The sequence below is a fragment of the Paenisporosarcina macmurdoensis genome, from assembly GCF_042658845.1.
GTDB classification, from domain to species: Bacteria; Bacillota; Bacilli; order Bacillales_A; family Planococcaceae; genus Paenisporosarcina; species Paenisporosarcina macmurdoensis.
Genome location: NZ_JBHSRI010000005.1, coordinates 1 through 57671 on the forward strand (window position 1 = coordinate 1; position 57671 = coordinate 57671).

Here is a 57671-nt window from a genome sequence, read left to right on the forward strand (position 1 = left end):
ATTAACTGGTGCAACCGGAGCAACTGGGGACACTGGTGCAACTGGACCAACCGGAGCAACTGGACCAACTGGGGACACAGGATTAACTGGTGCAACCGGAGCAACTGGGGACACTGGTGCAACTGGTGCAACTGGACCAACTGGAGCAACTGGGGACACTGGTGCAACCGGAACAACTGGGGACACTGGTGCAACCGGAGCAACTGGGGACACTGGTGCAACCGGAGCAACTGGACCAACTGGGGACACAGGATTAACTGGTGCAACCGGAACAACTGGGGACACTGGTGCAACTGGACCAACCGGAACAACTGGGGACACAGGCGCAACCGGAGCAACTGGAGCAACTGGTGACACTGGTGCAACCGGAGCAACTGGACCAACTGGGGACACTGGTGCAACTGGACCAACCGGAGCAACTGGTGCAACTGGACCAACCGGAGCAACTGGACCAACTGGGGACACAGGATTAACTGGTGCAACCGGAACAACTGGGGACACTGGTGCAACCGGAGCAACTGGACCAACAGGTGCAACTGGTGCAACTGGGGACACAGGAGCAACTGGAGCAACTGGACCAACAGGTGCAACTGGTGCAACCGGTGCAACTGGAGAAGCAGGGTTATCCGTATACGGATATATTTACAACCTAGGCGCTCAAGTGGTACCTATTGAGGCTGATGTCATTTTTGATTCTAATGGAGTGATCACACCTGGAATTATACATGCCCCAGGTACCTCTGGAATTTTAGTTACCACACCGGGAGACTACGAGATTACTTTCTCCGTGTCGGGTGTAGAACCCAACCAATTCGCTATATTTGTAAATGGTGCGCAGGGTCCGGGAACAGTCTACGGATCGGGTGCCGGCACCCAGCAAAATAACGGTCAGGTAATTTTGACCCTTGCAGCTGGCGATGTTCTTACCCTCCGAAATCATAGCTCTACTGCAGCAGTTACCCTCCAGACTTTGGCAGGGGGTACACAAACTAACGTAAACGCTTCTATTGTAATTAAAAAATTAGATTAGTCACAAATGAAAATTTTCCAGCTTCAACTTTATATTATAGCTAGATGTTTACTAATGAATGAACAGTGCCTATGCCTATTTGGCACTGTTCGTTTACTTGCCACCAAATTACTTTAAGGGAGTTTATATAATGAAAATTTCACAAGTCGACGTAGGTGAAGACTTATGCGCACGATTACTCTTTGTATGATTGTGAAAAATGAGGAAGATGTATTATATCAATGTTTAAATAGCATAAAGGAAATATGTGATGAAATGATTATTGTCGATACAGGATCGACAGATAAAACAAAGGAAATAGCTAAGCAGTTCACAGAAAAGGTTATCGACTTTAAATGGATTGATGATTTCTCAGCTGCCAGAAACATTGCATTTGGTCATGCAACAATGGATTATATCTTATGGTTAGATGCTGATGATATTTTACTTATAAAGGATCAGAAGAAATTCAAAAATTTAAAAACCACTCTAGATTCATCATTTGATGCTTATTCAATGATTTACAATGTCGCTTTTGATGAATTTGACAACCCGACCTTTAGTTTTAGAAGAAACCGATTAGTTAAAAGAGAGAAGAACTTTAAATGGGTTGGACCTGTCCATGAATATTTAGATGTTCATGGTAATATTTTTCCTGCTGATATAGTAATAACTCATCGTAAAACCGATAAAAAGAATCAATCTATTCAAAGTGATCGAAACCTTAAAATATATGAAAAGCGTCTGGAAAAGGGAGAAGAATTTACACCAAGGGATTTATTTTACTATGCTAATGAACTAAAAGAACACGCTCAGTTTCAAAAATCAATAAGTTTTTATGAAAATTTTTTAGCTACTAAAAAGGGATGGATTGAAGACGAGATACGAGCTTGTATAAACATGGCGATTAGTTACAGAAATCTGGGCAATGCTGAAAAAGAAAAAGAATCTCTCGTTATCTCGTTTATGTATGATTTACCACGACCAGAGGTTACTTGTCGCCTAGGAGACATTTATACAAACAAGAGGGATTTTAAAAAGGCCATAAAATGGTACCGTTTAGCTCTTGAAATTGAGGAAGAAGATCATCAAGGATTTAGGCAAATCTCATACTCTACTTGGTACCCACATCTTCAGCTATGTTATTGTTTTTGGGAAATAGGAGATGTCGAACAATCATTAAAACATCATAAAATATCCATAAAATATAGACCGAACGACACTAATGTGAAAAAAAACGAAGAATTTTTCAGAACTTATTTTAAAAACAGAAAAAAATAACCATCTCAGTTGCCTCTCTTAAGAAAATCCTTCAATTTATAATTGTTTGATTATCGGAACATATTACAAAATAAAGACTAAATAACTTATATGAAAAATGTTCTTAGATGTTGGACATTCAGTATAAGTATATGAAACGTTAGCTCTGTATTGAGTGGCTGAGAGGTTTATCATAAAATGTGACAACGCAATAAAACAGGAAAATTTTGAAACTGAAGAATTACCATACTGTGGATGCGATTTTGGTTGTAATGGCTGGTATGAGAACCTGCTGCTTTTATGGAGCAGCTTTTTTTATGTTGTAATCAAGACATTACTACCCAAGACGGTGATAGCTGTTAAAGGAGTCCTTCTTACAGATATATAAAGCACCCAACGATTAATTCTTCGCGGATGCTTTATAACTACTAATTTTATAATTATTGCTTTTATTCGAATTGTTAGGAGAATTCACGGTTTTTTTCGGGGCCAAATTAGTTGAACCGTTAACCGCATTAGCAGTTTTATCCACTGTATTCATAGCTACATTTTCAGTCTTTTCCTATGCACTGTGCACTGCATGAAATGCTGCTCCAGCCGTTTCTTTAATACTTTTGAAAATTTGGTTTCCTTGTTGATCGTTTTGTTGATTTATCATATTTTCACCTCCTGAATAAAAATTAGGATATGTCATTTTTCAAACTTTATTCAGTGGGGATTAAGGTTGCAAAGAAAATGAGAGTTGTAAAATTCAAACAGGTATGCACATATCATCTTATGACATAAGAAAAGATCGATTATTAATTTCGTCGGTCTCGTCAAATTACATAACAATTAATTTCATGCTTTTTATGTTGCTTTTTTAAATAATGTTAAACAATAGATTGCAGCAATAACAACTAATACATAAACTACTCGAGCGATTGCATTATCCATTCCGCCAAATAATCCTCCTACCAAATCCCATTGGAACAAACCAAACAGCAACCAGTTAACCTCTAAATACGTACTCATCATGACAACAGGAACATTTGGTAAGGTCATTTTAATTCTGTTTAGAACTTCTATGCCATCCATAGAAGATGGGGGTTTTAAATCTCATAGGATTACATCTAATTTGACTTTCTGAACAATTTCAAGCGCTTCTATCCCACTAGCTGCAAGATATGTGGCAAGACCTTCTCTTTTAAAGACCTCTTCCAGCAATAAACGAATTCCTTGTTGATCGTCCACAATAAGAATGTTATTCATAAATTAACATGCCTACTAATCAAAATGATGTGTCGTATGCGCAATATGACAATAAAGTGTTTTTTTATCGTTTGAATAGGTCTTATTTTCACCATTCTATCTAACATCCAGAAAATACCGTTTAATTGTATTGGGGGAATACTTCATCTAAAGGGTGTTATTTCATATGATACAATCACACTAAATGGATGTTTATTAATGACACGCTGATAAGTATTCAAAGTATATATGGGATATTATTGCTTCACTTTACGGAGGGGTTAAATTTGTTTCATACTAAACTAATCAGAAGGAATTCTCGCTTGAAGTACCTAGTGACTTGTATTCCGATTAGCAAAATTCATTACCACTTCAGGGGGTTTACAGAAAACACGAATGTGCGAACAAACATAAATTTTTCCCAATTATTTATCCTACTAAGTCAAATAATTAATGATGCCTAATATAAGAATTAACTCAAACAAAATTATAAAAACAAAACAACGCCCAACATTTATTATTTTGTGAATGTCACTCACACTTACCTCTCCTTTGTCTTTAAGCTATTGTATCCGGTACCAGTATCATCTACTGCCACTCTAAATCCTTGCTGACGATAGTTATCATTAATCTTTTCAAATCGACTATAGTCAATCACAGCCTCTTTTTCAATTAACTCTAGATACGATGAATCAGCTAAAACTTGAGGTTGAATATTAAGAAATACCTGTTGATCTTTATTTTTTTGCGTATGCATCACCTGTTCCGAATATCTCTCTAATGAAAGATCCCGTAAGAAGCTTCGACAATAAACACGTTTTTGCTTTGCCCAACGTAGTCATAAAACTTGTATGACGTAGGAAAACAGAGTGTAGGTTCTGCCGATTTAACATTTCAAATACCAGGGTTTTATTTTCTGTTAAGAATAAAATGGGTTGGAATACAGTTGTTATTTTTTTTTTATGAATTAATCCTTTAAACTCTTCACTTTTTACAAATTCTTTGGTGAGTTAATTATGATGCTTATGTAGAAACTTAAAGTATTTAAATAATGTCGTTAATTGATTAATCTTCATTCGAACTCCTTCAAACTTACTTCATTCCTTTTCCAGAATACGCTCCGCTTATTTCCCCGTGTTAAATATTTGTAAAAACTTATAGGTAGTAAGATAGTAGTCTAATACCATGGACAATCCTCAAGATTTCTTGTCCAAATCAAATAGAATTTGAATTGCCAGTTCAACGATTGAATCGATGATTCTGTGCAACAAAAAACCCTAATGAGAAGGCATCAGGGTGTACAAAGATATACGTGTTGAAAGAAAATGATCTCTATAAGATATGTAGTTAGTTGATGTTTGGTGATTTGAGTGTAACAAAAGAAGAGAAAAAGATTTACTTGAATATTAATACCGTTGAAACCTCTTTTTTGCATAAACCATTCAGTTGTGCCTGAATTGCTTGTGCAATCGGTGAAGAATACAAAAGACCCTAACTAATGTATTAATTAGTTAGGGTAGCATTAGTATTACTGGTTTAAGTTCTGGTTTCGCCATTTCAAGAACTTTTATCAAATATGACTCTTTTTTCTACCCTCACTTTTGTGTTAAGGTTTACTTTTTTTGGTAGCAAGATCAGCGACTCTTCTATTCTTTCTCGATTTTAATATTCATTAGTTTGTAAATTTTAGATGGTTTTCAAGAATCTGTTCTTTTATCCATTGCTGCATTCTAAACAGTTGGAAACCGAATGACTTTGGAATATCCCAGTCATTCGATATTGGAAGAAATCATTTTTTCTGAGTTTTACAAGAGCTTCTTCATAAGAAGAAAAACCGAGCTTTGAAAAAAGTAGCCAATCTAATGTCTTTTTGATATTCTCAGGATTTTGCCAATAATTCATTGGCACGTTAGCAAGTTCCCATGGTTGAAATTGACCGGGATACACAGTATTAATGACTTGGTAAGGAGAATCGCCAAAAGAATTAAAAATACCACCAATTCCATGCACTTTAAAAAAACGATGGTTGATTCTTAAAGGAACTTCATGATGAGCCATTTTGCATTTTTCTTCAATCATATATCGAACTACTTCAATTGCTCTTTTTTTTCCATTTTCCCCTATCCAATAATTGCGGGGAACTTGTTTGAAATCCCAAGGTTTAAACTTTCCTGGATAAGCATTTTCAATCACTGAGATAAAATCCTTCCAACCCTAAACTTGAGCAGCTGGTCTTAATCTATTACTCCATAGGGTTTCGGCTTTGACTTTCCGAGGAATTTCTTCTACAGAAATTTCTAGGTACTCTTCAATAAGTTAACATGTTATGAGAGCTAAATATTTCTTTCTCTGATTTCCTACAAAGAAGTAATTAGGAGATCGTACACGTTTTCCATTTAATACATCCCGATAAATTTGAATTACTTTTTCATTAATATGATATACCTCCCTTTAAGAGATCTATTATCTATTTTAACCAGATAGGTTCATTCTTAATTTTTCTATAGCAAATTCTCATGGTAAATTACTGTGCGAACTCCAAAGAATTTAGTAGTTACAGTGAATATAAACGACGAATGAGAAGTCCTCTCTTCTTAAATATTCTCTTGTAAAAAGTAAGAAAATCGGAGTAAAAATAGATGGAAATAAGATTAGCTACGTTAAATGATCAGCAACAAGTGTTGAGTGTATTAAATAAGGTCACGTTAGGTTTGCAAAAAAAAGGTATTAACCAATGGGAATATCCTTGGCATGTAAATAAAATTGTAAGCGAAATAAAAAATAACTATGCGTATGTATTATTAATGGACGAAGAAATAGTTGGTACTTTTTGTATAAAAGACATAGATTTTTTAAGTGAATTAACAATTGATTCTAAAAGTAAATATCTGTCTCAAGTTGCCATTCTCCCCGAATACCAGGGCAATGATCTGGGTTCAGCATTAATGGACTTTGCTTGTTCTTTTGCAAATGAAGTAAATAAGACAATTTTTTTAGATTGTTGGGCTGGGAATGAAAAGTTAAAAGATTTTTATTTGAATACTGATTTTGAGTATCAAGGTGATTTTCCAGAAGAAGATTATTTTATAAGCATCTTTAAATTCAATTAATACAATCCAATCCTTATTAAACTAAAGATTAGATTAAGTTGAAGAACCGGCTACCTTTACAGGGCAGCTGTTTCTTATTGGGTTAAAGAATAATTTACCGCGAATACTTCCCAATCCGAATGTTATTTCAACAGAATCTACATGAGAATTAAAAGATAACAAAAACAGGGTCGACCATATTTGTTCAAACTGATTCAATAAAGTATTTGAAAAATTTAAAATAAACTGATAGAATAACAGCATATTAATTTACTTTAATTTTTAATGGCCAGACCCATGCGGGACTCGGCGGTGATGACTAATAACAGGCCTTTGGGCTGATTGTGGCGTAAGCAAACTAGACTTCTATTTTGCTACGGAAAAATCAGATACCAAAGGTCTTTTTGCGTCCAAAAATAAAAGGGTTCAACTGCTGCATCTTGGAGGAGAGTACAACAAATGATGAAAATGGAGTGCTCAAAATGAGTACAAACTTCGAAAAGGAGAGAGGAAATATGTTAGATAAACGATCGAAGAATGAACAAAAGTTATTCGAACGGGTGTTTAAACGACATGTAAATACCATGGATTCAGAGGAATGGGAAAAGGGTGGAAGAGAAATCACAAAAGTTGAAAAGGACGTTCCAAATAAGTGTTTAAACGTTCACTTCGCAAATGGCGAGTGGTTTAGATAGTACGTAGATGGAACGTAGGGCCGAACAAAAAGAATGGACGTTGATGCGCGTTTATGTTTACGCATTCGTAATGCAGGCTGACGAATAGAGCCGATCGCTACGCTTAGAGCGGTTAATAAATTCTGGCAGGAAGCGAACGAGGTCGAAGACCTGAGCAATATGCTTGCCTGATGGCAGTTCACTGGAACATGGCGAAGCCAACCCGTTAGGGTATGTTCCATTCAATACTCACACACACAATTGGATACGAGTTACTGCTTTCTCTTTGCCCGGTATTTGGCGTTAGCCAAATGAGCACGACACAGATTTTGAACGAAGTGACAAAAATCTGAAGGGCAATTCGGGCAAAGAGAAAGCAGTAAACAAAAATTGAAAATACACCCCTAAATACCGGTATCGTAGGGTTTGTGTTTTGGTTTGAACCTTCGGTTTTTTGAGGAAGTCCTGAGGATGCCCTAAAATGCCAACGGGTGAGCTATGTAATTTTTGAAGAAGGGACTGAAAAAATGACAAAAGGAAAGTCGCCAATCATGACCCAAATGGAGAAAGTTTATCGACATACAAGAGCCAATTCTTTCGGTACTCGTGCTAGGTATGAAAGCAGCTGCCGTAATTTCATCGGGTTTATAGACGAGAAATTTAAGATGAAAAACTTGCGGAATTTACAAGATAAGCACGTGGTGGCATATATTCAGCACCGGCAATCAGAAGGAATCGCATCAAAAACGCTCAAGAATGACCTAGGGGCAATCCGTTACATGCATGACATGATTCCCAACGTCAAACATGAACTTTCCGACAATAAAGAACTAAAAGATGCGTTTTCTATTGTGCTAGACAAGACACCAGCGGTAAAAGGCAATCGAGCATGGACAGAGCGTGAATATAACGATATGCAACAGTTTGTCCGGAACGTTGCTGCAGGGGATGGTAGGGGAGCAGAAACAGCAGCTGACGTGCGTGATATTACGCAGTTGGCAAAGACCATGGGATTAAGAGTGACGGAAGCCGTGGCGATGAGTAGATCACAAGTAGAGCAAGCGTTGAGAACCGGGGTTTATCAGGTAAAGAGCGAAGCGAAAAATGGGAAATGGCGACAAGTTCCGTTATCGACTCAAGGACGACAGGTGATGAATAACAGGATTCTGGATCTTCCAAGAGGGGATCGGCTATTTATTCGCCCTGGTGAGAAGACACATGCAGCAGTGAATCGAGTCGAAAAGTTCCTGCAAAATAACCGTCTACCATTCGAAACGGTCGAAGGTCGAGAAAGTCGGATGTATCAAGGGGTATCTAATGCATTAACGTATCATGGGCTACGCTACAATTACGTCCAAGATCGGGTACGGCAAGAAATGGAGAAAGGCTATTCCAAGCTGCAAGCTGCAGCAATCGTCACCAAAGAGGTCGGTCATGAACGAGTAGATGTCATTGATGTTTATTTGGGAGGGAAAAGTTGATTTTAATTTCGAATAAAGAAGCACACCACTTCCTAATTGGTGTGTAATATCAACCAGGGCTGTATGGGCTATACACGCCAGACTAACAAAGTTGTTAAGTAATAATAAAGTTGTTTAAAAAACTCTGTAATATAGTCCCATTAAATCTATTGAATTTTTAGAATAATGTAATTATAATGTAAATATATTCAAAATATAGAAAACTGGACTATTTGAGGAAGAATTATATTAAATTTGGTGTTTGTAGATTTGAAAAATACAAATTAACAAATTTAAATGGAGGAGATACTTTTGAAAAAACTAAAACAAGTAAGGAAATTATTAATCTCGTTATTGATTGCTACTACGTTATTGGTTGGGTTTTCTATGAGTGCTTCAGCTACATACTCTGTTATTCCAAATTCCCCATTCTCTAATGACGCGAGTATTGAAAGTTCTTCTCCAACCTCTGTGTACGTAACCGAGTCCAGATACTACAGTAAAAGTAGTTATCTAGTTCCACCAAGTACAGTTTTTGAGGAAAGAGAAATTAATGGTTTCGTCTACAATGGCACCTTAAATCGTTTTAGTTATGCTGATGCCGGAGATCAATGGTTAGCGACATATAAAGGGTATTTAAGAGCGCAGTAAGAGGGAACGAATCGTCTTGAATTTTTCAAAACTACAACACATCTATATTGGTTATTTGATGCTTTGGGTAGACTCATCCAAAGCATCTTTCCTATATCTGAGGGCTTAAGTATAATCATCATTTCATAGTATTAAATAACAGGTAGTCTAAAAAATTCTTCTATAAAAATAGTTACTAAAGCAGAAAATTTAAATATATGTCAAATTTTTGTTACCTTTCTGAAAGCACATTGCCACAATGGCGACATATTCCAATTAAGTGATTTGTTACACAAGGGGGAAGAGATGTGGGAGAGACATTAGAGAGACTCGTGTTGAATGGTTTGACGAAAAAATACCGAAATCAGCTTGTATTGGACGGCATTGATTTAGAAATTGCGGAACCAGGAATCTTGGCGCTTGTTGGACCGAATGGGGTGGGGAAGACGACGCTCTTGAACTGCATTACGAACCTCCTGCGTCCGGATGCTGGAAGCATCCGCATCATGGGAAAATCGAATCAAAATCCGAAGGTGTTCAAAGAGTTAGCGTATCTGCAGGACAATAGTGTCCTATTTGACTATCTGACTGGATATGACCATCTGAAATATATACGAGACGTACATAAGTTGCCGAAAAAAAGAATTCAAGAAGTGGCCAAGTATGTAGGGATGGAAAGCTATCTCAAAAAGAAGGTGGGTGACTATTCCTTAGGAATGAAACAGCACCTCCTTCTAGCGATTTCCATCTTGCCTCAACCGAAAGTGATCTTGCTTGATGAACCGCTCAATGGACTTGATCCATCAAGTGCAATCTTGATGAGAAAAATACTCGGGGAGCTTGCAAACGATGGGGCTACTATACTATTGTCTTCACATAATCTAGCTGAGGTGGACAAACTCACAAACAAGGTACTCTTCCTAAAGGATGGGAAGTTGACGCTGGTGGATACATCTGAACACGAGCGGACCGTCTACCGTCTAAGGGTAGCTAACAGCGAACGCGCATTTGCGCTGATACAAGGATATGGGGAGAAAACATGGTCGGATAAAAGTCTAATCCATGTAGAGACGAAATCGCATCATCTGGCTCCGATTTTGGCTTTGCTACATGAGGAAGGAATAACGGTCCTAGACATGGATAAAGTGACGAGCGGTTCTGAAACTCTCTACGAAGAAATCTTCCATAAAGGTGAGGTTGACGTATGAATCTGCTGTTGTTTGAGTTTAAGAAACTGTTCCGTTCAAAGTTGGTCCTCTATTTTCTTGTTTTCTCGTTGATTGCAGTCACCCTTCTATTTGTCCGCAACGTCTGGCAGCAAGAACGTGTCCAGGCGGAGAAGATTGACTACTTCAGTAAGTTTGCACGAGATGTTTCGATGGAACTGCAAGGGAACCGAAAAGTGCTCGAAGACAATTCTTTACCTGCACTCGAGGAACAAGTGCGTGTCGGCAGTATGCTTTATTCACAATTAAATGAAGTGATCTTTGCAATCCAGTCTCAGCGGACGATGGACGAAGTAACGAAGGAGAATCTGCTCTACGAAAAGGCCAAAGAGTACAAGGTACTTGGTGGAACATTCCATCTGAGTGATGCAGAGATGGACCGAGTGACACGTCTTAATGACCAGCTGATTCGGGAAGGGTTGCCGAAGGAAGACCTCAAGCTAACAGTGCAGCCCCTGCTCTTTACTCAACTGGTCCTCTCCTATGCAATGACAGGATTTGGATTCCTAGCCCTTCTGCTCATCCTTTTATCATCAGTGACAGGAGAATATGAAGAGAAGAATGTTCGACTCGTTTATACCTTGCCGTTTTCACGATCGCGATATATGCTCATCAAACTCGGCAGTTTCCTGGTCGTAGGGTTGGTGTGGTTGACAGTAGTCGCACTCTCTGCCTATGTCCTTGCGTCACAGTTCACAGAGGCTGTAGAGAACCAGTCAGCTTATCCTTTCGCTGAAGTGGAAGGGAACTGGATCCAGATTGTAGATGTGATCCCGAAAGGACTACTTCTAGGAGGAATGTCTCTCATTTTGGTACTGACATTCGGCTGGTTCATCGCCTACACGTTTCGGTCTACGCTGCTCAGCTATTTGATTGCCATTCTGGTGGTGGCAGGAGGAGCTTTGCTCGTGATGAATGGAGGATCATCCCCTTGGAATCCATTATCTGCCCTGCAGGTCCAACAGACCTTGCTTGAACAGTATTTAACACAATGGAGGATCTATCTCCTCCTTCTAGTTTCCATCGCACTCCTAGTGGTTGGTACACTTTCTATCAATAGAAAGAGAGGTGTGTAAGATGCACACATTTCAATTTGAAATGAAGAAAATCTGGAAACGGAAAGGCACGTGGATTGCCCTATTCATCTGTATCTTGGCCATCAGTGCCCTCTATTTGTTCAACAAAGAGGAGGCCAATAATCTAGAAGAGACGAATCAGAATCTGATCCAAAACCGTACCGACCAATTTAAGCAGTGGGCAGCCGAGGCAGAAATTGCTGCAGAAAAGGCAAAGCAAAAGGGAGACACAGCGACCGCTGAAGAACAGGCAGCTACGGCGGAGCGTTTTTCAGCGAGTACAAAGAAGTATGAGGATTTGAAGATTGCCTATGACAGCGGTGACTGGAATTATGTCTATTTAGCGGATTTAGAGGGGTTACAACGGTTAGTAGAAAATCCAATGGAGGCAGAACTCAGCATCGAGGAACAGCGTGTCGACAACTTCACCCTGCGCGCATCTTATGAAGAGAAACAACAGCTCCTTGAAAAAGGACTGACACCGCCGACCCAAGATGTCTTATTATATAGTCTCCTACCCACTCTATATGATGAATTCACAGGGTATTCTGCTGCAAGATGGGAACAGCTGACGGAACGGTATGGGACGTTAGGCTGGAATATCTTATATCAATTCACGCACTACTTTTTGATCCCGATTACAATCATTCTCGGTGCCTTCATGTTCGGTAACAGCGTATCTAGTGAGAGCATGCGGAAAAATAGAGGTCTGCACTTTTTCCATGTACTCCCGGTCTCAAAGGGGCGGGTATTCATCGCAAAATATCTGGTCGGACTGATCCATACGATCCTTTTTACGGTTATTATCCTTTTGATTCCGCTTGGTCTCAGTCTAATGGACCGGGGCATCGGAAGTCTTGCATATCCAGTACTGGTCTATGATGGTCCAGATCCGAGGGCTTTTGGCAGCCGGACGCCTGTACCTAATGGGGACTACGACACGTTCCATTTCATTTCGCTCGGTGATTACTTTATACAGGCTCTATGGATGACACTCTTAATGGTATTCTTCATCTATACGGTCTATTTCTTCCTTTCATTATGGATTCGGCATGCAGGGGCAACTCTCCTGGTCACGGTTTGCGTATTGTTCATCGGGGCAATGGTCGGCACATCCCCATGGAATCCATTCCAGTATCTAGATGTCCACCGTATTCTCACGCAGGAGAATCGTGTGCTCCTAGTGGACAACCGATACTCCGTCCAAAATGGACTACTAGCACTTGGTTTGACGGGTCTCTTTTTATGGCTTTTGAGCTTTGGCAGATACCGTCAATTGAAAGTTAAATAACATTCTGTAGTTTGATTGTGAAAAAAATCCACTAATATCGGGGTCCTTAGTTAAAGGAAATTGGCTGCCTTACAAGGCGGCTTTTTCTTTTAACTAGTGAAGTTGAATACTTCCGCATCCGGGTGTTATGTCAACCCGGTGTGCATTCTCCGGGTTGATTTGTTCATTCCAAAAAGACGGTTAAAGAAAGACGGTTTCTTTTCTTCAGTGGAGGCTGATTCTAAAAGTGCTTTTTCTTCTTGAATCGCTTTGATGGAAATTTTTATAAAACCCTAGCTAAACCCCTGTACCGTGTAGCGTTCTGTATTGAAATTAGTAAGGTGATCGTTCTACTAAGTGAAGTTAATCGCGTCAGAATCGCCCTACTTAAACCATTTGAACAAAAAATCCGTGTAAATACTGAAAATTAAAAATCCCCCCCAAAGAATAAATCCAATCGTTAAAGCTATATATTTTAATATTTTCATTTCATAAATCACCCTCATTAGGGTTAGCCAAAGATGTACAATATATAGCTGGAAGTAAATAACTTTTAATAATTAGTCTGCTTTTACATTAGCACCGTACGGTTACATTGAGAGCTTGTTCACCGATAGACCAAATGCCTATTCTAAGATATTCAATCGGGTACCCAAACTTAGTTTAGTATATGTTATTGAACATAGATTTTTTAACGAGTTGTTGAACATTAATGAAAGAGTCCACCCTCAAAAAACACTGTAAAAATGAGGTGTCCATTAACACCTGGGTAATATTCTTGCATTTTTTCAACTGAAAGAGGCTATAGCTAAAGACTATGTGATTAGATTATAACAAGTGGACAATGGAAAAGAATGAATATATACGATGCTAAGAAACAATGAAAGATAGCTAATTGAATTTTGGTCCTTGTAATCTTCTTTGATGTTCATCATAATGAGCAATTCCAGTGCAGACATGTTAAGGTTCATAAGAAGTTAATTTATTGAGAAGCAAGCCGTTGGAAAAATTAAAATCTGTACATATTTTTAAACTTGATGTATATTATAAATAACAGAACCCACCACGCCTCTTAACAATGCGGACCACGGTGGGTCGTTTTTTTTAGGGGGTATTCCTTTGGAACCAAGTCCTATAAAACATGCTAAAACATTCGAAGAACAACTTCTAATTCTTCAAGATAGAGGAATAATCGTCGATAATCCTCAAGAAGCCCTATCAGCATTACAAAAAGTTAATTATTATCGCTTAGTTGCTTACGGTCTTACATTGAAAGATGGATCTAAAGAAGATGCATATCTTGAAGGAACTACTTTTAGTAAGCTAATTTCTATATATGAGTTTGATAAAAAATTGCGGCAGTTATTGTTAGGAGCATTGGAAAGTATTGAAATCGCTTTCCGGGCACATATTTCTTACCATCACTCGCATGAATACGGAGCACTCGGATACCTAGACTCATCTAATTTCTCCAATTCGGAATATCACGTGAAATTCTTGATCAATCTAGAGCGATTTTTAAAGGATAGTAAAACAGAATTATTCGTGACGCATCATCAAACTAAATATAGTGGAGTCTTTCCAGTTTGGGTAGCTATTGAAGTCCTTTCCTTTTCAACGTTATCGATGTTATTTAAAAACCTGAAAAATAAAGATAAATTATACATTTCTAAAAAATATTATAATGTGCATTTTAAATATACACAGAGTTGGTTACATACCTTGACCACCATCAGAAATATTTGTGCTCATCACGGGAGGCTCTACGGAAAAAAACTATCTATACAGCCTCAATTGTTTGATGAAATACGTGAAAAAGTAAGCAGTGATGAAGTATTTGTTGCTATAATTGTTTTGAGTAAACTATTAAGTAGAAGTGAACGATTAAACCTTTCGACCTCTTTAAAAGCACTTATTGATGAATATGATGAATTTATTGATATCTCACATTTGGGTTTTCCGGAGGATTGGGACACCCTGTTATAAAAAAATTTTAGGGCTGTTCTCTTTACTGGGAACAGTCCTTTCTTGTAGAAAGCATTGTTTTGAAAGAAGCGATCTTTAGTGTAGAATCATGGTGCGTCAAGTGTCTTAATAAAAAAGAAGGCTCTTGTTAGATAACTAATCACACAGTTAGCTCTTTCAATGCTATAACTATATTAACAATCACGTAATGGCGAGTAAATTTTGACTACTCTGATGAATATCAATACATAAAAAAGAGCATCTACTTTGACGCTCTCTTCAAACATCCTATTCTACTTGTAATAATTCTCTTCCATTAGTAAGCCAAGTTTTTTAACTTTTGGTTTTCGGACTGTAGCTGTTCATAGTCTTGTTTTAGTCTTTCGTATGCTTGTGCCAACTCGTCATAAGATGTCATGGCTTGTTGTAGATGACTGTGAACTTCATTGGGTTTGGATCGATTCAATTTTTGAATATTGTACTGTTTACGCAATGTTTTATTCCATCTGAACCCACATGCTTGTCTTGTGCGGCCAAGGATTGTTTCGGCTTCTACAAAAGCTTGTAATTGTGTTTTCCCTTCACGCACAAAGGTTAAGACTGTGTCTGCCAGAATCTTATCATCTTCTACCGTCCAACTATCTTTTCTTTTCTTCTCGTCCAAGCTACCACCCCCGTTTTTACTTACTATATGCAATAGTAGAATTGAACTTTCATAGTAATTGAGTGATGGTAAACCAACTAGTAGGGACCAAATATTACACTAAGAGAGAAACCTTACTTCTGTTTCCCCAACATCCTTTTGACCGTTCAAAATGATAAGCATTTCCAGCGCAGACATTTGAGGTAGGTTTTCCAGGAAAGCTTGTGCATCCTCATAATTTAAAAAGGTAAACGCCTGTAATTCTTCTTTAAAAGCCCAGCCTTGATCTACAGTTTCTAACATAAATATTCTTATTATCGGTCGTTCTGAAGTCGGGTGCAAGTTTTCCCCGGCAATTGCGAGTCCAATATCATTTGTAGGGTTGAATATCGTCGTAATGACCTCCATCTCATCCTCGAAATTCTTCGGCATAAATATGTTTACAGTTTCATTATTCATCGTTTATATTCCTCCCTTATCTGATTATCTTTTGAAATCTATGTAATTTTGTTCAATGTACTGAAATGCTTTGTACTCAGGTGCTTTACTCGGTTTTTTTCTTGTGTGACGCGTTTTATCTAAGTAGTGTGCTTTCATGCGCTTATGTAATTCATCTTGAGGTTTGCTTTTGAGCAAATCAGAAACGAATGTGTGATCTATCGTGTCAAGACCAAATTCATTATTAATGTTTGCAACGACTTTGACTATGCTTCCTGAATAGGCATACTCCTTTAAGATTTTTTGCTCTACTGATTTCACTTCATAGTTTTCTACCAGAAACACAAAATCTTGAAGTTCTTTAATTTCTTTTTTTGCTGCATCGACTGTCTTTAACATCTTCATATGTATATCCTCTCTTTCTACATTTTTCAGTTCTTTAGTCTTGTTACAATATTCTCCATTTATAAGGGTAATCCTTCTTCAAAAAGACCTCTAAAATAAAAAACTTTGACTGGAGGCAGCCCGATAACCCACGAACTGTAAGGGTCTGCCTACACGAAAAAATTAATTGTATACAGAAGTGTATAAATGAAGGGGTGGCACGAGACTTTCTTTTATGTTTTTACTTTTGATTTGATCGATTCTTATGTAAGCTGTCATGGATTATTAAAACTGGGAATAGGGTTTGACAAGATTCTAAATTTGAATTCAGCAAGTACAAATCAAAAAGCTCAATTCCCATGATTACTGGAATTGAACTTTTTGTGTTCCTATATTGAACATTGATTATCTAATTAATTTTAATTTTAGGAGCTAATGGATTCGATAGTATTGAAAATTTTCGTGAAAACTTCTTGAATATTCGATTTACTTTCCTCGTTATCTTTTAACTCATATCTCCACGTTTGGTCTTTGTATTCTTCATCAGAACCTATAAATAAGAACCCACTAGCATAGTTAGAAGATTGTACTTCTGGAAACTCATCATAGTCAACACCTTCATTGACAAAGGGAACGTGTAGCTTAGTAGATTGCATAAAAAATATTGGGATTTTTAAGGTATTATAAGTAGTTACATACTGGTCATCATCAGCTTCAGCGAGAGACTCTTTCATAATAAGAATTGCATCCAAATCATCTGATATTTTCTTTGTGTTATTCTTCAAATCATCAAAGGTAATTGTTTCAAAACTCACCTTTTCTCCTCCAAACTCAGGAGTCTCACCGATGACACCGATTTTCAAGTTCTTCCCACTATATGCTTGGACATTTGCTGTATCATCATTGCAGCCTACTAGAAATAAGAGAATGCCTAATAAAAGAGGAAGTAGTTTTTTCATGATTTTAACCTCCATTCAAAAAAGATAGTGATTCGACAAAGCAATTATTCGTGAATTAGACAAATTAACAATATTAATAGAATACATCATTAAGTGATAGAAGCAACCCAATATTAATCACACATGGTAAATAAATCTATATATTTAGTACCCTAAAACTGCTCGTTTGGTTCTTGGCGTTGTCAGTGAAGCATAATAATTGCTTGTTGTTCCAACCGAGTACGTTGCAGTGAACAGTGCAGAAAGCCCAGTAGTGCCTGAATGAGAAGTTGATGTTGAATTATAAAAATTGCCGTTCACTATATAGTAAAAGTGACCATTGAACAGTTCGACACTGATTGTGCCTGAATAAGAAATTGGATTTGCCTTAAATTCTTGAAGAAGTGGTTTTTTGTTCGTATTGATATATTGAGCACCTCCACGACAAACTTCTACATATACAATTAGATTAGGCTTATACGATTTGTTCGGAATTGTTACTGATGTATTTGTTTCTAACCACGAACAAGATGTTGATAAAGCACTCACTGCGAGGGTCTTAGAATCAAAATTTGTCGAGTACTCAGACATTTTTTGATAGGCTTCATTTATCGAAACACCTTTTATTTCAGCATATTGCTCGGCTACTTGTTGATCAGTAAGCTCAATTGTATACTCTTTTATCGAATCGCGTAGTTTACCTAACTCTTGTTTGCTCATCTTCGTTCCATCGATTACAGTGCTCGCTTTTTTGTCGCTCTTTTCCATTGCACTTGCATCAAATCCAGAGAAGACTAAGACAAGCATAAATGTTAAAACGGATAAGATTATTTTTTTCATATTAATTCCTCCTGTATGTACTGTTTAATTTTTCACGTTCAAACCTTCTTGATTATTAATTGTATAATTAACATAATTTTTCTAAATTAATATATTTACTAAATTATCCACCAATCAACCATAGATCTAATAGTATTTTAATAACTTCCATTCCTGACATATATTCCACCTCCTTCCACTTATATTACATTTAAGTTACAATGTAATTACAAAATATTCGAATTAGAATATTTCAGTGGGAGGTGGAAAATGCATAAAGGAATATACATTAAAAGATTAAGGAAAAACAAAGGTTATACTCAAAAATATGTTGGAGAGGGTGTACTTTCTCAATCTGCCTATTCTAAATTTGAAGCAGGGATTTCAGATATTCATTCCGAGGCATTCATTCAAATCTTAGATAGACTTGATATGAGTCTTGAAGAGGTTTTATATATTAGTAATGGTTATTGTTTGAAAGAGGTTAAAGACCTGGTACATTCCTTCTTTTCTTTGCCCTATAATAATTTAGATTCTCTACATCAACTAGTGGTGGAAATCGAACAATATCCTGAGTATGAAAAAAATATACTGCTTAATGATATTCGCACTGTTTGTTTTGCTCTTATAGAACTGTATGCGACGCATGACATCCTTGCGGCTCGGACCATTGTGGAACCCGTTTGGAAACGACTATCACTCCTAAATAATTGGTACCTAACTGATATTCGACTGATTAACAGCATCCTCTATCTTTTCCCTAATGATACGGCTATTGAACTCACCCGTAATGTACTCAAACAATTAGATCGTTACAAAGGGTTTCAAGATTCAGGCAGATTAATGATTACTTTCAAAATCAACTTATCGCTTTTGCTGATTAAAGAGAAAAATTTCGAAGTTGCTTCAGATATATTGACTGATGCTTTAATAAAACATAAGAAGGAAATGCTTTTCTCTTCTCTTGCGATTTGTTTAGGAAGACTCTCCATTTGCAATCATGCACTGGGCAAAAGTATTTCAGATGATTATCTTATTCAAGCTGAACAACTTCTCAAAATCTATGACCATGAAGATTTATGGAGGAAAATCAAAGAAGAATATACCTACTACTGCAACTTACCATAACATGTCGATGGAACTGTTCATCAAGTATCTCAGTTATGATGTGATCATCTTACTACTTAGGATTTATTAATTTAACCTTTAAGGGAGACAAATTGATTTTTAAAACTTTCGAAAACAAGTAAATTCCTTATAGAATAGAGCACCTTAAATGATAACAAGCTTTGACTGGCGGCAGCACGATAGCGCCTACCAAAGCAGCAAACGCTTAGCAAGTCGCTCTAACGTGTCGCTTTCCTCTAAAAAGCCCGATAACCACGGACTGTAAGGCTCTGCCTACAAACCGTAGGTTCCTGTTCTTTTCTTGACGAGGAAACGAGCCTGAAAGAGGAAGTACATAAAGAAATGAAGAAATGGAGGGCAGCCAAATGGCTGCCTTTTTTATTGAATTTTTTGCTTTTGTCCTCCGGATCGTACCCATTTCTAACCTGTCTAAGCCGGAAACAGGGGCAGATATCCTTGGCTATCGCCCTACCCCTGTTTCCGACTAAGACAGGAGCCGACTATAAGAGAAAGACAACAGTCAAGGGGCGAAAAACTTTTTCAATCATGCTTCGCTGAAAAACTTGTTGCGCTAAACCCTTGACTGGTCGGCTAAGGAATGTGTTCGTTCCACGTGTCAAAAGGCAAAAAATTATCCCTTTTGGGACATTTACCGCCCGGCGAACAACACAAAAGGAGGAACACATCATGACATTAAATAAAATCATAGAAATCGTACGTATCAAACAAGAAATCCGAGAGGTTGAAGAAGCGTATACGAGCCTACTACCTAAACAAATACGTTCATCACAAGATGCTATTGCATTCATTCAAGCCTTGATAGCAGAGGAAGACCGAGAGGTGTTTTTGGTACTTTGCCTAAACGTAAAAAATGAAGTTATTGCCATTCATAAAAGCCATGTGGGTAGCTTAAATGCAAGTATTGTGCATCCAAGGGAAGTGTTCAAATCCGCCATTCTTAATAACGCAGGTAGCATTTTAGTGGCGCATAATCATCCGAGTGGTAACTGTCAGTATTCACCGGAAGATATTGAGGTGAGTAAACGCCTTAGAGATGCCGGAGAGATAATGGGCATTGAGGCATTAGATTCCATCATCGTCAGTCACTCAGACGGCATTTCCTTACGAGAAAAAGGATTGATTTAAATGCAAAAGGGGATTTCCCCTTTTGTTTCCACTTTGATTAGGAGGAATCACAATGACAAAAAATTATGAATTGAATGAGGCACAAATAAGCGTACTTCGGAGTCTTCACTTTTGGAGAAGGAATCTGTATGTAGCATCCATCCATCAAGATTTAATCGAATGTACCAAGAGCAAAAAAGCCATATTTCATGTATTCAAATCATGCGACCGGTTGGATATTCCCTTTGCAATTCAAAATCTAGTTATTTATGCAGCATCACAAAATATAGCCTTTGGTGACCTAAAGATTGGTGGATGAACAAGATGGCTCAAGTAAGAAGAAAGGTTTTACTTGGAGCATCTTGTTCTCTATTAGAAAAAGGATAATTGTTGAATGATTCAACAATTCTTGATACACTAAATACAATGTTGAATGATTCAACGAGAGGGGGAAGTTCAAATGAAAAAGGCTACAATGGAAATTCTGGCGAAATGCCCGAATCTTAGATTTTACGTGGAATCAAAAGAAACTCAACATGACTTAAAATCACTAAATAAAAATGAACAAGTGCTCGTAGCACTTGCTCGATTCTTTGAATACGAAGAATCCTTTGATTTAAATCAGCTATTTAAAGAAGTGGATTCCGATTGGATTGAATTTGCTATGGATCGGTTGCTCACCTATTTTTACTCCGATACCTACCTGACGAAATCACCCAAACCATTAATTATTAAGCATCCAAATGATTTATTAAGTCAAAAGGACTTTGGGGATTTGATGAATGAACATGGCGGTAATATGGATACCAAGAAAATTCATATGCTACGTAAGAGAGGGAAACTGCCAACAGAAACGGCGTTAATTGGAGGAAAACCTTACTGGCTAAAAGAACAAATTGAAACCTATATCCATCATTTACCGATAAAAAACAGAGATACTGACTAGACAAATAATCAAATCCCCCTCACAATAAGAACAAACGTTCTTATTGTGAGGGGGATTATTTATGAAAACATTACCGAATCGAACCATTGCTTGCCTGGATATGAGAAGTTTTCATGCCAGTTGTGGTGCAGCTGACCTTGGATTAGATGTGATGGAAGAAGCAATCGCCATCATTGGAAACTTAGAATAAAAAGGCAGTGTGGTGCTCGCAGCATCTCCACGAATGAAAAAAGAGTTTGGTGAAGACAGGTACACGCCTGTTTGAAATACCTGACCATCCAGAAATTCGTTTAATTGAACCTAAAATGCAATTTTTCGTAAATCTATCCATGGAAATCACAAGAATAATTAGTCAGTATGTCCCGAAAGAAGCCATTCACGTGTATAGCATAGATGAATGCTTTTTTGATTTGTCCGGAACCGAACGATTATGGGGACCCTTCGACAATACCATTCGGCGTATTCAAGATGACTTGTTGAATCTATTTCAATTGCCTTCAGCCGTAGGTATAGGGCCAAATATGTTAATGGCAAAATTGGCATTGGATTTAGAAGCCAAGAAGACCGGTGTTGCGAAATGGACGTATGAAGATGTGCCTCTAAAATTATGGCCAGTGAGTCCTTTAAGCGAGATGTGGGGAATTGGGCGACGAGTGGAACAAAACCTAAATGGAATGGGAATTTTTAAGATTGGCGATATCGCGAATAGCGATTTGAAAACGCTTGAAGAACGCTTTGGCGTAATGGGCAATCAACTCTATCATCATTCATGGGGAATTGATTTATCAGAACTTGGTGCACCTATAATGGAAGGGCAAGTTAGTTATGGAAAAGGGCAAATTTTGTTTCGAGATTATGTAAAGACGGAAGATATCTTTACGGTATTGCTAGAAATGTGTGAAGACGTAGCGAGACGTGCTCGTGAGGCAGGAAAAGTTGGAAGAACCGTTCATTTGAGTATGGGGTATAGCAAAGAAGTCTTCGGAGGAGGGTTTTCACGTTCACTTACTATGGAAGAGTCAACGAATGAAACTTTAAAAATCTATCGTTTATGCCAGAATCTTTTCTACGAACTTCACCAAGGTAAGCCTGTTAGACAAATTTCTTTATCGATTACCAATTTGGAAGATGAGTCGTCTATGCAGCTCAGCCTTTTCGAAGCACGCAAATGGCAAAAGCGTAAATTGGGGGAGACGATGGATCAGATTCGCAGAAAATACGGCACTACGGCTATCTTACGTGCGGTCTCTTATACAGATGCAGGCACCGCCGTTCATCGTTCAAGACTCTTAGGCGGACATAAAAAATAATAAAGTAAGTAGCATTATCTGGATTAATTAGAAATAATAGGAAATGTTAAATCCTAGGGGAATGGAATTATAAGTACTGATTCAAAGAACTAAATAATAAATGTTTAAATTGATTGTTTTGTCAAATTAAGCGAGACAAAATATCTTGATCTACATGTTCGGCCACATGTTCCATGAAACACTCAATGGGCGTCTGGTAATTCAGTGATTTTCTGGGTATATGGTTTCTACGTAAGGCCACACTTGATATATAATCTTGTGCAACAGGACGAAAATCCATTTCTTTAGGCAATCCATTCTGACGAAGAAGGCCGTTAGAATGCTCATCTAAAGCTCTTTGAGAAGGTGTTCCTGGATCAGCGAAATAAATATCAATATCATGATGATTACTGATGTTTTTCCAATTGGAAAATTCTTTACCACAGTCGAAGATAATTAATTTAAATAAGTGTTTCGGTAATTGATCGAACCAATGATTGATGGCCTCTTCAATGTTGCCTGCTTTTCTCCCAGCCGGTTTAATGGCAATAATGCACTTACTTACCCGCTCGACTAGTGTGATGATGGCACTTTTATGATGGCGTCCGACGATTGTATCTCCTTCAAGATGTCCAAATTCTTTTTGATAGTTTGGATGTTCACTGTCTCGATCGAGAATGCTGCGTCTAAAAGCCTGCTTTCCCCTTTTTTCTTGATGGCCGTTTGGTTTTCGTTTGCCCTTCATCGGGAGATTTTCTTGATTGAACACACCTGACTTAAACAGTCGATAAAGTGTGCTTCTACTGCAAGAAATGGGCTTTTCATTGCGACCAACAATGACATCAGGCGTCCAATCTTGACGTGTTTTTTCGTTAATATAGTCAATTTCAGAAGAAGGTAATTCAATATTCGTACGTCCGCAATTTGATTTATTCTCTTTATACGTAAGGTAAATATCAAGCGCAGTGAAACCATCAAGCAACTGCCTAATGACTCGATAAATGGTTTCATGACCACGCTTTAAGTTTTTGGCTATTTTTCGTCCAGTATGACCAAGGGAATGATATTCTTCTATGAATACCAATTCTGTACTGGTAAGATGGGTGTAGGACATGTCTGATACACTCTCCTTATTAACTTTTGTCGGTGATAAATTGAGTGTATCATGACATGTCTTTTTTTGGTGTCTCGCTTAATTTTACAATCCGCGTTGTATAAAACAGTTCATGAGTTTTACCAGAAAAAACATATGAAGTAAAAGAAATAGTAAAAAGCTTAATGGAATAATTTAAGAATAAATAATATAATTTATAAAAAAATACCTCATTCATTAACATGAGAGAAATTCTCCCTAGATTACCAATCACTTGAGATTATATTTAAAAAGGAAGTAGGGGAGAATATTGAATAAATATTGGTTTTTAGTATCAAATGTTTATAAAGACAAAATAAAGTCGAAATCTATTTTAGTATCAACAATAATTTTTATGATGTTACTGAGCGTTTTAATTTTTTGGTCTGATATTCAAGATAAATTTTTATCTGAAGAACAAGTTAAAATAGCAATTTTAGACAACTCAGGAGAAGATGCAAACAGATATATTACTTCAAATGAAATTATTGCTTTTGAAAATACAAACAAAAATTTAGAAAAAGTGGATGCAGATATTAAATCGGAGAAATATCTTGCAGCAATTGTTTTAACTTTAAATAAAAATGGTGTGTTGGAATCTGAATTGAGAACAATGGTATGAGGAGCAGTTCAGACTGAGCCAGCAGAAACGCTTTGGCTCATCCAGCGAGAAGACGGATGAAAATCAGCTAACACTCCAACTATTCAACGAGGCGGAGGTCTCTTCTTCTGTATTATTGGCAGAACCGACAATGGAGACAATTAGCTATAAACGCAAGAAAATCGGCGATCGCGCTGAGAAACCCCCCACTGTTAGGATAAGTGTCGTATAGAACTCTCCTGTTATAATTTAATTAATAGATGGAGGTCGTGCGATATGAATAATGAAAACGGGAATAGATATTCACAAGAATTGAAGGACGCTGTCCTTGTTAGAATGATGCCCCCAAATAATGAGTCCATAAAAAGTATTGGTGATGAACTGGGCATCTCGGAACAATCGCTCTATAAGTGGAGACAAAAAGCTCGAATTGACTGAAACGCAACTCCTGGAAATGGACAGACTTCTGAACGTTGGAGTAGTGAAGATAAGTTTCTAGTGGTGTTGGAATCCTACTCGATGAATCAATCAGAGCTTGCAGAATACTGCCGAAAAAAAGGGTTATTTAAAGAACAGATTGATGCATGGCGTTCTGTTTGTTTAACCGCAAACACAGGTGAAATCAATCAGACCAAACGACTCACTCAAGAACTGAAACAAGAAAAACGACGTACATCCGAGATTGAAAAAGATCTGCGTAAAAAAGAAAAGGCGTTGGCTGAAGCTGCGGCCTTATTATTGTTAAGAAAAAAGGCCCGAGCGATTTGGGGGGATCAAGAGGACGAATGATTAACCCACCAGATCGCGCACTTGCGGTTGAACTAATTCAGGAAGCTAATCGTAATGGTGCACGAATAGCTCGTGCTTGTATAGAACTGAATATCAGCGTGCGTACTTATGAACGTTGGGTTTCAGATGGTGGTATTAATGAAGATCAACGTCCTCACGCCCTTCGTCCTGAACCAAAAAACAAGATAACAAAAGAAGAAAGATTAGAAATATTAGATGTCGTCAAAAAAGAAGAGTTTGTGGATTTACCACCTTCACAAATCGTGCCTAAGCTTGCAGATCAGTCGATTTATATCGCTTCTGAATCAACGTTTTATCGCATATTGCGTGAAAATAATATGCAGCAACATCGAGGGCGAAGCAAAAGACCAGAAATGAAATTACCGGAAAGTTATTTAGCGACAGCTCCCAATCAAGTATGGACCTGGGATATTACTTGGTTGAAGGGTCTTATTAAAGGATTATTTTATAAGCTCTATTTAATTATCGATTTATTTAGCAGAAAGATTGTCGGCTGGGAAGTATGGGAAACAGAAGACACTGCTCACGCCGAAGAATTAATAAGAAAAGCAATTCTAAATGAAAAAATTCGCGGGGCTCCTCTTGTCTTACACTCCGATAATGGCAGCCCGATGAAAGCAGGAACATTTCAAGTGTTACTTGAGAAACTAGGAATCCAAAGCTCATACTCAAGACCGCGCGTGAGTAATGATAACCCGTATTCCGAGTCCGTTTTTCGGACACTAAAATACCGACCAGAGTTCCCATACAATGGCTTCCAATCAATTGAAGATGCACGAGAATGGACCGCAAGGTTTGTTCATTGGCACACTCATGAACATCAACACAGTGGAATCAATTTTGTGACACCGGAACAACGGCATACAGGTGTCTATATTGATGTACTTAAAAAGCGTAGTAAAGTTTATGAGCTTGCGAAACAAAAACATCCAGAGCGATGGTCAGGATCAACAAGAAACTGGGATCCAATCGAATCAGTCGCATTAAATCCAATGAAAGAAATGACGATTAAATAAGTCCCGTTAAATACACTAATAGATCATAGCCGCTAGTTGTTCCCCTTGCCCTGTAGATAATTGATCAGAGTTTCACTCTGATCAATTATCTACAGGAGAGCAAGCGAAGCGCGGTAGGAAAGATGAACACTATCTAATCTAGGAAAAGAGTATTATGCGACAACTACCTTGACAAACACCGGTATCAATAGCATCATTAAGATTCTTGCCTGTCGATATAATTATCTCACTCATAATTTGTTCTCCTTTACGAGTATATTAAGACAAACCAAAGTGTGAACTGTAAAAAACTCATCTACTTCCATAATCACCAGAGTATTATCGTCCAAATATACTTCACCTTTACTTGGTAAATCGGTAATCCAATTAAGTATCTAATACTTTCTTTCATGGAGACTAGATAGGTGACTGTCAGTGAATTACTAGCTAAATTTGGATTCACTAATGGTTCAGACATTTTTATCTACTAATTTAATAAGCAATCTTGAAATGGGGTCATTTCCCCATCACAAAGTAATGTTACTTTTCTATTAAACTCTAATAAAATCCGAATACCTATCAAGATTTGTTAAAAAACGGAATAAGTATTCGAAATTTAACTATGCAATGAAATGACTTCATAAGCACGCTCATTCATCAGAATTTTCTTCCTTCCTTTTCGGATATGAAAGGCAACCTCTAAATTGAAGTTTTCATATTGATCCAAGTATTTGATAGTTATATTTCACTTAATTACACTGATTCAGATTTCGGAATTAATGGAAGTTTAATTTCAACAGTGGTTCCTGAATTAAGTTTACTCTCAATGAAAATTTCACCTTTATGTTCATGAATAATTTTATAACTACTCATTAATCCAAGGCCAGTTCCCTTTTCTTTGTTGCTATAGAAAGGCTCTCCTAGTTTTTTTACACGATCTTCCGTCATCCCGCATCCCTGGTCAATAATAAGAACAATAACCGATTCTTCATCTTTTTTCTCTATTGAAACTTTAAGATCTCCACCATTAGTCATGGATTCAATCGCATTAATTATTATATTTAGAAACACTTGTTTCATTTGGCTTTCATCACAAATAATGAAAAGAGGATCTATTGCTATTTTTGATTCAATGTTAATGTTTTTTAGATTTGCTTCGGATTTAAGAAAAGTTGCCACTTTAGATAATATCGTCTTTAAATCTGTAGGTTTATAGATAGCTGCCTCAGGTTTGGCTAAGGCAAGAAATTCATTAATAATGGATTCAACTTGATTAAAATCTTTTAGCATAATATCGTAATATTCTGCAGCTATTCCACTCTTACCGAGGAGCTGGAAGAATCCTTTAATCGATGTCAAAGGGTTTCGAATTTCATGGGCTACGCCTGCGGCTAATTCTCCAGCTACGGATAATCTTTCCCATTTTCTCAGATGGTCTTCGGCTTTCTTTTGTTCTGTTATATCTCGAATAACAACAACGAAATGTTCAATGTCACCGTTATCCCCCAAGACAGGCGTGATTTTGGCTTCCAAGTTAATCAATGACTTATTTTTGTGAATAAAACGATATTGAACCAGATTTGAAGTTTTCGTTAACTTGATTTCACTAAAAGCGTTCTCAATCATCGGCAAATCAACTGGATAGACGTATAAAAACCCTGACGAACCAATTAATTGATTTATTGGATATCCACTTACAAATTCACTAGATGGGGAAGTGTAAAGAACTATACCATTTTTATCCACAACAGTGATGATATCGCTCGTATTTTCAGCAATTAACCGGTAGTTAATTTCACTATGACGTAGGGCTTCTTCCACACGTTTCCGTTCCGTAATCTCAACGCAGGAAGCAATAACTTCAACCACTTTCCCCATTCTGAATACCGGGCGTAAAGTAGCCAGGTAAACAATGCCGTTTTCATGTCCTTCGTAGGATACATTCTCCTCGCCTTGCCACGCTCTTCGATAGAATGCTTCTTTTTTTATAGCTTTTTCCAAAGGCAATATCTCTGCAAGTTCTTTTCCAACGACTTTCTCTGGGGATAATCCAATCCGATAGATCAATTCCCCTTCACACATTGTATGAATTAATTTTTCATCTTTTAATTTGTATTTAAGCGTCATACCGTCCTGTTGACGAATCGTTTCCTGCAACTCTTGTTTCGCCATTTCTAATTCTCTTTCCAACCATAGACGATGACTAATTTCGCTGGTTAGTCCATATCTTCTGATGATTTTTTGTAAGTCAGGGAATTGTACCTCTATGTTTTCTGCTGGTATCGGCTTACTCAATAAATAACCTTGTACTGAATCGCATAGATTTTGTTGGAGAAAGTCCAGATGTTCTTTCGTCTCAACACCTTCAGCAATTACTTGGATATTCAAGTGATGAGCCATCGAAATGATTGCTTTGACAATCGTGCCATTGCTTTGGTCAAGATGGCAATCTCGAATAAAGGACTGATCAATTTTTAAGCAATCAATCGGGAATTCTTTCAAGTAAGACAAAGAACTATAGCCCGTACCAAAGTCATCAATACTAATTTTCACACCTAATTTTTTCAGTGCCTGCAAAATGCTGATCGTTCGGTCTACATCCATGGTCATACTTTCAGTAATTTCAAGATTTAGGTATTTCGCATCCAATTTTGTTTCAGCGAGTATTCGCTCCACAACTCCCACTAGATTAGTTTGAGCAAACTGACGAGAGGAAAGGTTGACCGAAACTACGATTGGTGGGAAACCAGCCATTTGCCACGCTTTATTTTGAGCGCAAGCCGTTTTTAATACCCACTCCCCAATCGGAATAATGAGCCCTGTTTCTTCTGCGATCGGAATGAAGTGTAATGGTGAAACTAACCCTCTTTTTGGATGATTCCATCGAATTAATGCTTCATTGCCAATATACTCTCCCGTACTTAAATGGAATTGAGGTTGATAATGCAACATCAATTCTTCCATTTCAATCGCTTTATATAAATCCATTTCGAGTTCAAGATTTTCTCTTGATTTCCCATTCAGGTCCTCTGTATAAAAGTGAAAGCTATTGTTGCCATGCTTTTTTGCATAGTTGAGAGCAGAATTGGCCATATCCAATAAGGTTTCAGTTGTATCCCCGTCAGTCGGATACAGACTTATTCCCATACTCGGGTTCATATACACGTCATGTTGGACATTGGTCAACGGTTGGGCGATGGCCTCTAAAATCGTTTTTGCTATTTGTGTCGTGCGTTCATGATCTGTATTAGGCAAAAGAATGACGAATTTATCTTCCTGCCATCGAGTCAGAATATCCCTGTCTCCCAGCACCTGCTTGATTCGTTCGCTTGCCAACAGTACAAGGGAATTTCCTGTTTCCTGACCGACAGTATCTTTAATCGTTTTCAGTCGATCTAGTTCGAGCAACAAGACAGCCGTCTCTTTTTTTTCATGTACTAATTCTTGTAAGCGTTCATTTAAAAAATTACTATTTGGCAACCCTGTCAAATAATCGTAGAAAGCCATGTATTGAATGGTCTCTTCCGACTTTTTCCTATCTGTAATATCGACAATGGTCCCGATAACTGCATTTTCGCCTCGAAATCTTGCTACAGAACCATGGACTTCTAAATATGCCATCGTACCATCTTTTTTTATGGCTCGATATTCGTATTGAAGCGATTGTACGCTCTCGTTCATTCTTTTTGAAATATTTTCGGTTACAAGTGGAATATCTTCTACATAAACATAATCTTTAAGCTTGAGTCCGGATAGTTCTTCCTGGCTATAACCAAGGATTTCCTCCAACCGCGGATTTGAATAGACGATTTTATCATCTTGAAAAATATATACACCCATTATGGATTGTTCTACTAAACTTCGATATTTCGATTCAGCTTCAATAAGCGCCTCTTTTGCATGTTTGGATTCTGTAATGTCATTGAAGATACCAAAGACGCCCACTACTTTCCCCTCAACAATAACAGGGATATTCTTCACTCTCAAATCCATTTGATAGCCCTCTTTATGTAGAACCGATGTTTCATAAGTCGTCACAGTACCTGCTGCTGCTAAGCTGAATTGTTGGATGCTAAGCTCCTGATCTTCCGGAATAACGAGTGAAGTGAAATTTTCATGATACAACTCTTCAAACGAGTAGCCAAAAATTTCATTTACCGATTTATTGTAGTCTTCGAAATGACCTTTCAAATCAAATAGTAATATTGCCTCCGAATTATCTTCGAATAGTGACTTATAGTATTGTTCATTGATTTTTAACCGAGCCGTCTGATTCGAGAATTTCGCGTCCAGATACGAACTTATGAGGACCAATATGACCATAAAAATTGATCCTATGCCGATGAACGTTGCTAGTTGGCTGGCATCTATCGTTTGAAAATCAACGCTTACTGGATATAAACGGTAAGTAAATTCAGTGCCAAACATCGCAGTGTAATGCATGACGGATATAGACAGCCCCATAAGAATGCCACTGAATAACTTGGTATGTATAGATAGGATTGTTTCTTTTTTGCGGGTATCGTAGATGACTTTATAAAAAATGACAGATGGAATAAATGCAAAAAAAACTGATAGTAGAAGTATTAACGGGTTATAAGTAATGGCGGCATTCATATGGATAGATTTCAACCCAATGTAATGCATGCCTACAAGGCTGGCAGCCATTATTAAACAACCAAAAACAAAATTTTTTTTTCTCACCTTATATTGGGAAACAATCAATAAAGTAATGAATGATGAAAAAACGGTAATAGCAAAAGAAATACTTAAAGTCATGATGTTGTAATTAATCGTGGCGGGCATATACGCAAGCATTCCAATAAAATGCAAGGCCCAAATTCCTCCACCCATTGTTAAAGAACCAACAATTAACCACAATACCCTTTTACGTTTGCTTACATGAAACATTCGAGCACTAACATCGAATACCGTAAATGAAGTAAGCAGGATAACGATAAAGGATAACAAAACAAGTAAAATATTATCTCCAACTAATGTGTGTTCCATATCGTCACCTTACTTTCTTTATTTAAGATTTTTTTGTTTAATAAAAACCTTTAATTATTACTGTATTATTTAACATATTTTTATGTAATTCATATATTTACTTAATAATACCAATAGATACTTAGTCCTGTTAAGTTAAAATTAAAAGATAGCACTAAATAACCAGAAGTTTCAGATTTAATCATTAAATTAATATCGAACTCCAACTTTATACCGAATATTAGTATTGAAGAAGCTAAGAGATATAAAGGGTGAAAAAGATAACTTTTTATAGACTAGTAGGAGAGTATGAAGAATCATTATAGTTTTACATATAGAATAGAAGAAACTCATCAAAAGAAGCCTTGGCTCTTGGCGAATTTATGAAATAGTTTTCAGCTCCAAAAGACCCTCTTCCTCAGTAATAGGAAAAGAGTCTATAAAATTTATTTTCACTCTTAAAAACAATAAACCGGGTACACCCATTAAATAAAAAACTTTAAATGGAGGCTGCACGATAGCTCCTACCAAAGCAGCAAGTGCTTTGCAAGAAGCTCTAACGTGTCGCCTTACTCTAAAAATGCCGTAGGTTCCTGTTTTTTTCCTAACGAGCAAACGAGCCGTGAAGATTAGTCCATAAAGAAATGGAGGGCAGCGTGGCTATGTTAAATAATATTGTTGAAATTTCAAGAATAAAAAAAGGACCTAATTCAAGGGTGAACTGGCCTTTATTAACGGACAATTTAATAAGGGCTCAGTTCATTGCTCTCCTCATAATCCTATTCTATTCGCAATAGCTCTTTTCCGTTTAAAGTCCAATCCTGTACCTTTTGGTGTTGGGACTGTAATTGTTCATTCTCCAGTTTCTGCTTTTCAAAAGCTTTTGGGAGAGAATTAAATACTATTTTTTTCATTAAATGAGTTATTCCTGAGTGCAAAAGTGTCTTCACAAATTCTACACAAATAGGTAATTACTCTCCTTTCTATTGTGAATTTTGAAGTATAATAGACCTTATTGTCGCGTCAAGAGAAAGGGTTGAAAGTAATGTCATTTGAATCAGCTAGTCCTTTTCTGATACTTCTTTCTGTAATTATCGGAATTCTATCATCATATACCGCGTTGATTTTGGTTGAAAGAATTTCGGATCAAAATAGATCTAGACAAATTATTTGGGTTTTTTCCGGTTCCCTTGTTATGGGGATGGGTGTTTTTTCAATGCATTTTATTGGAATGATGGCTTTTCACATAGGTTCCCCTTTAACGTATCATCCTTTCTTGCTTTTTGTATCCTTATTTGCTGCAATTATCGCGTCGTTTGCATCCTTTTATATCCTGCAGGTTGAATTCGTAACTAAAGCCAAAGTGGTACTAAGTGGGTTTATAATAGGCACAGGTATTGTGTCAATGCATTATATAGGAATGATGGCTATAACAGAGCCTGTTAATTTGCAGTTTAACTCTTATTACTTTATCCTTTCAATCCTCATTGCAATGATTTTTTCATCATTCGCTCTAAAATTTTTCTTTGAAATTAAAGAAACAAATGCTTCTGTTGGCCAGAAAGTAGTTAGTGCAGTAATTTTAGGATTGGGCATTTCATTGATGCATTATACAGGAATGAAAGCTACTTTTTATTCTCAACATTCCCATACTGATTCAGTAACCGGTATTCATCCCTTTACATTGGCCGTCGTTGTTTCAATAACTGTACTTATCATTATGATTATCGCAACTTTCTTATCCTTTCTTGATTTACGTACACTTAATGCAGAAAGACGCTTTATGGTAAAGGTGAAAGAAAGTGAAGAACGATTTCGTCGTTTAGTAGAACTTTCCCCTGAGGCTATCGTTGTCCTTTGTAATGAGAAAATAACCTTCATCAATGAAGCCTGTTTGATAATGATTAATGGATTCAGTAAAAGTGACTTAATCGGAAAATCAATTACAGAATTCGTTCATCCTTCCTTCAAAGATATAGTAAGAGAACGTACTCAAAACACGAAGCCGGGATTCAAGGCAAAGCCAATGGAACTTCGAATCATCACCCCTGTCGGAACAGTCTTAGAAGTCGAAGTAACTGGGGTTGGAATAGAATTTGAAGGAAAGTCGGCCATTCAATTAGTGTTAAGAGATATTACGTTGCAAAAGAAAACAGGTAGAGAGTTAGAGGAAAATAGACAACGCTATCGATCTCTTTTTCAGAATAACCCCGACGGTGTTTATTCCATGGATCATAATGGGAATCTGATGGATATCAATCCATCATTAGAAGGTATATTAGGATATTCCATAGAAGAACTTCTAACGATGTCCTTTCATGTCGTAGTGGATCCAAATCATTTAGAAATGACGAATGCAAATTTCATAAAAGCCTTAGGGGGAAAACCAGAAAACTATGAGACCGTAGGCATTCGTAAAAATGGTAAAAGAATTCCCTTACATATAACAAATATACCAATCATTGTTGACGATCAAGTTATTGGAGTTTATGGAATTGCTAAAGACATTTCAAAGGAAAAAGAGGCTCTAAATTTATTGGGTGAAAATGAAGAAAAGTACCGTTCTCTTTTTGAATATAACCTGGATGCGGTCGTTGAAATTGATATGCACGGGTATTTTAAAAATGCTAATAAAATGACTGAAAAGCTTACCGGTTTTTCTAAAAACGAGTTACTTACCCTATCTTTTCCTACATTGATTGCTAATGATTTGGATAGAGTCAATGAGTTTTTCACAACAGTGATTGGTGGAAACCCAGTCAATTTTGAACACACGATTAAGAATAAGAATGGACATCTTGTTGAAGTGGACATTAATGCTGTCCCGAAAAGAAAGCAAGGCAAGATTGACGGGATTTTCGCTATCGTCCGCGACGTAACCGAGAAAAAACAAGCCCAGAAAAAGATAGTCGAACAAGCATTTACTGACCAACTTACAGGCCTTCCAAATCGTCATTGGTTTTATAAGAATCTAAAAGAAGTTGTAAAGAGAACCAAAGAACAGGAACAAATGATTGCTATTCTTCTCGTTGACTTCGATGATTTCAAGCGTATTAATGATTTACTCGGACATTATGGAGGAGATCTCTTCTTGAAACAAGTTTCAGATAAAATCCGTGCTTGTCTAAGGAAAAAGGATCATATCTCGAGACTTGGGGGAGACGAGTTTATCATTGTATTAGAAGATGTGACGGAAGAGGATATCCGCCAACTTGCTGACCAGATTTTAAAAGAAATGAAGCAACCAGTTCTTCTTCTTGGACAAGAAATAGTTATCACGCTCAGCATCGGTATCAGCATGCAATCAACTTGCACAAGTGACGAGGAAACAATTATTAGACAAGCTGATGTAGCCATGTATTTAGCCAAGGAAAAAGGGAAAAATAATTACCAATTTTTCACGGACGATTTAAACAAGAGAGTAACGAAAAAGTTGCAACTAGAGAAGGCTTTACACAATGCTCTTGAGCAAGAAGAATTTCAACTATACTATCAGCCCCAAGTTGATTTGCGAACAGGAGTTTTGGTTGGATTTGAAGCCCTTATTCGTTGGAATTCACCATCAGGTTTAGTGTCTCCTATGGATTTTATACCAATAGCTGAGGAAACTGGCCTAATTCTTCCGATAGGGGAATGGGTAATCAAAGAGGCCTGCCGTCAAATTAAGGCATGGGAAAACGAATCCCATCTAAAAGTTCCGGTTTCTGTTAATGTGTCGGCCAGACAATTCACAGATGTAGATTTCAGTAAGAAAGTGACAAAAATGTTAGAGGAAGAGAAAGTAGATCCACATTACTTAGAATTAGAAATCACAGAGAGTGTCATGATGAACATCGAAGAATCATCGTTACTTATAGAAGAATTGAAAGCAGTGGGTGTGAAGATAGCAATTGATGATTTTGGCGCAGGATACTCCTCCTTAAATGTGATTAAGAATGTTGAAATAGACACGTTAAAAATCGACAAATCACTAATTGATGAAGTCCTAAGTAATCGTCGCAATATGTTTATTTTAGCATCCATTATCGATGTCGGAAAAAAACCTTAACGCACGAGTCATTGTGGAAGGCATTGAGTTGGAGGAACAAGTAGCTTTCCTAAAAGAATTTGATGTGGTTGGACAAGGGTACTTTTTCAGCCGCCCCCTTCCTGCTGAACAGTTAGACAGTTGGACAGTTGGACAGTTACGAAAGAAATGAATAAATATTAATTGATCAGTAGTGTCCCTAAAATTAAAAATTGGAATCAGGTTTTTAGTGAACTCGCTAATCGAACAACAACAAAGACTCAGATTCAATTGTATGGATCGAAAAAGATAAAAAAGAAGAACAAATCATAGCTATATCATATGGTCATGTGTGTTGGGCCAATCGGCTCGCTCACTTTGTTCTTCTTGCTTCTGTCTTCCCATCTGAAAGGGGAGCATTAGATACTAAAGTGATTTGAGTTTTATCATTTTCTTTAGCTAGTTGATCTTATTTAAACTTATAAAGCTTTCCTAATACCGAGCCTCCACCACTATTTCTCTGAATCATTTTATCTATGGTATATGAGCTGTTGTCATTTTGTGTCGTAACTTGATAAAATTCAAGTCCTTCAGTTTCGATATACTTTTTGTGAATTTCAAGCATTTTTTAAAATCCCCATAAGATTTCGTTTCTAAATCGATTTTTCGCTCGTGATCCGGTTAAATCATAAGGAAGATTTGCATAATACTCAGATAAATCCACACTCATTCATCCCCTTGTTTTTTATTCTCAATATATCATATAAAAGATGGTATTTATCCATTTTTTGGTTTGCTCACACTATGATGGATTAGTAGGAGAGTTCGTTATGTATTTAGCTTCCGAAATATCTAATAAAATAAGCATCAGTAAAAATGTATAGTAGCTTTTACTGATGCTTTTTCATGTCTGCATTTTCAGATTGCATATCTACCATCTATGTTCCAAAACTCGTCCTTTTCTGAACACGACACTACTAGGTTCTTAAAGTTATCTGTTACTTTAAGAGATTACTTGCAATGATTTAAGCGCTATTTTGCATATGAAATGAAAAACCCGGCAATCTTGTCTTAAGATGATTGCCGGGTTTTTCATGATGTTAAAGATTTAGTCTATTGCAGCTCATTTTTTCCTCTCATGCGATGATTCCAATGCTTTTTCTTATTCTCCTGAATATGATTAAATGTAGATTTAACCACTATTTTCAACTTCTTTTTAAAGTTAGTGGGTATTTGAAAGTTCTGTATTTGGTGTACTTCTTCTTTCCCCTGAAAACAATGGGTTTTCACTTTGCTATCAATTTATTTCATATAGTAGAGCCGTATTTTAATTTTAATTACTAGTTGATAATACCGTGAGATTCAACTTTTACATTAACCTTAGTTTTCATCGCGATTTTTGGATATTCAGTTTTCCAATCCAATTTTATCCATTCTTTAGGATGATAGGCAATCAACCTTCGCCCAATACCAAGCAAATCACTATTAGATTCTTGCATTTTAGCAACAGTCTCCTCAGCGCGCTTTGTCAAAATTTCAGATAGCTTTTGGTTTAGATTCTCAATTGTTGACTTTTCATGCAATTTGTCCTCCGGATACTCAACTACGTTCACCTCTAAGTCCAGTGTTAGATTAACTTGAATTCCCTTCTCCCCTTCTGTTTGAATATCGAGTTTGCGGGTTGCTTTTTTGATATCGATAGTTACATAGTCCTTCCGATTTGAACCAGAACCACTTCCTACATTTTCGGTGATTTGGTCGATATCTCCTTTTTGATCTGATAGTAATAAAAACATCATTCCCTCTTCAGATGTTAACATTCCACGTTGTTGTTCTTCATGAAACATGATTAGACCTACTATTTCAGCACTTTTCTCATCTTCCGAAAGTCGCAAATAAGGCAATGCGAAATCTTGACCTTCATCAAAAATTAATGAACATAACAATTGTAAATTTAGTTCCGGAACAAGAGTATTTGATTCAGCACTTTTTATTAATTCTGAAAAATAGCGACTGATTAAAGGTTGTCCTTCAATTTTTAGATTGATAAAGTCTTTTGCACTTCCCTCGGTTATTGCAACCTTTGCATTCAAAGCACTTCTCGGATCACGGTAAAATACGTCCAAAACAGAAAAAATCTCTTCCTTGACAAGTTCTTCACCTAGAAGAAGTACTTCATTTTTAGAAGCGTCTAGATTTCCAGCCATTTTTTTATCTAAATTATTAATGCTGTTCCTAACTGTATCACCTATTGCTGATTCAGTATTAACTATGATGTCTTGAGTTTCTGCTTGTCCTGCCTTGGCTTTAGGAACGGAAACGGTGGTCTCGATTTTCCCGTCCGTGGTTTCATCCAACGTTTCCATATTAATTAGGTTGGCATCTTTTAACAAACGCTCATCCCAGCATCCAGCAAGAAACAAAAGAATCGTAAATAGCAAAAGAACTTTCTTCATGATTTTTCACCTCTATCCTTAATTCGAAAAAGAATAGCGAGCAACAAAAGCAAGGATGGTATAATTATGGCAAAGACTAAACCAGCATGACCCATGTATTTTGACCAAGCTTCAATTTTCGTTTCCTCATCGCCTGGAATAAGGGAGATGCCCAAACAAATAGCACCTAAAAATGGGACTACTTTTCTATGGTGCTTTAGGTGTAAAATTTTGGTCATTCCATAAGAAGCGATATATAGATAACTCATAAAAGACGTACTAACCGTTATTATCCATATGGAAATGATAATTAAATCTAATCTTTCCAGTACTGTATATTCCAATGCCTTCAATAAATAAAGTACAGGTTCTGGTACAAATTTCAACTCTTCTGGAGAAAAGAACATAAGGGTACTTATGGTGATGAACGTGTATAAAATAGTCACTCCTAAGTTTGCCAAGGATACCGCTTTTACTTGTTTCTTATCTTTTCCTTGCGTGAGTGGATATAACACCAAGAGTAATTCAAAGCCTAACATAGCTATAATTGCTTCCTTAGAGCCTTTTAAAATAGAAACAATTCCTGTACTTCCTACCGGCATTATATAAAGAACATTTAAATATTCGAGTACACCTAAAAACACAAAAATTAAGATGATAAAAAAGAAAGAAATAAGCATATGGTATCTAGCAATAATTCTCAAATTTTCTTTTACCAAATATATTGAGCAAATAATGATGATAACCATAATAATCCAAGAAGGAGTAGTAGGTAAAGCCCAACTTTTAATAATGTTTGTGGATAAAGTCAGAATAAGGCTTGCCACAGCAATAAAGTAAACGATGTAGGTAAAGGATAAAATCGTCCCTCCTATCTTGCCAAGTATTGTTGGAATAAATTCAAAGAAAGTGGCTCCTGGAAATCGACGGCAGAGTACCCAAATGACTACGATCATAACCTGTGCAAGAAAACCAGCCAAGAGAATTGATATCCATGCATCCCCCTTAGATACATTAAATACTGCAAAAGGAAGGGAAAGTATCCCCACTCCTATTTGTGTTTGAAGAATGAAAAATGCTAATTGTCCTACTGAAATGGAGCTAGGAGAGGACGATTTTACTTCTCTTGTTTCCACGGCCTCGACATTCCTCCCCGTTTCGTTTTTTGTGGACTAGCATCTTTCGGTCGTTCATCCTGCATCCATATAGGCAGTCTTACGAGCATGTCCCTCATATCTTTCCAATTAAAAGGGGCCAAGGGGGCAAAATAAGCTCTTCCAAATGACTCAAGTTTACATAAATGTATCAATAAAATCATAATACAAAACACGATTCCAAAGAAACCAAAACTAGCCGCAGCTATCATAAAAGGAAATCGCAGGATTCGGACTGATGTGTTCATTTCGGTAGAGGGAATGACAAAGGAAGATATCGCAGTCAACGCTACCACTATAACCATAAGGTTGGAGACGAGTCCCGCTCGTACTACCGATTCTCCAATAACCAGCCCTCCTACAATCCCAATCGTTTGTCCAATCGGTGTGGGCAGCCTTATACCTGCCTCGCGGATTAATTCGATAATCAATTCCATTAACAAGGCTTCTACTAATGGTTGATAGGGAATGTTTTCAAGAGATCCTTTTACGGGAAGTATTAGATTTCCAGGTATAACTTCAAAATGAAAAGAGACGATTGCAATATACGTAGCTGGGAGAAGGACTGCAATTGAAAAGCTAAACATCCTTAGCATGCGATAAAAAGAACCAGCTATACTACGACTGTTATAGTCATCGGGTGATTGATAAAATGCAAAGAAGTTGATAGGTAAAATCAAGGCCGTTGGACTACCATCGCCTAAAATCGCAATCCTTCCTTCCAATATATTCGCAATAACTCGATCGGGTCTTTCTGTATTCAGCATTTGAGGGAATGGCGAAGTGACTGAAGTCTCCAAGAACTCCTCCACGAATCCCAGGCTGAATATGAGATCACTATTAATAGCTTGAATTCTCTTTTCCACTTCTTTAACAATGACTTCGTCAGCAATACCCTGCATATACACGACTGAAACGCTCGTCCTGGTTATGTTACCAACAGTAAATTGTTTCACTATTAAATTAGGGCTCTCGATGCGCTTACGAATAAGGTTCATATTTACTACTAAGTTCTCCACAAACCCTTCATGGGATCCCCTCACCACTTTTTCGTTCGTTGGTTCTTCTGGAGAACGATTATATTGTATGTTTGTATCTAAAATGATTGCTTCAGAAGTACCATCTAATAGAAGAATACTGTATCCTTTCAGCAATTTTTCCACAATGGGTTGAAGTTCTGTTTCGCTCCTTAAACCTATTTTTTGATATATACTATCGCCATTCCCTTCAGGATCTAGAGAGGATAGATGTGTAATCCCTTTTTGAACTTTCTCCATGTCTGTTAAAGATTCTAAAAATAACAGGCTTCCATTTTGTCGCTGGATAGTCATGTTTTTTTGCTTTAAATCATCTGTATGGTAAAAAGTTTTCAAGACCATGTCCACGTTTTCCTGAAGAGAGGGAAGAATAGGTCTATTGCTTAATGCACTTAAATCGAAACTACCACTTGGTTCACTTTTTTTGGAAGGTTGCCTTTTAAAAAACTTCATTACCCACCACTCCCCAAAACTTATTTCGACCCTTTCTATTACTTGAAACTTCATGAATGTAAAGATATTTTCACCATATGTGGTAATTATGTATAATCACAGACTTGATACCCTTGTTTATGAAGTGGACCAATACAGTTTATTAATCATTATGGTCCCTTTTATTTAAAAATAAACAATTACCTTTGACCTTAATTAAAAACACAGCGTTATATACAGACAAAATATTCGACGTTAGAGGATGTAAGCCAAAGGTAATTTCAGCTAGTTTCTAGGAAGCTCAACAATAAAAAACCGGCACAACCTTAGTTGGCCACACTCCTTTACCTTACTTCAGGAATGCAGCGACAAGGTTGAATCCATCACTTCCTTACAAACCAAACTAATTAATAAAGATCTTTTTAGGTTAATAAAGAAGAGATGCTTCTATGTGATTTTGTGCGCTGAAGATGCAATTTGGTCCGCTGTTGTGATTCTTATTGGGTCACTTTTACTACTAAAAAGCTTCTAATCTAATTGATTCACATCTTTGAAGATACATTGTAAATTGGTCACTTGTTGGAAGAATAATTTTCTGTACTTGTTTTATAATTTTATTACTTTTCTAGGTAATGTTTCTATAAAAAGAATGATAATCTTTTTGACATATTCATGGTTATGGTTATGTAACAAAACTCGTCCTTTTCTGAACACGGTACAAATGGTTAAAAAAACATCATTTTGGTTTAATAAACTTCAACAAAACTCTGCCCATTAATCTATGTTCATTAACCATGTCCCCCTACTCTTATGTTACTATTAATACAGGATTATAATGGAAATGAGGAATAACTGTGTTAATTGGATATGCTCGTGTGTCAACAGGATTACAAAACCTGGATTTACAAACAGATGCACTTACTCATTATGGATGTGTGAAGATTTTCCACGATAAGATGAGTGGGTCAAAAAAACAAAGACCTGGATTAGAAGAAGCACTTCAATATGCTCGTCAAGGAGATACCATCGTAGTATGGCGATTAGATCGTCTGGGTCGAAATATGCAAGACTTGATTGACATAGTCAACAACCTGAATAACCAAAGCATTGGTTTTCACAGTCTTCAAGAGAATCTCACTATGGATCGTGGCAATGCTACAGGTCAACTGATGTTTCATCTTTTTGCAGCATTTGCTGAGTTTGAACGAAATCTTATTCAAGAACGTTCAGCTGCAGGACGAGTAGCAGCTAAAGCACGGGGGCGACTTGGCGGTCGTCCAGAGAAATACGGAGTGAAAGATATTGACATGATGAAAAATCTTATTGATGGAGGCACACCAATCAAAGATGTGGCTGAAAGATGGGGTGTTTCTCGAACAACCATTTATCGCTATTTGGAACGTAAGTAATTAAATTATTAAATGTAGAAAGAAAAAACTTTATTAAAATTAGTGAGCGAGTTAAAGACTAAAAAGACTTCAAATACCTTTTATATAGAAGAAACTCAAATAAAACCCTCAATTGTATGTTATAAAGTGATAAATCGGATAATATGAAATGAAAAACGGAGTTTTGTATGATATCACTCCTTATGACTTAAATGGTTTAAATGGTTTAATGGACCATTTTAATATTACAGAAGATTTCTTTTGTTTCTGCGACCTGCACAATTTCAAAGTAGGGATTCGCATTGACTTAAACAAATGAGAATTTCTGCACAAACAGAACGACATTAGAATAAACATCCCTTTTGATATTGTCGTGAGGATATGACTTTGCTGGACATGCTCAATAAAAAGTCTCAGGGAGGTTCATGAATTATTTATATAGAAGAAATTCTATATAAATTACACTAAAAACTAAAAAGCTGATGATATCATCAGATAAAGTTGTATAAAAATATGGCCGTTCAACAAGTAGAGATATACTTTTTGAACGACCTTTATAATTGATCATATTTCTTTAATGGTGTTTAGAAAGTTTCTCAGGATTCCAACAACTTATTAATCGCTATAAGCTAATTTTATTTCAAAAAGACCACGAATCATTTCTCTCTTAGAGTTCCCATCTTTATATTCTTTTCTCCCATGAGAAATCTTATCATTTGCCATAACTATGCCTTGATTTTTTTTGAGACGTGTTTCAATATAATAGGGGGAATTTGGTGTGATTTTTTCAGTCATAAGTGAGTAAGCTTCCTTCAAGAATTCCACATTTCTAAAACCGAAGTCCCAATCACAAGTATTATCCAATGAAAACCTCGAACTTATCTCTCCATTATTAATTAAAAATGATGGACCAATGTATTCTTCTTTTTCCCCATTAACTGCTACTCTTTTCAAAGCTTTAAAATGAAGGAAGGATGACATTATAGAATTCGATTCCTTGTTCTCGTATAAGTCATAAAAAGCAGCTACACTATTAAAAATTATTGTTTCTCCCCCAACTGCAGCCGGTGTAATACACAGCAATATTGAAGTTTTTATCTTCCCAATTGGCTCAATAGTTCCATCACAGTGGATTTTTTGTTCATTAATTGTTTGAAATGCTCTATGTGTTCCTTCACCAGCCTTTATTATATTTAATCCACTTTTTTCATAAATTTCTGGTTTTGATAAATAAATATTAGGAACAAATGGTTCTCCTAATTTAAATCTCTTAGCAATTTTTAACATTACATTTTGATTAGTTGAATCATTTAGCAACTCGAATACTACGAATCCCGCACTTTTATACTTTTTTACAAACTCTTCTACTTCTTTTTCTGAGATCATATCTACCGATTTAATGTATACAGGGTCTATATCTTCACTCCTGTACACATGCTTATATATTAAATCATGACTGTTCTTTATTGAATTCAACTTATCAACACCTTGTAATGTTTATTTTATTCATTAACTGCGAGGGCTTCCATTACCAATTGTTTTGTTATTAGGGATAAAGCTTTACAGTCAAGTTCACTAACATTTTGTTCAAAAACTTCATTTTCTTCATTATGTATAGCAAGTATGCCAATTCTACCAGGTAGGCATATCGTAAGCATTGATTTATAATACAAATCTTGATCTGAAAAATCCACTATAGTCTCTTTCCCTCGTTCCAAGCATTCCCATACAGATGATAAGTTTCCACGAGACTTAATCCAACTAGAACCATAGCCTTCCTTGGTAGGGAACTTTGAAAAAGGAACTAATATTTCCACTTCTTGTTCTTTTATAGTCGTTTTTTTTATTCTTAAGTAAAGTTTTGCAGAATAGCCTTTCCCGCCAAATAAAACTTCTGCTGTTTCACTAATTTCCCTTGTAATATGATTAAGTTTAACCTTTTCATTATCAGTTAGATCATAGTCATCCAATGATAGTTTTACATTCGTTTCGCGGGATGAAGAAAAGCGTGATTTTGGATTAACACAGTTTTGTATAACTGTCTGAATTTCTTCATCTAACTCAGAATAATCTTTTATTCTATATGATATTTGACTAATAATTTCTGTATTATCAATAACATCGTGGTCAGAAAGCCGTTCAAACAATGCTAATTTACCTGCAAGTCGCTCCGATAATGTAATTAACTTTATAATTTTTACATCTTTAATAAATTTTTCGTAATCGTCTGGATAAAAACGGTAAACAAGATTAACGAATATATTTATTACCGCATATGCCACCCATATACTAACTGCTATATAAGTGGTCTGAATATCTTTGACAAGTACTGCAATTCCAACAGATGCTCCTCCTATAAAAATCTGAGTGAAAAATAAAAATGACCTAAATTTGTTATAAGTTTTACTGTCCTTCACCCAGTTATTTATTAAACCTCGCCATTTAGAATAACTGGGCTTTATATATTCCTCTTCTAAATTTTCATGTATTGCTGCTTGTTCTAGAATGTCCTTGATACTTTTTTTAATTGATTTCATTTTTTCCGCACCACCCGACAGGATTAAAGTAAAGTAAAATTATTCTGATTTTCAAACATGAATAGGTAAATGTAACACTATGAAAACTTATTTGCATCTAGATTATTATCTACCAAAAAGCCCAACCACAAAAAAGTTGCAGTTGGGCTTTTCATCCCTAACTTCTTCAGTACGATCTTGATATATTGTATAGTTAATCCCCCATACTGTACCTAACACAACTGAAATCAAACTTAATATTGCGATAGTAAATTCCATCGGATATTCCTTACAAACATTTGAAATTTTATTTAAAAAACCTTGTTTCCTCCCCATAATACATTCCCTTCAATAATACATTATTCTTTTTACTATAAAATATACTAACATGTATATTTTATAGTAAAACTATTCTAGAATGAGAGAACTAAAAAAATTTAGGCAATTCTTTAAAAATAATTAGACGAATAACTATAATATTATTTGAAATCATTTCTCTTGTCATTCCTAATTCCTGCCTTGTAATTTGAATAAGTTCAACAAAAAATTGTAACCCCTATCAGAAATAGGAAATAGTAATAGTCTGGTTTAAATCTTTCTTCAGTTCTTTCTGATAGTAGGTCAAAAATGCTTTAACCGGGTACTGAATTAGTTCATCTTTTTGATTGAACTTAATCCCCTCTTGCTTCAAAGCGATTACAACCTTTGGCAAAGAAACCTGTACCGCATCATTCACCATTTCCTCTTTAACCCATCGTAAGACGGAAAGTTTCCATTGAGTAGAACCACTTTCAATATAGTGACTTCCAGGGATAGAAGAATCTAATATTTTATCTTTGAAATCCATTCTTTTCTTCTCGTAAAAAGGGTCCCGTGTCTTCTCAAGTGACCTTTTGAGGGACGTATGAGGATAAGCTATATAAGTTGGTGTTGGATTACCGTATAACTCTCGCTCCCATTGTTCTGGACTTTTATCAATGGGGCGATGGCTGGCCAATTCTGCTCTTTCTGCCATTTCCCGTAAAACCTGTTCATACTCTGGATCATAGTCATCATAATCCTGAACAGGAGCAGTTTGGCGAGATTCTTTAATATATATAGTTCCACCCTTATTCAGCAAACTAAACTTAGGTAAATCAGGAAGTTCCTCTTCTTTCGGAGGTGGTTTAAGATACATGGGATAAGTTGGCTTAACACTTTCTACCACTACTTTTGACTCTTCCACAATTCTAAATAGCTTTTGTTTAAAATCATTCCTTAAAGCATCTTCCTGGTCACCGACTAAATGAAAACCCGTTTGGTCTTCATTTAACGTCAAAGCACTAGACAAGGGAATGGTGATTGGGGAAGCAAGAGATTGAATGGTTGTGTTCCTATCATTACTATCGGCTGTATGAAGAAACCTAACAATTTTACACGTTCTTTCGTTTACATTTAAATACTGAATGCTTTGTGTATCCACTGACAATGAGTCAGTATTCAATGTTTCATTTAGCATGTCTAGGCATTCAGCATTCAATTGAAATATGAATTTGTCCCATTCAAAATCTGCTTTAGTTTTCATAACAAAGTTTGACTCGGTTTTTAATAAAGTTCCTTTTCCTGTGTCCTCATTGAAGGCCAACCAATTCTCTCCTACAAACGAGAAGACTTGGAACCCTTCATCAGCATAAACTTGTTTTCTGCGGTTCAATTGTTTTACGAAAAGATTGTCTCTCCCCAACTGAATGCTAGTGTGATAATCGATTGCCCATTTCTTCTCGTTTGGGAAGGTGAGAATAAAGTCAGGAACAAATGACAATCTCTTTTTATACAAATAACCTCGTTGAATATCTATGTTCAAAGGTTTGAGTTGACCTTCCAAAATTTCTCTTAAAACCGTTATTTCAACTTGTTTCGTCATATTGTCTTCTGAGGTCTCTTGCTGTTTTTGATAGACTTTGTGATTCTCAGAATAACTGCATTCCCTACTGTCGAAGTGACTAAAATAAAAAGGTCTTAATTCTTCTGTGGTCAAGTTCATCTTCACTGGGGTATTGCAACATATACAGATAAATGCTCCCTTTTTGGAGAATACTCGATACTCATTATCTATTTTATTCACTATCTCTTTTCTGCTTTTTGTTGGATTTTCTAAAGAACGTCTCTTTTGTTCAATGTCAAAAAATTCACCATGTAAAATCGCTATATCCAAATCAATACACCTTCCTTTCATATTTTTATTAGACAAATTGTGAAAAATAGAGTTTTTGCTTAAGTTATTAGAATCAAAACTCCCTCTATTGTCACATAAGACCCCTTAGACATTCGTATAATGGGTCTGGCTATTAGTCCACGATGGCAAGTTTCATAAATACTTATCTACAGTCGAATCCGAAACAGTCAAGTAATGCTCCACTAAGGTTTCCAGAGACTTATGCCCCGTCTGCTTAGCAATCGTCGATAGGTCCGCGCCAGCCTCATGCATGGCAACAACTTGACTCTTACGGAAGTTATAACCGGTAAGCCCCGTCCAACGCTGCAACGATTTCCAATAGCCCGTCTCAGTCATTTCGACACTCTCATATCGTCCACCTCTATATACTCTTCCCACAAAATAGTCTTCAGGTTTTAGTTGATATTCTTTGATATATTTCTTTACCACCTTCCCTGTTTCTAGTGTTAATCGTTTCGTGTGCCACTTTTTTTGCTTCATTAAATAGACATCCACTGTTCGCCCCTCAAGATTAAAGTCCTTTATTTTCATACGGACCATCTCATTCGGTCGATTAGCTGTGATGAGATTCACCAGACAAATGGCTTTTTCCCTCGAAGGTAGTTTAAAAATCATCTCAAGTAACTCCGCTTTATCGACAGATGATTTCCCTTGTACTCTAATTAAATGAGCATTGCCTTCCTCACTGTAAATTCTTCTCATCGCCGACAGCTCACTCGTCACTTCTGTTTCCTTTTTGAAGTCAATTCTATGTAAGACTGCTAAGTGCTTTTTGATGGCTGCCAAACGACGCTCCCACGTCGTTTTCTTCACCTTTTGCTCCATTAGTGACCCATATAAATAATCGAGCATCGCTTCCGTTCCATCGGGCTGATCCGACTTTACGCAGTAGTCGAGAAACCGACGTATATCACCTGCATACTGTTTTGGAATCTCGTTGTTCTTTTGTTCCACATGTACTTTCCTTTTCGTATGCCGAACTCGATTATCTGCAGTCTCTAAACGAATGATGTCACCAGTACTAGACAATAAAAAAACCCCTTTTCCTTGCAGTTATACTCAAGAACAAGAAGAAATAGTCTTTAACCAGGTCATACTAGTACTCGGTTTTTTGTTAAAACAATGCGATTTTGTTGTAACTTATTTAACCAAAAACGAGAGGTTACTTTCTAAGAATTAGTCGTAATGCAATATTTTTTCTTTGGCGATTAGATCGTCTGTGTCGAAATATGTAAGACTTGACTTACCTTGTCAATAACTTGAATGCAGGTATTACTACTACTTTATAATACAATTGCACTTGAATTATTTTCTTCAAAAATTGTTTTGTCAAAATTAAAAATTTGTTCTGTATCAAATTGAATAAATATTTGATTGTAAAGTTGGTTCTTGTCTTCGGCTTTAGAGTGCTTTACTAATTTGTCTTGCCAATATCTTTTTTTCTCTACCATTCGATGGATATATTTTTCTAATTTTCCTCTTTCATTTACATAGGCATATATTAAGACTTTATTAGCACTATTTTTTTCGAGGTTTTCCATTATTTTTTCCCACCAATATTTATCCGAATCACCTAGAGACATTCCAAAGATAATAAATAGTTCACTATTCTTTACTACTTCCGTAGCTTTTTCAAATCTCATACTTAATGCGGACCTGTTTGCTAGAGTTTTTACCATCATTATTTTCAAAGTATCATTTTCACAAAACTTACCTTGTAGTTGAGACTCATCATTAACTCCCAATAAAACTTGAGATTGGCATAAACCATGTATATGTATAGGAATAGAAGAAACTATTCTTGTTTGCTTTTCTTTCTCTCTCCATGAATGATAGATTTCATCAAAAACCTCAGTATAATTAAAAACAATAAAGTTTCTTACCTGCTGGTCTTTATTATTATTTTTGAAATTCGAATGGATACTAATTTGATCTCTTTCTTCCAGATTAATTGGTTTTTGAAGAGCATTATTAAAAATTTTATGAGTATTATTTATAAAAGATGTAGAAGTTACTCCCTTAGATTGATTTTCAATAAAATCCGTAAACTCTTCAATAAATTCCTCATAGTCATTAATAAACATCTCTAGACTAACTTCGTTATCTATTTGACTCGTATATTGCCCTATAGCTATTTCAAAATCTGACCAATCAATATCGTCAGGTTGCTTTTCTATTTTAAAATGATTATTTAAAATATTATTATAAATTTGATTTTGCGTAGTACCTCTAGGTTCATTTTTATTTTTTTGTAAAAAACTATAAAAATCTTGATAACTCGTTTTTAATCCTATATGTATATCCAATCCATTTCCTATTAAGTAAGTAACTTTCACAGAAGTGCTCCTTTCATTTCAGCCCCTTTATTATTTTCGAAAAAGAACTAGATGATCTGACCGTAATCCATCGATTCACTGACTCAACTGGATTGCATCATTTTTGCACGCTAGTTTTACATAAATTTGGAAGTATTCTATCTTCATTAATCATAAAGAGAACTTCTATTTTTAACCTAATTTTACCAAAACTTAAAAACACCCGCAAGACAACCTATCTTCATAATCTTTCATGTAAATTTTGATATGTTTTGACGCTGACGTTCTTTCAATGAGACATAGAGCTGGTTTCTTGTTAAGATAATCTCCTATTGTCGTAACCCTTTTTACCGGAAACGAGAGATTATTTGTTATGGGTTTATCATGGAAAAATCCCCCTACAAAGTAGGAGGATTCAAATAAACGGGTTCAAAATCATTTAAATTACTGAAGGAAATTCCTCCTACCATGCAATAATAACCAAAAAAGACAAATCTTTTACTCTCGGTTCATATAAGGCGTGAATAGTCCGAATTATTCTTGAAGTTTTTCTATTATGGGTGTTACCCACTGAGGAATATGATTTGATTGAAATGAGATGTTTCCTTGAGACGTTTCTAAGATAAGTTCACCATCTAAATTACTATTGTCCACTACCAATAGATTGTCAATAAGATCTAAATTTTGAAGTAGATTATCACGAGATTTCGTGTGTCTTCTTAAAATGTCTTCAGTTGGAATATGATGACCTCCATTTTTCACACGTAAAGCAACCCTCTCAATATTTTTACTTACTTCTTTCAAGCCAAGAAAAAACATAATGATTTCATAGCCATTTTCTTTAGCCTGGTTCATTTGGTTAATGGCATTTTTACCAGCCAGTGTAGTTTCAATGGAAAAGCTTTTTTCCTCTTTAATACACTCACGTACTGTCTTGATCACTAATTTCCCAGCTGCTAATCTCTTTAATTCTGGATTTTCAGGATTTAATCTTCGCGCAATGGCATCAGGATCAATATTAATTTCAATTCCCAACTTATCGATTACAAGACTCCGAAAGGTACTTTTCCCACTGCCGTTATTTCCTGCAAAGACATACATCAAAGGATTCTGAACCTTAGTCATATGTCTTTACCATTATGTTCTTTTTCAAACGGAACAATGCTTCCATTTGGATATTCTTTAACCCAACCATTTTCGGTATTGTAGATGATATATGTGTTATTAGCTTTGGCATCTATTTTGGCTCGTTCGCCCGTCATTTTCACCCATTTATCAATCCAATAAAATTTTCTTTCCTTTGAATATCCGCTTTCTTCTAACAAATGGTTCACCGCCTTTTTCTACTCTTTTTTTAAGTTTATCACAGCACTTTATTCTACACTCAAAATATACAATCCATTTCAAGGACACTAAACTTTCTTCTTGCCCATAATCACCTAATTCACTCGCCTACGGCTATTATACTGCGGAAAGCAAAGTGATGTCGTGTTTATAATGAACATCATTAGATCGTATGCTTAGATCGTTTTTAGATGAATATATGAAGCCCCAAATCGACAGTACGAACGGTTAAGACAATCCTCCAATTTCACAACCTATTATCTGAATAGTTTTCAATTGGATTTCCAGATTCCCCTAAAATGTTTCACAAATTTCATCAAAAAAATAGCAAATCATCTTTTTAAGACGATTCGCTTTAAAGCAAGACTAAGTAAGGGTATTACTTGTTATGCAACTAGTCGGCAATTTGGTTCAAAAAGCATAGTATGGACGAACTGTGTAGTATTAAATTCTTATTCCTATAGTTTGGAAATTTGAATTTGTAAGTGGATGATTATAAGATGCTATTTTTGGTTTAAAAAAGTTCCATGAAGAGGCATCATATAAAGAGATACCTAACTCCATTAGACCAGTAATTTCCCTTTATATTTCGGCTTATTTCATTATTCGTTTAAATGAAGGGATCAGTCATTTTCTCAAATTGCGCATCATGGTTTAAGTCTACAATAAGTAATACCTAAATAAGGCTCATTCTGTGGTTCGCCATTAATCTACAACTAATCATTTTTTAGGCAATATGGTATTGGTATCCCTATCATTCGTTTTAAAAAACCCTTTTTTAGGTGGATGAAAGCTATAACATCGTTGTTCTGACTTGGTTCAAATTTAACTAGTTACCTATTTAATGAAAATCATCCATCTTTATCTTTTATAGTAGGCATTATTGGTGTTTTTTCATTTTTACAGTAATGGATGAATACGAACACCAGACCAATGGAAAGTCGGTGCTAACTCTTCATGTTAATCCAAGGTTCCACTTCTCGTTATTTTGAAGTCAACTTGAACATTTACTCTGGCTTTTTGGTACATTTCATGCCATTTTTCCTCTGTTAGGTTGGAATTTCTTACGGAGCTCCTGTACTGGTTACCGAGCCCAAATACATCCGAATTAACTTCCTGGCAATAGGATATCACTCTCGAAATTTCACTAGATAAACTTTCACTGATTGCTTTCTCCAGTATGGCAACATTTTTAGGCTCCCCTAGGTCAATTTCTTCGTTTAATTCTAATAATCTTGCTTCCATGGTAATGTGTAGATCAAATTCTGGCGTTGATTGATTGATTAATTTCAAATCACTTTTTGATTTAACTGTATCAAGTACTACAGAGATTTCCTCTGGGGGATCTTTCATTAATGCTTTTTCTAAATCCTCATTCTTAATCAAAGCTTCAAATGCTCCAGATTGATAATGATCTCTGCTCAGTTTCATATAAAAACTATCTTCTGCCGGAAGTTCTCCAACCATTTTTCCTCTTATAAAAAGGGCTACACCCGAAATGCTAACTAACTCTTCCTCTCTTGATAATATCGGCATTGCAATATCTTCTCCTATGGAATAATAATCATGGGATACTTCATGAAGTGTGCTTGAGATGATTTGTTCTTCTTCAATGTTTTGTTCTAAAAGCTTGAAAATATGTTGACCAATATCGGTGATATTTTCATAGTTGTAATTAAGTAACGTTTTCGTTTCATCTTCAACCACGGCCATATAAACGCTACCACTTATATTGGAGTCTCTCGATAACGCATGTATTGAGTTACCAATTCCCTCCTCCTTAGCTAACTCGTCACCATACAAGGCCACCCTCAACTGACCAACCACTACCTTTTTTGATGTTTTTCGATTGATTTCTATACGCGTCCCTTTACTGGTTTGATTTTCTGCGGAAATTATTTCAATATTACTTTCGAAATCAGGATTTACTTGACGGATTACGGCTGTAGTGGATACACCTTCGTTTCCCAAATCATATCCTAAAAGTATGGCGATTCCTACTTTTTCAAGAAGTTTTTGCTCTGCACATCCGACCAAACTTAACAAAAGAAGTGGTATTAGTATATGGAATTTCAACTTTCTCATTGTGATTTCTCCTTTTTAGATGAGAATTTTTTTTTCAACAGAGCAAACACATACAAGAAAATTGGGTAAGTAAAAACAGTATAAAACGCCACTTGAGAAAAATAATCATTTAGTGTATTTATTTGAGTTCGGGCCTGTACAAATAAACTAGCAACGAAAATGATAATGGCGAAAATCCAGGCAAACTTGGTTCCGTCAACTTTTACCATGCGTATAGCACCTCGATAAGCAGCCCATAAGTAAAAACAAAGGTTTGGTAAAATAATTAGCAACCAATAGGAAACTGCGATTAACTCAAATCGTTCGATAAAGGGAAATTTGATAACTCCAAATATAGACAAGGTTGCCCATATTGTTTTATTTAGTTGCCCTTCACTGAAGAAAGTGAGTGACACTAACATAATTGAAAGATACATCAAGGTCGTTACTAACAAGCCTAAATGAAGATGTTTTTTCACTTTTTTCTTTTCCTTTACAAACGGATAAATTACGTTCAATATTTCAAACCCCACGATTGTAAACGTCATGGACTGCGCACCTTTTACAATATCAATGAGGTTACTCTCTAAAACTGGAAATAGACTTTTTGCTTGCGAAAACTCGAGAGGAAACACTAACATCGGAAATAGCCATATCGAAAGGACAAAACTAAAAAAAGAGATGCCAACGATCACCCTTAAACCACCAGTGAACGTGTAAATCACAAGTAATAGGATAGTGGCTGAAATAAATCCAGATTGCATATTGGGGAAAACCCATGTTTGAATTACTTCACTATAGTTTTTCAAAACAGCGAAAAAGGCTGTTGAGCAGTATAAAATATAAAGGAAATTTAAGAAATTACCAATCCATTGACCAAATATATCAAGATGTATCCCGTATAAATCATTTGAACTGTACATCTCCAATGTCTTAAGCATAAATATTGCAATGATGTGTGTAAACAGGCCCGCCACAAGGACCGAAATCCATGCATCATGTTTTGCATCTTGAAAGACAATACGTTGAAACCCCTGTATCCCAACGCCCACTTGGGTGGTATGAATGATAAAAAAGAGTAAAAAGGCGTTTATCATATCTTTTTGACTAATTTGCAAAGAGTTTTTCACTCATATCACCTTCAGTTCACCTTTTTTTGAGGATTTACAGGTTCAGGATTGTATTTTTTTTCATCTTGCGGCCGTGTTACCTTGGGTCTCATATAGGTGAAGGGAAGAGGCAATCTAATTAGGCTGTCCCTCCAGTCAATCAGTCTAGGCGGGTAAAAAGGAGCCGTATAAGGTGAACCCAAGCTTGATTGACGGAGTAAATGGATTAGTATAAAACAAAACGCCAACATAATCCCATAAAAGCCCCAAAACCCTGCCAATATAATGATCGGGAATCGAATCACCCGAATGACATTGCCCATCATATAACTTGGGGATGTAAATGACGCCAGGGCACTTAAAGCGACTATAATAATCAAAATATTACTTGTAATGCCAGCTTGTACGGCTGCCGTTCCAATTACAATACCACCAACGATACCAATGGTTTGTCCTATCTTTGTCGGTAATCTTGCCCCAGCTTCTCTAAGTAGCTCGATAATGAGTTCCAATATTAAAGCTTCAATAATCGGCGGAAATGGAACTAATGCCCTCGATTCACTTAACGGAATTAAGAGCGATTGAGGTATTACTTCATAATGAAATGTCAATGCAGCTACATATAAAGGTGTTAAATAAACCGATAAAAAGACTGCACCAATCCTTAATAACCTAATAAATGAAGCAATTGGCCATCTAAGGTTTTGGTCTTCTCTACTTTGAAAGAATTCAATGAACGTTTGAGGGCAGATTATTGCCATCGAACTCCCATCTACAATAATCCCCAATTTCCCATTCAATAATCCTTCGCAAAACCTGTCAGGTCTTTCAGTCAATAACATTTGGGGGAAAGGTGATAAAGAGTTATCATCGATTAATTGCACGAGAACTGAACTGTCTATCAAAGCATCTATGTTAAGGTCGGTGATCCGCTGACGAAGCGTATTGACCATCTGCTCTGAGGCAATACCTTTCATATATAACAACGCAATCGTTGTATTGGTTTTATTTCCTATTACATGGTTTTCTTTACAAAGATCACGATTAATAATGCTCCTGCGGACGAGAGACACATTTGTGGATAGACTTTCATTAAACCCAACTTGTGATCCGATTACTTGTGATTCATTTTCTGGTGCTGACAACGATCGCGACTTTCTAGTAGCGATGTTTCCGAGAACGACTTTAGAGTACCCTTCCACATGTATGAGGACCGTCCCATTTAACAAGGACAAAATTGCTTCATCAAGATGACTGGATAAGTCGACCTTAGGTATTGACAGAAGCTCTTTAATTTTTTCTGGCGATTCATGTGTACTTTTATACAAACCTCTTAAGATTTGATCATTTAAGGGTCGATTATCTACTATGTCATCTATATAAATAAGCGTGAGATTAGGGGGAATAATTTTTACAATTAAATCTGCAGGGTTGTGCAATGCATCTTTCACTTGCTGTATAAACACGTGTCCAGAGGATGGGATATGGTTTTTGTTACCTGTTTCAGCCTCTGTGACACCTATTTGTTCTTTCTGTATTTCCGCTGGTTTTATGGTCTTTTTTTTAGCGAATTGTATTTTTAATCTCTTGTTAAACATTTAAAACACCCCCTATTCAATACTCTTAGAATAGACGTGCGATTGATAATCTATACGTATATTGAGAGATTTAGAATAATCTTTTTCATTGCATTGATAACCTAACTCTTCGTCTTCTTCTCTGTGTATTCATTAAACCTCGAATTCTCACTTTTAAGCTGAGCAAAATACAAATAATTTCATAACCTGTTACCTACACTTAAAATTTTCCGAAATAAAGAAACTCGTCTTATCTTTGGTGAAGTCGTATTACATAGAAACGTAAGCGTTAAATAGGTGGGCATTATTTGACGCTTACGTTTCTATACGAATGATGTCACCATAGCTAGACAATAACGCCACTCCTTTTCCTTGCAGTTATACGCAAGAATAAGAGGAAATAGCCTTTAACCAGGTTTTTGTTCAGACAATCCCCTATTGTCTTTACCTAAAGCAGTGAATATTGGGCAACTAACTTATTTAAGACAATGATTAAAAGACGATATAACCATTTTTCAGAAAGGTTATATCGTCTTTCGAGGAATTCTCACAATACACAGGAAAGAGATTGGATTATACCTCCATAATATATATATGCGATTTATTTCTTTTTCCACTTTGCATTTCTGCCGAGTCCAACAGATTCAATTAGTTGCTGTTCTTTAAGCTCACTTAATACACGATTAATTGTTGCTTCACTTACATCTGGACATGCATTTCGGATATCAGATTTCGTAAAGTATCCCAACTTTTTATCTATAAATACATGTACACGTTGGCTTTTCCCACCTTTTTGCGATTTAATCACACCAACTCGCGATTCTAAATCTTTATATGCTGCAACAAAAGTGCCTAGCAAATAATTTATCCAGGGAAAAATATCATTCGTTCCTTCGTGCCATCCAATTGATGACTTTCGCAACGTTTCATAATACTCTTCCTTTGATTCTTCAATAATTTTTTCCAAACTAATATAACGACCGACTTCGAATCCAAATTGATATAAAAGTAATAGCGTTAATAGTCTTGCCATACGTCCATTTCCATCATTAAACGGATGAATCGATAAAAAGTCTAAAATAAATACACTTAATAAGATTAGTGGCTCAACATCTTGCTTACTCATTCTTTCGCGTAATTCAAAACAAACTCGTTCCATCGCTCTTGATGTATTAAAAGCAGAAACCGGTTCAAACCGAATTCTCTTTGCTCCATCAGAAAATGTCTCGGTAATCACATTATCAGCATTTTTCCACGTACCACCATCAATCGCAATATAGCGATACATTTCCTTGTGTAGCTGTAAAATAACTGATTCCCTCACAGGAATTGCTTCGAATGAAGCATGGATAAGTTGCAACACATCCCGGTAGCCAGCAATCTCTCCTTCAGAACGATCTTGTAAATCCGTATCATTTTTCATAATGCTCTTCAGACGACTATCCGTAATAATAATTCCTTCAATTGCATTTGAAGCTTTCGTCGAATGTATAACCGCAACATCACGTAACGTGTCTAAAATTTGCGGTGCTTGCCGCTTATATAATTCCTGTTTTCCTTTATATTCATTAATCTTTGCAATTAAGTTCACTGTTTTCATTGGCATCATTAATTGATTTAAATTTTCGTATTGATAATTTTTCATCTAAATCACCTCCAGAATATACTCATCCTATTCAAAATAATATCATTTTATACAAAATGATATTATATAATGTATTTGAATGTATTTATGAATATATTCATCATAAACTAAACCTACTCATTTTCCAATTAAATGAGTAGGTTTAGTTAAAAAGTAATTAGCCTTTCATATGAATCATGTTGTTCTGTTATCGACATGATTATTCAATAAGTGTTTTGCTAGCTGACGGTCTTCTTTATCTTTTGTCAAAGTTGCGATGTTTTTAATAATTTCATGTATGGTAGGTTGTTCCGAAAACGATGGTGACCATTCTTTTAGTACACTTAGTGCGTGGTACTGTAAATTCCCATTATCTGATTTGAGAGCAGCTTGAATCAATGCTAGTCCCACCCTTCGTGTTCATATAAATCTTGAACAATACATTGTAGTAGGCAAACCTGTTCATCATTTGAAAGACTTGATAATGATAAGTGAGTTTCCGAAAATGTGCAGAGATTTTTAATATGTTGACAATTATTTGTATCCATTACAGCTAAATATAATTCACTGTCCTACCTACAATTAGTCTTTAATTTGCAAATCTCTTCATTTACTCTTCCCAGTCGCGAATGTAACGAAATACTATAAGTATTACATTCGATAGAAATTTACAGTAAACCATTTCCAAAAGTAGAACTCACTTCAAAAAGACAATCCGGTCTTGTCACAACCTATTAAATCAACGACATAAACTAAAGGAGACTATGCAATACAGCTTTCTTTAATAACAACAAGTGATGTATAATGAATTAAAACAACAATTGTTGCGAAATGGAGTTGAGTAGTATGAGAACCTTTTCAGTTGATGAAGCCTTTACGATTCTTCAAAACAATAAAATTACTTCTAATAAAGAGAGCGTTAAACGGTGGCTCAGACAAGGAAAGTTGATGGGTACCAAGGGCGGGGGTCCAAAGAAGAATGGGTGGATGATTAAAGAATCTGATTTAAGGGCTTACTTACATGATCGGTTACCTGCAGGCTTTGCCTTGTCTACAAACCTAATTTCTACAGCAGCCGGCAATTGTAGTGACGCAGAGCGAGATTTTTACCGAGAAGAAGGACGTTTTGAAATGTGGAAGCAAATCACTTCCTTGAACATTTGGCAGGGACGTTTTGAATTTAAAAAACGATTTGTCGAGGAATGCATTCAACATCTACGGATTGAGAATCGTGACCTGCGCCAATACATCATGGATTCGATGTTGTCGCATAAAAAGGGATACGCTAAGCCTGGCGTTTTATATCTACAGGATAAATGTAAATTCGAT

General features: G+C 36.3%; 47 protein-coding genes and 3 pseudogenes (1 of these 50 running past the window's edge). 23 read left to right on the forward strand and 27 right to left on the reverse strand.

The window, feature by feature from the left end; translation table 11 throughout:
- Together ACFPYN_RS05375 and ACFPYN_RS05380 are read left to right on the forward strand one after the other, a co-directional pair.
- A partial coding sequence (locus tag ACFPYN_RS05375; protein ID WP_377732987.1) for a BclA C-terminal domain-containing protein occupies positions 1 to 1030 on the forward strand: 1030 nt, incomplete at its 5' end.
- A 165-nt stretch (positions 1031 to 1195) separates the two neighbouring features.
- A complete protein-coding gene (locus ACFPYN_RS05380; RefSeq protein WP_377732988.1) occupies positions 1196 to 2290 on the forward strand; it encodes a glycosyltransferase in 1095 nt (364 codons plus the stop codon).
- Positions 2291 to 3118: 828 nt separating this feature from the next.
- Here ACFPYN_RS05380 and ACFPYN_RS05385 read toward each other — a convergent pair.
- The 4 genes from ACFPYN_RS05385 to ACFPYN_RS05400 form a co-directional block, all read right to left on the reverse strand.
- Positions 3119 to 3313, reverse strand: a complete 195-nt coding sequence (locus ACFPYN_RS05385) for a DUF378 domain-containing protein (protein ID WP_377732989.1) — start codon at positions 3311 to 3313, stop codon at positions 3119 to 3121.
- Between the two features lie 54 nt (positions 3314 to 3367).
- The gene (locus ACFPYN_RS05390) at positions 3368 to 3520 is read right to left on the reverse strand and encodes a response regulator (RefSeq protein WP_377732990.1); all 153 of its coding nucleotides are present in this window, start codon (positions 3518 to 3520) and stop codon (positions 3368 to 3370) included.
- Between the two features lie 520 nt (positions 3521 to 4040).
- Positions 4041 to 4256, reverse strand: coding sequence for a hypothetical protein (locus tag ACFPYN_RS05395; RefSeq protein ID WP_377732991.1), 216 nt, complete (start codon positions 4254 to 4256; stop codon positions 4041 to 4043).
- Between the two features lie 956 nt (positions 4257 to 5212).
- A complete protein-coding gene (locus tag ACFPYN_RS05400) occupies positions 5213 to 5692 on the reverse strand; it encodes a hypothetical protein (RefSeq protein WP_377732992.1) in 480 nt (159 codons plus the stop codon).
- 446 nt (positions 5693 to 6138) lie between these two features.
- Here ACFPYN_RS05400 and ACFPYN_RS05405 point away from each other — a divergent pair, with 446 nt between their 5' ends.
- The 8 genes from ACFPYN_RS05405 to ACFPYN_RS05440 all read left to right on the forward strand — a co-directional run bounded on the left by ACFPYN_RS05405 (position 6139) and on the right by ACFPYN_RS05440 (position 14910).
- Positions 6139 to 6609 carry a GNAT family N-acetyltransferase gene (locus tag ACFPYN_RS05405; protein ID WP_377732993.1) on the forward strand — a complete coding sequence of 157 codons (471 nt, stop codon included), beginning with the start codon at positions 6139 to 6141 and terminating at the stop codon, positions 6607 to 6609.
- A gap of 494 nt (positions 6610 to 7103) precedes the next feature.
- Positions 7104 to 7283, forward strand: coding sequence for a hypothetical protein (locus ACFPYN_RS05410; protein WP_377732994.1), 180 nt, complete (start codon positions 7104 to 7106; stop codon positions 7281 to 7283).
- Positions 7284 to 7789: 506 nt separating this feature from the next.
- On the forward strand, positions 7790 to 8743 hold the full coding sequence (locus ACFPYN_RS05415; protein WP_377732995.1) for a phage integrase N-terminal domain-containing protein: 954 nt from the start codon (positions 7790 to 7792) through the stop codon (positions 8741 to 8743).
- Positions 8744 to 9034: 291 nt separating this feature from the next.
- The gene (locus tag ACFPYN_RS05420; protein WP_377732996.1) at positions 9035 to 9373 is read left to right on the forward strand and encodes a hypothetical protein; all 339 of its coding nucleotides are present in this window, start codon (positions 9035 to 9037) and stop codon (positions 9371 to 9373) included.
- A 287-nt stretch (positions 9374 to 9660) separates the two neighbouring features.
- Positions 9661 to 10560: an ABC transporter ATP-binding protein gene (locus tag ACFPYN_RS05425; RefSeq protein ID WP_377732997.1), complete on the forward strand. Its 900-nt coding sequence runs from the start codon at positions 9661 to 9663 to the stop codon at positions 10558 to 10560.
- Complete coding sequence (locus ACFPYN_RS05430; protein ID WP_377732998.1) at positions 10557 to 11654, forward strand: ABC transporter permease subunit; 1098 nt, start codon at positions 10557 to 10559, stop codon at positions 11652 to 11654. Before ACFPYN_RS05425 ends, ACFPYN_RS05430 begins: the two co-directional genes overlap by 4 nt.
- A gap of 1 nt (position 11655) precedes the next feature.
- Complete coding sequence (locus ACFPYN_RS05435) at positions 11656 to 12945, forward strand: ABC transporter permease (RefSeq protein ID WP_377732999.1); 1290 nt, start codon at positions 11656 to 11658, stop codon at positions 12943 to 12945.
- Between the two features lie 1098 nt (positions 12946 to 14043).
- A complete protein-coding gene (locus tag ACFPYN_RS05440) occupies positions 14044 to 14910 on the forward strand; it encodes an Abi family protein (protein WP_377733000.1) in 867 nt (288 codons plus the stop codon).
- Positions 14911 to 15205: 295 nt separating this feature from the next.
- Here ACFPYN_RS05440 and ACFPYN_RS05445 read toward each other — a convergent pair whose 3' ends face one another.
- From ACFPYN_RS05445 to ACFPYN_RS05465, 5 genes are all read right to left on the reverse strand, one after another.
- Positions 15206 to 15553 (reverse strand): transcriptional regulator, encoded by a 348-nt coding sequence (locus ACFPYN_RS05445; RefSeq protein WP_377733001.1) that lies wholly within the window; start codon positions 15551 to 15553, stop codon positions 15206 to 15208.
- A 99-nt stretch (positions 15554 to 15652) separates the two neighbouring features.
- On the reverse strand, positions 15653 to 15991 hold the full coding sequence (locus ACFPYN_RS05450) for a hypothetical protein (protein ID WP_377733002.1): 339 nt from the start codon (positions 15989 to 15991) through the stop codon (positions 15653 to 15655).
- Positions 15992 to 16015: 24 nt separating this feature from the next.
- The gene (locus ACFPYN_RS05455; RefSeq protein ID WP_377733003.1) at positions 16016 to 16375 is read right to left on the reverse strand and encodes a hypothetical protein; all 360 of its coding nucleotides are present in this window, start codon (positions 16373 to 16375) and stop codon (positions 16016 to 16018) included.
- Positions 16376 to 16779: 404 nt separating this feature from the next.
- Positions 16780 to 17313 (reverse strand): hypothetical protein, encoded by a 534-nt coding sequence (locus tag ACFPYN_RS05460; RefSeq protein WP_377733004.1) that lies wholly within the window; start codon positions 17311 to 17313, stop codon positions 16780 to 16782.
- A gap of 144 nt (positions 17314 to 17457) precedes the next feature.
- Positions 17458 to 18132 carry a hypothetical protein gene (locus ACFPYN_RS05465; RefSeq protein ID WP_377733005.1) on the reverse strand — a complete coding sequence of 225 codons (675 nt, stop codon included), beginning with the start codon at positions 18130 to 18132 and terminating at the stop codon, positions 17458 to 17460.
- A 249-nt stretch (positions 18133 to 18381) separates the two neighbouring features.
- Between ACFPYN_RS05465 and ACFPYN_RS05470 the strand changes: the two genes are divergently transcribed.
- From ACFPYN_RS05470 to ACFPYN_RS05495, 6 genes and pseudogenes are all read left to right on the forward strand, one after another.
- Positions 18382 to 19239, forward strand: coding sequence for a helix-turn-helix domain-containing protein (locus tag ACFPYN_RS05470; protein WP_377733006.1), 858 nt, complete (start codon positions 18382 to 18384; stop codon positions 19237 to 19239).
- A gap of 365 nt (positions 19240 to 19604) precedes the next feature.
- Positions 19605 to 19727: a hypothetical protein gene (locus ACFPYN_RS05475; protein ID WP_377733007.1), complete on the forward strand. Its 123-nt coding sequence runs from the start codon at positions 19605 to 19607 to the stop codon at positions 19725 to 19727.
- Between the two features lie 199 nt (positions 19728 to 19926).
- On the forward strand, positions 19927 to 20385 hold the full coding sequence (locus tag ACFPYN_RS05480; RefSeq protein ID WP_377733008.1) for a JAB domain-containing protein: 459 nt from the start codon (positions 19927 to 19929) through the stop codon (positions 20383 to 20385).
- A gap of 52 nt (positions 20386 to 20437) precedes the next feature.
- Positions 20438 to 20683: a hypothetical protein gene (locus ACFPYN_RS05485; protein ID WP_377733009.1), complete on the forward strand. Its 246-nt coding sequence runs from the start codon at positions 20438 to 20440 to the stop codon at positions 20681 to 20683.
- 141 nt (positions 20684 to 20824) lie between these two features.
- A complete protein-coding gene (locus ACFPYN_RS05490) occupies positions 20825 to 21310 on the forward strand; it encodes a hypothetical protein (RefSeq protein ID WP_377733010.1) in 486 nt (161 codons plus the stop codon).
- 61 nt (positions 21311 to 21371) lie between these two features.
- Positions 21372 to 22620 (forward strand): annotated as a pseudogene (locus tag ACFPYN_RS05495) (Y-family DNA polymerase).
- Between the two features lie 121 nt (positions 22621 to 22741).
- On the opposite strand, the gene ACFPYN_RS05500 reads toward ACFPYN_RS05495, so the two are convergent.
- Positions 22742 to 23713 carry an IS30 family transposase gene (locus tag ACFPYN_RS05500; RefSeq protein WP_377733011.1) on the reverse strand — a complete coding sequence of 324 codons (972 nt, stop codon included), beginning with the start codon at positions 23711 to 23713 and terminating at the stop codon, positions 22742 to 22744.
- 289 nt (positions 23714 to 24002) lie between these two features.
- Between ACFPYN_RS05500 and ACFPYN_RS05505 the strand changes: the two genes are divergently transcribed.
- The 3 genes and pseudogenes from ACFPYN_RS05505 (at position 24003) to ACFPYN_RS05515 (ending at position 26158) form a co-directional block, all read left to right on the forward strand.
- Entirely contained in the window at positions 24003 to 24353 is a 351-nt protein-coding gene (locus ACFPYN_RS05505) for a hypothetical protein (RefSeq protein WP_377733012.1), read from the forward strand.
- Positions 24343 to 24513: pseudogene (locus ACFPYN_RS05510) on the forward strand (transposase domain-containing protein); the annotation flags it as partial. The gene ACFPYN_RS05505 and the pseudogene ACFPYN_RS05510, both read left to right, overlap by 11 nt.
- 95 nt (positions 24514 to 24608) lie before the next feature.
- Positions 24609 to 26158: pseudogene (locus tag ACFPYN_RS05515) on the forward strand (IS3 family transposase).
- A 732-nt stretch (positions 26159 to 26890) separates the two neighbouring features.
- Here the strand turns inward: ACFPYN_RS05515 and ACFPYN_RS05520 are convergent.
- Positions 26891 to 31147, reverse strand: coding sequence for an EAL domain-containing protein (locus ACFPYN_RS05520; RefSeq protein ID WP_377733013.1), 4257 nt, complete (start codon positions 31145 to 31147; stop codon positions 26891 to 26893).
- Positions 31148 to 32327: 1180 nt separating this feature from the next.
- On the opposite strand from ACFPYN_RS05520, the gene ACFPYN_RS05525 reads away from it, so the two are divergent.
- Complete coding sequence (locus ACFPYN_RS05525) at positions 32328 to 35174, forward strand: bifunctional diguanylate cyclase/phosphodiesterase (RefSeq protein WP_377733072.1); 2847 nt, start codon at positions 32328 to 32330, stop codon at positions 35172 to 35174.
- A 28-nt stretch (positions 35175 to 35202) separates the two neighbouring features.
- A complete protein-coding gene (locus tag ACFPYN_RS05530) occupies positions 35203 to 35325 on the forward strand; it encodes a hypothetical protein (protein WP_377733014.1) in 123 nt (40 codons plus the stop codon).
- Positions 35326 to 36472: 1147 nt separating this feature from the next.
- Here ACFPYN_RS05530 and ACFPYN_RS05535 read toward each other — a convergent pair.
- From ACFPYN_RS05535 to ACFPYN_RS05545, 3 genes are read right to left on the reverse strand one after another with little or no spacing between them, the layout of a single operon-like run.
- Positions 36473 to 37588, reverse strand: coding sequence for a Ger(x)C family spore germination protein (locus ACFPYN_RS05535; protein WP_377733015.1), 1116 nt, complete (start codon positions 37586 to 37588; stop codon positions 36473 to 36475).
- The gene (locus ACFPYN_RS05540; protein ID WP_377733016.1) at positions 37585 to 38703 is read right to left on the reverse strand and encodes a GerAB/ArcD/ProY family transporter; all 1119 of its coding nucleotides are present in this window, start codon (positions 38701 to 38703) and stop codon (positions 37585 to 37587) included. The genes ACFPYN_RS05535 and ACFPYN_RS05540 overlap by 4 nt, the downstream gene beginning before the upstream one ends.
- A complete protein-coding gene (locus tag ACFPYN_RS05545; protein WP_377733017.1) occupies positions 38685 to 40211 on the reverse strand; it encodes a spore germination protein in 1527 nt (508 codons plus the stop codon). The genes ACFPYN_RS05540 and ACFPYN_RS05545 overlap by 19 nt, the downstream gene beginning before the upstream one ends.
- Before the next feature lie 833 nt (positions 40212 to 41044).
- Between ACFPYN_RS05545 and ACFPYN_RS05550 the strand changes: the two genes are divergently transcribed.
- Positions 41045 to 41599, forward strand: coding sequence for a recombinase family protein (locus tag ACFPYN_RS05550; protein ID WP_377733018.1), 555 nt, complete (start codon positions 41045 to 41047; stop codon positions 41597 to 41599).
- Between the two features lie 594 nt (positions 41600 to 42193).
- Here the strand turns inward: ACFPYN_RS05550 and ACFPYN_RS05555 are convergent.
- From ACFPYN_RS05555 to ACFPYN_RS05615, 13 genes are all read right to left on the reverse strand, one after another.
- Positions 42194 to 43054, reverse strand: a complete 861-nt coding sequence (locus ACFPYN_RS05555; protein WP_377733019.1) for a TauD/TfdA family dioxygenase — start codon at positions 43052 to 43054, stop codon at positions 42194 to 42196.
- Between the two features lie 26 nt (positions 43055 to 43080).
- On the reverse strand, positions 43081 to 44115 hold the full coding sequence (locus tag ACFPYN_RS05560; protein WP_377733020.1) for a hypothetical protein: 1035 nt from the start codon (positions 44113 to 44115) through the stop codon (positions 43081 to 43083).
- A gap of 105 nt (positions 44116 to 44220) precedes the next feature.
- Positions 44221 to 44430, reverse strand: coding sequence for a hypothetical protein (locus ACFPYN_RS05565; protein WP_377733021.1), 210 nt, complete (start codon positions 44428 to 44430; stop codon positions 44221 to 44223).
- A gap of 223 nt (positions 44431 to 44653) precedes the next feature.
- Entirely contained in the window at positions 44654 to 46288 is a 1635-nt protein-coding gene (locus ACFPYN_RS05570; RefSeq protein WP_377733022.1) for a hypothetical protein, read from the reverse strand.
- Between the two features lie 153 nt (positions 46289 to 46441).
- Positions 46442 to 47338 carry a tyrosine-type recombinase/integrase gene (locus ACFPYN_RS05575; RefSeq protein WP_377733023.1) on the reverse strand — a complete coding sequence of 299 codons (897 nt, stop codon included), beginning with the start codon at positions 47336 to 47338 and terminating at the stop codon, positions 46442 to 46444.
- 254 nt (positions 47339 to 47592) lie between these two features.
- The gene (locus ACFPYN_RS05580; RefSeq protein ID WP_377733024.1) at positions 47593 to 48645 is read right to left on the reverse strand and encodes an AbiH family protein; all 1053 of its coding nucleotides are present in this window, start codon (positions 48643 to 48645) and stop codon (positions 47593 to 47595) included.
- Between the two features lie 513 nt (positions 48646 to 49158).
- Positions 49159 to 49749 (reverse strand): zeta toxin family protein, encoded by a 591-nt coding sequence (locus ACFPYN_RS05585; protein ID WP_377733025.1) that lies wholly within the window; start codon positions 49747 to 49749, stop codon positions 49159 to 49161.
- Positions 49746 to 49949 (reverse strand): hypothetical protein, encoded by a 204-nt coding sequence (locus ACFPYN_RS05590; protein WP_377733026.1) that lies wholly within the window; start codon positions 49947 to 49949, stop codon positions 49746 to 49748. Before ACFPYN_RS05590 ends, ACFPYN_RS05585 begins: the two co-directional genes overlap by 4 nt.
- A gap of 979 nt (positions 49950 to 50928) precedes the next feature.
- Entirely contained in the window at positions 50929 to 52053 is a 1125-nt protein-coding gene (locus ACFPYN_RS05595; RefSeq protein ID WP_377733027.1) for a Ger(x)C family spore germination protein, read from the reverse strand.
- Entirely contained in the window at positions 52050 to 53162 is a 1113-nt protein-coding gene (locus ACFPYN_RS05600) for a GerAB/ArcD/ProY family transporter (protein WP_377733028.1), read from the reverse strand. The genes ACFPYN_RS05595 and ACFPYN_RS05600 overlap by 4 nt, the downstream gene beginning before the upstream one ends.
- Positions 53163 to 53173: 11 nt before the next feature.
- A complete protein-coding gene (locus ACFPYN_RS05605) occupies positions 53174 to 54739 on the reverse strand; it encodes a spore germination protein (RefSeq protein WP_377733029.1) in 1566 nt (521 codons plus the stop codon).
- 580 nt (positions 54740 to 55319) lie between these two features.
- A complete protein-coding gene (locus tag ACFPYN_RS05610; protein ID WP_377733030.1) occupies positions 55320 to 56363 on the reverse strand; it encodes a Fic family protein in 1044 nt (347 codons plus the stop codon).
- 174 nt (positions 56364 to 56537) lie between these two features.
- Positions 56538 to 56741: a hypothetical protein gene (locus ACFPYN_RS05615; protein ID WP_377733031.1), complete on the reverse strand. Its 204-nt coding sequence runs from the start codon at positions 56739 to 56741 to the stop codon at positions 56538 to 56540.
- 447 nt (positions 56742 to 57188) lie between these two features.
- Between ACFPYN_RS05615 and ACFPYN_RS05620 the strand changes: the two genes are divergently transcribed.
- Positions 57189 to 57671, forward strand: the 5' portion of a protein-coding gene (locus tag ACFPYN_RS05620) for a hypothetical protein (protein WP_377733032.1). Its footprint extends 108 nt past the window's final position; 483 of the gene's 591 nt are visible here — the first part of the coding sequence; it begins with the start codon at positions 57189 to 57191; its stop codon lies beyond the right edge, outside the window.

What these genes read in the sequence shown, in the direction of transcription:
- ACFPYN_RS05585 (WP_377733025.1), bottom strand. Translation starts at nt 49,749, where the DNA reads ATGACTAAGGTTCAGAATCCTTTGATGTATGTCTTTGCAGGAAATAAC.
- ACFPYN_RS05385 (WP_377732989.1), bottom strand. Translation starts at nt 3,313, where the DNA reads ATGACCTTACCAAATGTTCCTGTTGTCATGATGAGTACGTATTTAGAG.
- ACFPYN_RS05605 (WP_377733029.1), bottom strand. Translation starts at nt 54,739, where the DNA reads ATGTTTAACAAGAGATTAAAAATACAATTCGCTAAAAAAAAGACCATA.
- ACFPYN_RS05475 (WP_377733007.1), top strand. Translation starts at nt 19,605, where the DNA reads ATGGCTGCCTTTTTTATTGAATTTTTTGCTTTTGTCCTCCGGATCGTA.
- ACFPYN_RS05435 (WP_377732999.1), top strand. Translation starts at nt 11,656, where the DNA reads ATGCACACATTTCAATTTGAAATGAAGAAAATCTGGAAACGGAAAGGC.
- ACFPYN_RS05500 (WP_377733011.1), bottom strand. Translation starts at nt 23,713, where the DNA reads ATGTCCTACACCCATCTTACCAGTACAGAATTGGTATTCATAGAAGAA.
- ACFPYN_RS05520 (WP_377733013.1), bottom strand. Translation starts at nt 31,147, where the DNA reads ATGGAACACACATTAGTTGGAGATAATATTTTACTTGTTTTGTTATCC.
- ACFPYN_RS05490 (WP_377733010.1), top strand. Translation starts at nt 20,825, where the DNA reads ATGAAAAAGGCTACAATGGAAATTCTGGCGAAATGCCCGAATCTTAGA.
- ACFPYN_RS05525 (WP_377733072.1), top strand. Translation starts at nt 32,328, where the DNA reads ATGGGTGTTTTTTCAATGCATTTTATTGGAATGATGGCTTTTCACATA.
- ACFPYN_RS05560 (WP_377733020.1), bottom strand. Translation starts at nt 44,115, where the DNA reads ATGAAATCAATTAAAAAAAGTATCAAGGACATTCTAGAACAAGCAGCA.
- ACFPYN_RS05410 (WP_377732994.1), top strand. Translation starts at nt 7,104, where the DNA reads ATGTTAGATAAACGATCGAAGAATGAACAAAAGTTATTCGAACGGGTG.
- ACFPYN_RS05380 (WP_377732988.1), top strand. Translation starts at nt 1,196, where the DNA reads ATGCGCACGATTACTCTTTGTATGATTGTGAAAAATGAGGAAGATGTA.
- ACFPYN_RS05395 (WP_377732991.1), bottom strand. Translation starts at nt 4,256, where the DNA reads ATGCATACGCAAAAAAATAAAGATCAACAGGTATTTCTTAATATTCAA.
- ACFPYN_RS05610 (WP_377733030.1), bottom strand. Translation starts at nt 56,363, where the DNA reads ATGAAAAATTATCAATACGAAAATTTAAATCAATTAATGATGCCAATG.
- ACFPYN_RS05545 (WP_377733017.1), bottom strand. Translation starts at nt 40,211, where the DNA reads ATGAAGTTTTTTAAAAGGCAACCTTCCAAAAAAAGTGAACCAAGTGGT.
- ACFPYN_RS05565 (WP_377733021.1), bottom strand. Translation starts at nt 44,430, where the DNA reads ATGGGGAGGAAACAAGGTTTTTTAAATAAAATTTCAAATGTTTGTAAG.
- ACFPYN_RS05450 (WP_377733002.1), bottom strand. Translation starts at nt 15,991, where the DNA reads ATGAATAATGAAACTGTAAACATATTTATGCCGAAGAATTTCGAGGAT.
- ACFPYN_RS05595 (WP_377733027.1), bottom strand. Translation starts at nt 52,053, where the DNA reads ATGAGAAAGTTGAAATTCCATATACTAATACCACTTCTTTTGTTAAGT.
- ACFPYN_RS05535 (WP_377733015.1), bottom strand. Translation starts at nt 37,588, where the DNA reads ATGAAGAAAGTTCTTTTGCTATTTACGATTCTTTTGTTTCTTGCTGGA.
- ACFPYN_RS05430 (WP_377732998.1), top strand. Translation starts at nt 10,557, where the DNA reads ATGAATCTGCTGTTGTTTGAGTTTAAGAAACTGTTCCGTTCAAAGTTG.
- ACFPYN_RS05405 (WP_377732993.1), top strand. Translation starts at nt 6,139, where the DNA reads ATGGAAATAAGATTAGCTACGTTAAATGATCAGCAACAAGTGTTGAGT.
- ACFPYN_RS05470 (WP_377733006.1), top strand. Translation starts at nt 18,382, where the DNA reads ATGCATAAAGGAATATACATTAAAAGATTAAGGAAAAACAAAGGTTAT.
- ACFPYN_RS05465 (WP_377733005.1), bottom strand. Translation starts at nt 18,132, where the DNA reads ATGAAAAAAATAATCTTATCCGTTTTAACATTTATGCTTGTCTTAGTC.
- ACFPYN_RS05390 (WP_377732990.1), bottom strand. Translation starts at nt 3,520, where the DNA reads ATGAATAACATTCTTATTGTGGACGATCAACAAGGAATTCGTTTATTG.
- ACFPYN_RS05480 (WP_377733008.1), top strand. Translation starts at nt 19,927, where the DNA reads ATGACATTAAATAAAATCATAGAAATCGTACGTATCAAACAAGAAATC.
- ACFPYN_RS05460 (WP_377733004.1), bottom strand. Translation starts at nt 17,313, where the DNA reads ATGAAAAAACTACTTCCTCTTTTATTAGGCATTCTCTTATTTCTAGTA.
- ACFPYN_RS05415 (WP_377732995.1), top strand. Translation starts at nt 7,790, where the DNA reads ATGACAAAAGGAAAGTCGCCAATCATGACCCAAATGGAGAAAGTTTAT.
- ACFPYN_RS05485 (WP_377733009.1), top strand. Translation starts at nt 20,438, where the DNA reads ATGACAAAAAATTATGAATTGAATGAGGCACAAATAAGCGTACTTCGG.
- ACFPYN_RS05455 (WP_377733003.1), bottom strand. Translation starts at nt 16,375, where the DNA reads ATGAAGATGTTAAAGACAGTCGATGCAGCAAAAAAAGAAATTAAAGAA.